A 55,615-nucleotide genomic window follows, 5' to 3' on the forward strand; every position below is an offset into this window, starting at 1 on the left:
AAGGCCCTTAAAATCGGTACGCTGATGTCTGAAGGGCGTAAAGATCTTCCCATTGTCATATTTGCCCGATCGCCAAAACCTGTCAGTACCGGACCTGGGGCTGCAGACAATACATCAATACCCAAAGGTTTTAATTCTACAGCCAATGCCTCTCCTAATGATTGAATATAGGCCTTGGTTGCTGCATAATGTGCAGCATAAGGAACGCCCTGAAAAGCCACAATAGAACTGAGTAAAATGATCCCCCCTTTTCCTCTTGATAAAAATCGCTGAGTAAAATAATGCGTAAGGCTAAGTACTGACTCACAGTTCACCCGTAACATATTGATTTCGGTGTGCAAGGATACATCTTTAAACAATCCGGATGTACCATAACCGGCGGATAAAATCACAAGTCCAATATCCAGATTTTGTACTGACTGAATAAGGTGGTCAATGGCTATTTGATCAGACATATCTGCTGCGACAAGCTTTGTTTCAACATTATATCGCCCCCTGACCTGACTTTCAGCATTTTGCAGCCGCTGAACATTTCTTGCGCATAAAATCAGGTTAAATCCAGCTGAAGCCAGTTGTATAGCAAGTTCAAGCCCGATGCCTGATGAAGCCCCTGTAACCAATGCCCAGGGACCATATTTTGTTTTTATTTTTTGTTTTTCAGCGATAGTAAGCATTTGACAGATGATTTTGTGAGTGTCAAATTTCAAGCATCCGCTGTCCAATAAACGATAACAAATGTTTAGATTTTTCGTTGTCCTGTTTTTTTCAACCTGCTCAGGTGAACAGGTGTAATACCCAGATATGAAGCAATCATATGCTGCGGCACCCGATTATGAATATCCGGAAATACTTCTGAAATAGCATCATAGCGTTCTTTAGGAGAAAGTGCTATCATATTTTTAATTCGATTATCCTGGTAAATAAAATAGAACTCAGCAATGAGCCTGCCCAGTTTATTGCCTTCCTCAAAATGTTCATAACCCCATGCTACCAGCGCTCTGGGTAAAATGATCACATCCGTATCCTCCAGTGCCTGTATCGAATAAACAGAAGGTTTGTGTTGGATGAATGAGGCGTAATCACAGATAAACTGATTTTCCATTGCAAAATGAATAGAATGATCAACCGCTGCTTCATCCGTTACCACCACCCTTACCAATCCTTTTTCAATGAAAAAAATTTCATTGGGGATAGCGAATGGTCTGCTTAAAAGTTGATTTTTCCTGAATGTTTTTCCTATACAGCCATCTTCCAACTGCGACCATTCCATTGTTGAAATATTGATCATAGATTGTATGGCCTTATAAAGTGCTTCCATTATCTTTAAACAGTCTTATCGGTTGATACTATAATATGTAAATCACCGATAAGATATGGATAAAAAAAACGCAAACCAACCTACTGCCATATGAATCACAAAACAGGCTCTTTACTGGCCTCCATGATGTTTTTCGAATATTTTATCTGGGGTGCCTGGTATGTTACCATGGGTACTTATATGGGTACCCATTTACAGGCCACGGGTGTTGAAATTGGAGCCGCTTACAGTGCATTGGCCATTGCCACCATGATCTCTCCTTTTTTTGTGGGGATGATTGCAGATCGCTTTTTTGCTGCACAAAAAATTATGGGGGTATTACATCTGCTCGGAGCTGTGCTGTTATTTTTGGCTACAAAAATTACTGATAGTGCTGTTTTTTACTGGGTTATTTTAGGTTACTCACTTTTATATATGCCTACGATTGCACTGAGTAACAGTGTGGCTTTCTCTCAAATGACCGATCCCGGCAAACAGTTCCCATGGATACGTGTATTTGGCACATTGGGATGGATCGTAGCAGGTGTACTGATTGGTCAGCTGGGTATCGAAAAAACAGCTTCTACGTTTTATATGGCTGCTGCTGTATCAGTAGGTTTAGGTTTACTAAGTTTTGTATTGCCCAATACACCGCCAAACGGAGCAGACAGTTCTGCATCAAAAGCGATAGGTACAGAAGCTTTTGTACTGTTCAAAGAGAAACCCTATCTCATATTTTTTATAGCAGCCATTTTGGTTTGTATTCCATTGTCTTTTTATTATGGATTTGCCAATCCCTTTCTGAATGAAATGAATTTTGAAAATGCAGCCAGTAAAATGACCCTCGGTCAGGTATCGGAAGCTGTATTCATACTCGCCATTCCTTTTCTTTTTAACAGAATTGGCGTAAAAAATATGCTGCTCCTTGGTATGACAGCCTGGATTCTCCGCTATATCTTCTTTGCTTATGGCGATGCAGGTAGCAATACCTGGATGTTATATGCAGGTATTGTTTTACACGGCATCTGTTATGATTTCTTTTTTGTAACCGGATATATGTATACCGAGAAAAAAGCCGGTGCAAAAATTAAAAATGCAGCACAGGGGCTTTTTACTTTTGCTACCTATGGCGTAGGTATGTTTATAGGTACCTGGTTCAGCGGTTATATTGTTGACCTGTATAAAACAGGTGAAACACATAACTGGCTTAATATCTGGTATGTTCCTGCCTATATTGCCATGGGCGTACTTTTGTATTTTTTATTATTTTTTAAAGAAAAGAAATGAAAAGAGTGAGTAGTGAGTAGTGAATAGTGAGTATTTTTAAAATTCTTTTATTCACTACTGACTACTGACTACTGACTACTGACTACTCACTACTCACTATAAACAAGCTATATGAAAAAAATTGCCATGCTCGGTTCCGGTTTTATTGGCCGGTTTTATGCTGATTCATTACAGGGTTATAGAAGCAGGGATAAAATCATCAGTATTTATTCCAGAAGAGAAGAAAGTGCAAGAAAGTTTGCTGAAGATTACCAATGTGAACACTGGACCACTAATATGGAAGAGTCTATTGCACATCCCGATATAGATGTAGTATGTATTTCATTGCCCAATAATCTGCATGAAGCTGCAGTGATGTTATGTTGCAAACATAAAAAAGCGGTAATCACCACAAAACCGCTTGGCCGTAATGCAGAAGAAGCTAAAAGAATGTTATTGGCTGTAGAGGAAGCCGGCATTTTTAATGGTTACCTCGAGGACCTTGTGTACACGCCTAAATTTATCAAAGCCATGGAGAGTGTAAAAAACGGAGCACTTGGCCGCATTCTCTGGGCAAAATCAAGAGAAACACATCCCGGCCCACACAGCGAATGGTTCTGGGATATTGAACAGGCCGGCGGTGGTTGTATTCTCGATCTGGGTTGCCATTGTGTAGAGATCACCAGAAGTTATATCGGAAAAGACATCAAACCAGTTGAAGTCATGTGCTGGGCCGATACACAGGTAAAACCCATTGATGCAGAAGACCATGCCATTGGATTGGTAAAATATGAGAATGGCGCCATTGGTCAGTTTGAAGTAAGCTGGACCTTCCGTGGGGGACTAGACCTTCGTGATGAAGTAATGGGTAGTGAGGGTACTATCTGGATCAATAGTTTTTTACGTACCGGCTTCGATATGTTTACCACCGGCAAAGGTGCCGATTATGTTGCAGAAAAAGCAGAAAGCAATACAGGCTGGTTATTTCCTGTAGGTGATGAACTGAATGAATTAGGCTATAACCATATGTTCATGGATATGTTTAATGCCATGGAAAAAGGTATAGACCCTAAGGAAACTTTTTATGATGGATATGTAGTAAATGCCATTCTTGATGCTGCCTACAAATCTGCCAAAACCAAACAGTGGGAGCCGGTAAAATTAGATATCTGGAGAGGACAAACAGGTCTTTCCAAAGAAAGTCACTTGATTTCTTATGATGCCGACTATTATCTCATTAAAGAAGAAATGACACATTTTGGCACAAAAAAACTGATCCTGAAACATAAGCAGACAGGCAAGATCAGTGAGCAGATTATTGACTAGCGTATAACATATGGTTCATGGCTTATGGCGTATAGCAGATAGTAACAAATGATTTCCTACTATCTGCTATACGCCATAGGCCATTTGCTATACGACATGAACCATTAGCTAAAAACTATAAATTATTCTTCTTCAGCTCTTCCACAGCATGATTGGCTGCCCTTGCCGTTAGTGCCATATAGGTTAAAGATGGATTCTGACAAGCGGAAGAAGTCATACAGGCCCCATCTGTGACAAACACGTTTTGGGCATCCCATACCTGATTAAATTCATTGAGAACTGATGTTTTGGGGTCACGCCCCATTCTGGCAGTACCCATCTCATGAATACCATGCCCCAATGCATGGCCACCATCCCATGTTCTGATATTCTTTACTCCGGCTGCTTCCAGCATGGCCTGTAATTCAATGATAATATCTTTCCGCATCTTCAGTTCATTCTCTTTCATCTCACAATCCATCGCCAGCACAGGTAAACCCCATTTGTCTTTTTTATCCCTGTCAAGCATGATTTTATTTTCATGATAAGGTAATATTTCCCCAAACCCCGTTCCACCAATACTCCATTCACCAGGCTCGGTCAATGCATCTTTAAACCCAGCGCCGATAGATAATTCAGCCACATCTCTCGACCATCCTGCCCTGCTGGCGCTACCCTGATAACCAAACCCACGTAAATAGTCACGCTTATCATTCCCCATATTTACAAAGCGCGGAATATAAAACCCATTAGCCCTTCGGCCGAAATAATATTTGTCATCATAACCTTCTACTTTACCGGATGCCCCAATATTATAATGATGGTCCATCACATTATGCCCCAACTCTCCACTACTGCTTCCCAATCCTCCGGGCCATATATCTGTTGCCGTATTAAACAGCACCCATGTAGTGTTTAACGCAGATGCATTGAGAAAAACAATCTTTGCATAGTATTCATAGGTTTGATTGGTTTCTGCATCCAGTACTTCCACACCCCGCGCTTTTTTCGTATCCTTATCATAGAGTAGTCTGGTAACAATAGAAAACGGACGCACTGTAAGATTGCCTGTTTTCATGGCTGCCGGTAAAGTAGAAGATTGTGTGCTGAAATAACCACCAAAAGGACAACCTTCCCAACATCTGTTTCTAAACTGACATTGTGTTCTTCCTTCAATGGGTGCAGTAAGATTGGCTACCCGGCCTATGATCAAACGTCTGTTACCATTAAATGCATTCCTGATCCTTTCTGCCACATCTTTCTCTACACAGTTCAATTCCATAGGCGGAAGAAACTGTCCATCAGGTAAATGAGCCAATCCTTCTTTAGATCCGCTGATACCTGCAAAACGTTCTACATGATCGTACCAGGGTGCTAGATCTTTATAACGAATAGGCCAATCAGTGGCAATACCATCTTTCAGGTTGGCTTCAAAATCAAGATCGCTGAGGCGATAACTCTGCCTGCCCCATAAAACAGATCTCCCTCCCAACTGATAACTTCTCCACCAGATAAAGGGTTTTATTTCTGTATAGGGACAATCTTTTTCACTGGCCCAGTCATCCATCACTACTTCACTGGCAGCCCAGCCTCTGTGTAATACCGGATAGTCTTTTTTCTGTTGTGGTGTGGTTTTACCCCTGTGCTTTATTTCCCAGGGATGTTTATTTGCAGTGTCGTAATCTTTGATATGCTCATAGGGTCTGCCTCTTTCAAGCATTAAAACTTTAAGTCCCTTTTCTGTAAGCTCTTTAGCGGCCCATCCACCACTGATACCTGAACCAACTACGATCGCATCAAAACTATTCTGAGCAGTTGCTTTTGTATTAACACGGGGAGAATCTGACATGGCAGTAGTTTTCGTTATTGCAAACTGAAATTGCCACTTAAATTAAGTGATTCAACCGAGATTACAAGACAAATTCACCAATACTTCTACTGCTTTCTGCATATCATACACACTCACCCATTCATGCTTGCTGTGAATAGCCTGCATCCCAGTAAAAATATTGGCACAGGGCAAACCCATAAAACTAAGCCTGCTGCCATCAGTACCACCACGTATGGGTTCTTTCCGCATGGTAAGTCCGGCAGCTTTGTATGCTTTTAACGCACGTTCATTTACTTCCGGATATTGATCCAATACCTGTTTCATATTCCGGTATTGTTCTTTTATCTCGAATGTAAAATGTGTTCCGGGATATTGGCAAACTACATCTTCACACATTTTACGCAAACGTTCTTCATACACAGTAAGCTGTCCGGTTTCAAAATCACGAATAATAAATTCAACTGTTGCTTTTTCTGCTATACCTTCTATATGCACCGGATGTATGAACCCTGTTCGTTTTTCCGTTGCTTCAGGACACCATTCTGTGGCAGGCAAATTGCCTATTAATGAAGCAGCCATTTTTAAGGCATTCACCATTTTATCTTTTGCATATCCGGGATGGGCGCTGATGCCAAAGAAACTGATAGTAACGCCATCAGCACTGAAGGTTTCATCTTCATAAGTTCCCAACTCACCGCCATCTAATGTATAGCCAAAATCGGCACCCAGTTTGTTCATATCAAGCTTATCTGTACCCCTGCCTACTTCTTCATCTGGCGTAAACAGTATTTTAATGGTACCATGCGTAAGTTCAGGATGCTCCATCAGATAATGCGCCATATCCATAATAATGGCCACCCCACTCTTATCATCGGCACCGAGTAATGTGAGACCACTGGCGGTAATAAGATCACGCCCGATCTGCTGTTGCAGGTATGGATAATCCGCCATTCGAATAACCTGTGAAGAATCATCCGGTAAAATAATATCCGCACCCTGGTAATTGGTATGCAAAATGGGTTTTACCTGAAAGCCGCTACAATCCGGTGCCGTATCTACATGACTGCAAAAGCAAATCACCGGCAAAAGCTCCTTTGTATTAGCAGGGATAGTTGCATACACATATCCATATTCGTCTATTTCTACCTCTTTAATACCCATGGCCCTTAACTCTTCTGCCAGCAGCTTAGAAAGATTTTTCTGCTTTTCGGTACTCGGGAAACTTGTACTGGCCGGATCACTTTGTGTATCCACCTGCACGTAACGCATAAAACGTTCTGCGACGGTAAATGAATAGTGTTGAAACATACTGCAAAATAAGAAAAGCCCTATTCACATTACATCACTTGCAAATACCAGATCTGTTTTTTATTTTGTACACAACCAAAAACAACCATATGAAAAAAACACTGATTGGTGCCATTGTAGGGGCCGTCATTCTCTTTCTCTGGCAATTTGTTTCCTGGACCGCCATGGGATTGCACAGGTCTGCAGAAGCCTATACACCTAAGCAGGACAGCATATTACAATACCTGAGTACCCAGTTTTCGGAAGATGGTACTTATTTTCTGCCTACTACGCCGGATAATGCCACCAAAGAAGAACAGGAAAAATTATATGAAACCATGGATGGCAAGCCATGGGCGCAGATAGCTTACCATAAATCCATGAACATGAATATGGGAGTAAATATGGCCAGAGGCTTTACCATTGATATTGTGATATTATTACTGGTTTGCTGGCTATTCAAACAAATGTCGGCACCCTCATTCTCAACAATTGTAGCAGCCATGATCGTGATCGGCCTCATCGGATTTTTTAATGGAGCATATACCATGCATATCTGGTTCCAGACACGCGACCTTACTGCTCATTTAATTGATGCCCTTGCTTCATGGGGCTTAACGGGACTATGGCTTGGCTGGTGGTTGAGAAGACCCTAGTATACGCCTGTTGTGATATACATAAATAAAAAGGTCGCAGTATTTACTACTGCGACCTTTTTTATAAAGTGTCAATACATATTAAGGCATAATGATCAATGGACTGCCTCCATCAATAGATACCAGTTCCAGATCGAAGATCAGGTCTTCGCCTGCCAGCGGATGATTGGCATCGAGTACAACAACTGTATCACGAACTTCAGCAATCATTACAGGAAAGTTTTGTCCTGATCCGTTACTCATATTCAATTGCATACCTACTTCAGGAGTCATGTCTGCAGGAAAACGATCGCGTGGGTATTCCATAATCATTTCTTCCTGTTTGGGTCCATAAGCCTGATCTGCCGGTATATGGATGGTTTTCTTTTCTCCGATAGCCATTCCGGTAACACCTTCGTCAAAACCAGGTATCACCATTCCACCTCCCACTTCAAACTCCAGTGGCTCGCGTCCTTCTGAAGAATCAAATGTGGATCCGTTGGTTAATTTTCCGTGATAATGCACTTTTACAGTATCACCTTTTTTTACTTGTTGCATACTATTTTGTTATGTGATAAAGAATACGGAACGCAGCAGCTTAATAGACATCCGTATCAAGGGAAGAAAAGTTAAGTTGTTATTAAAACGCACCGAGCTACAAAAGTACAACCTGCAAAGCAAGTACAGGCAAGTATTTTTTATTAACTTTCGCATTTTAAAGCCCCTAAAGATGAAGATATTAGCTCTTGTATGTTCCTTTTCTATTGTATTGAGTCTCAATGCACAACCCAAGAATGGGAAGGCCCCTGCACCGAAAAAAACACCTGCAAAAGAAGAGAAAGAAGTAAAAATTATTCCGGCTGCTTATAGAACGGATGTATACCTGCCACTTTTGAAAGGAAAACGTGTGGGTATTTTTGCGAATCATACCGCTACCATCGGCGAGCGGCACCTGGTAGACACCCTGTTTACATTAGGTGTAAAGATTACCAAGGCTTTCGGTCCTGAACATGGCTTCAGAGGCACCGCAGATGCGGGAGAAAAAGTAGACAACTACCTTGATCCCTATACTGGTATACCCGTAGTTTCCTTATATGGCAAGAAAAGAAAACCAAGTGCTGAAGACCTTGCCGATGTGGACGTCTTAGTTTTCGATATTCAGGATGTAGGAACAAGATTTTATACTTATATCTCCTCTTTACAGGAGTTTATGGAAGCCGCTTTTGAATATGGTAAACCCTTAATGATACTCGATCGCCCCAATCCAAACGGCTTCTATGTAGACGGCCCTGTACTGGATACGGCTTACAAAAGTTTTGTAGGTATGCAACCCATACCGGTAGTGTATGGCATGACGATGGCTGAATACGCCATGATGCTGGCAGGAGAAAAATGGTTATCACCTGCTGCCAATGAACGTTATGAATATTATATACGCGCCAAAAATTCACCGCCTGATACACTGTTTCATTTTCAGGTTATTAAAAACCTGAATTACACGCATAAAAGTCATTACGAATTACCCGTGAAACCTTCGCCGAACTTACCGGATATGTCATCCATTTACTGGTATGCAAGTACCTGTTATTTTGAAGGAACTGTTTTGAGTGAAGGAAGAGGAACAGATCATCCGTTTGCTATTTTTGGTCACCCCTATCTACCTAAAAACATGTATGCTTTCACACCCACCAGCCGCGATGGTGCCAAAGAACCCAAACTAAAAGATCGTCAGAGTTATGGCTGGAACCTGCATGGTAAGAAAGAAGATGTATTGAAGAAAATAGACAATAAAATTCAGCTCAAATACCTGCTGGAGGCTTACAAGCTATTTCCAGATAAAGAAAACTTTTTCATCAAACCCAAAAGCGAAAAACCAACTGATTATTTCTTCAATAAATTAGCTGGAAACGATCAGTTAATGAACCAGATCAAAGCAGGAAAAACCGAAAAAGAAATCCGCGACAGCTGGGCACCAGGTATTGATGCTTTCAAAAAAATCAGGAAGAAGTACCTATTGTATTTAGATTTTGAATAAAACTGTGAATGGTGAATGGTCAATGGTGAATAAGAACATCATACTAATTGACCATTCACCATTGACCATTCACCACTATGCGTATCATATTCATGGGCACACCCGAATTTGCAGTAGCATCACTGGATGCCCTGGTAAATGAGGGTTTTACTATTGTAGCAGTTATTACGGCTCCTGATAAGCCTGCTGGCAGAGGTATGCAGTTGCAGCAAAGCGCTGTAAAAAAATATGCTGTTGAAAAAAATATACCTGTTCTTCAACCTGAAAAATTAAAAGATCCTGCCTTTATTGCACAACTGGAGGCATTAAAAGCCGATCTGCAGATTGTAGTAGCATTCCGCATGTTACCTGAAATCGTATGGAATATGCCGCCTTTGGGCACCATTAATGTACATGGTTCTTTATTACCACATTACAGAGGTGCCGCTCCTATTAACTGGGCCGTTATCAATGGAGAAAAAGAAACAGGCGTAACAACATTTAAGCTTACACATGAAATTGATACGGGTAATATATTATTACAGGATCGATTTACAATTGGTGATGACGAAACTGCCGGAGAAGTACACGACCGTATGAAAGATATCGGTGCTAAGCTACTGGTAAAAACAGTTTATGGTTTAGAGGCCGGTATACTAAAAGAGCAGCCACAAACAGGGCTTATAGAAGAAAAAGACATCAAACATGCCCCCAAAATTTTTACGGAAACCTGTAAGATTAACTGGAATGAACCGACTGATCATATATACAACCTGATCAGGGGGCTTTCGCCTTATCCGGGTGCACTTACTACTTTAGATGGTAAAATCCTGAAAATTTTCAGCAGTAAAAAAATACTTCGATCCACATCCGATATACCAGGAACCGTTCACACCGATGGAAAAACCTATCTGCGCTTTAGCTGCTCAGACGGGTATATTGAGGTGCTCAATATGCAACTGGAAGGAAAGAAAAGAATGCAAATAGAAGATTTTCTCCGGGGCTACCGGCAAGCATAACTTATTGCAGTTTCGCTTTTAATGTTTCAAGTTCAACAATACCTTCCTGGCGCCAGATTTCTTTTCCGTCTTTGTAAACAATAAAAGTAGGTAACACAGCAGCTTTGATGGCTTTCATCACATCAATATCAATACCACCATCTACTTTCAGAAAATAGTATTTGCTACCTAACTCATCATGCAGGCTTTTTAATACCGGTTCCATTTTTTTACAGGGTGGGCACCATTCAGCACCAACATCAACGAGTACAAGACCTTTTGTTTGTATTTGGTGTTGGAATGTTTGTACCGACATCTGCTGAATAGCCATATCTGCTTCCAGCTTCTTCCCACTGATTTGCCATCCGGAAGTACCACCCTCCAGGTTATATACTTCGGCAAAACCATTTTTCAAAAACCATTTGGCAGCCTGTTCACTTCTTACCCCCGATGCACAATACACCAACAAGGGTTTAGACTTATCGAGGTATTTTGTTCTCTCTTCAAATTGCTGTTTATTGAACCAATCTGCCTGTAATGCATTTTTAATATGTCCTGATTTGTATTCACCGGCCGTACGTACGTCGAGTAACTGATAGGATCCTGATACCAGTCTGGTTTCAAAATCTGCAGCGGAAATAGATAGTTTTTGTTGCGAAATGGCATCACAGGATGCCAGCCCCATCAACACAATACATAAACAGCTGATCAGTGCTTTCATAATAGGTTTTATTCAAAATAAGTAAGCGTAACAGTAAACTGCAAATCCTTGATATCTAAAACAGAGGCTGCAGCATTACTTAGCCTTAGCAGTAAGTTTTCAGCACCTTTAGTTTCCGGTAAAGGCCCTAATACCCTTGCACAGATACTTTTGTTATTAGATGTTGTGATGCGTACAATTGTGCCCGGAGTAATATCATTCACCAGTACATAATATTTACGATCTGTCCAGCCACTGATGGTTTTAAAAGTAGCAGCAGTACCATATAATGATTTCTGTACCAGCGTTACATCATGTTTAATATATAATGACGCAAAGAAACCCTCATCAGGTACTTCCGGTAGAACAATTGCTACCGGTTCTTTTTTAGGTTCCGCAGATAATTTTGATACATCTGGCTTATTTTCTGTTTTCACAACCGGCTCATTCGCCGCACTCACCGATTTATCTGCATTGGCAATAATGGCATCATTACTCTTTTCAATTGCCACTTCTGTAGTATTTGTTTTAATAGCCACAGCTTGTTCCATGTTCAGCTTAAGAAAGCCAACAATTATTTCCTGGCCGTTTTTAACTGCATTTACGCTGATTTTGTTCCACTTCTTTAGTTGTGTAAGTGGCACTTTATTATAGGTCTGTGCTATTTTAAAAAGGTTATCGCCTTTTCCAACGGTATGATAAACAGGAGCACCGGTGTTAACCGTTTGTATATCCTGTATTTTTAACGGCACTTTTATAATGCTGCTTTTCCCCAAAAGAGCTGATGGACTTTTCCCATTAAAACGGGCCAATTGAGAGGCGGTTAATCCATATAATCTACCTACCGATGACAATGATTCTTTCTCTCCTACCTTATGTTCAATATACATGGCATTACCCTTGCCTTTGATCATTAGTTTTTGCTGCGCAGAAACATAGATTCCAGCTATGAATGCAAGTATGAGTAAACAATATTTTTTCATTGGCTTCCGGGGGGATCTAAGAATGGCAAATTTACGAAGTAAACAAGGGAAATAAGAAATAATAAATAAGGAATAAGGAATATGAAATTAGAAAGTAAATCGTAGTATTTATGACATTTACAACTATTGTATCGTACTCAATTCTTGATTTCTTATTCGTCATTTATTGCGTATTCTCCACTCCTGCGGATAATAATTGTTGATACGATTGGGCAGAACCTTGGCCCAACCAAGCGGAATATCCTCATACATAATGAGGTTCCAGCCTTTGTTTCCTTCCAAAACCAGATCATGCCTGCGCAGGTATTGAAGAGCCTGCTCAAGCGTAACATCTATACAATTGAATATATCCTTGGGTAATACACTCATTGCCAGTTCATGCGAGGGCACTATATCCTTCCCTTTGATGGCTCCTATTTCAATACCGGCTTTTTTTATATATAATGAACCGGCTAACATCGCCATATCATCCACCCATTTTGACGGAATGGCCCTGAATTGATCAGCCTGCTTAAAAATCTGATACTCTTCTGAAAGGGGAACAAAAGATAATAGTTGTTCCAGTTCCTGTTTAGCAGGCTTGGTAATGCCTGCATTTTTACGGTAAGTAAAAGTATGCGCTGCTGTTTTCTTTCTAAATGCTGCGATAAAAAAACCTTCTCCTTTTACCTGATCCGGATAAAACCGATAACCTGCTGCTTTTTGTTTTTCTGAAAAAGAGTTTACAATACCCCAGTCATCTTCAGTGGTTACAGCTAATGACTCCATTCCCATTTCTCCTGTTAACCAATCCGCAATCATTTCATCTTCTTCCAATGAATAGGAGCAGGTTGCATAAATGAGCAGACCCTCATCTTTTAAAACAGGTAAAATATCTGATAATATTCTTTGCTGTCTTTGACTGCATAACTGAACATGATCCAGGCTCCACTCACCGATGGCATCCGGATCTTTCCTGAATAAACCACTGCCACTACAGGGGGCATCCACTACCACCACATCAAAATAGTTACCCAGCGATTGAAAATGTGCCGGGTCGTTATTGGTAACCACCACATTGTCATTGCCCCATTTGGTGATATTCTCTACCAGTATGGCTGCACGCGATTTAATTACTTCATTACTCACCACTAACCCATCTTTAAAATAAGAAGACAGTAAAGTTGATTTACCACCCGGGGCAGCACAGAGATCCAATACTTTTTTATCGGCTGCAGCAGGCACTAATTGTTGCAATACCTTCCATAAAAACATACTGCTCGCATCCTGTACATAATACAGGCCCGCATGAAAATGTGGATCCAATGTAAAAGAAGGTCTTTCAGAAAGATACAGACCATGTTCACACCATGGAATCAGCTCCCCGTCCGGCTTCGCAGAAGTCCGTTGTTGTTTATCAGGATGAAAACGAATAGCGGTAACCTGTTCACCCGATGAGTGCACCTGCCTGAAGGCGTCTTCATGAAAACCGGTTGCATGTTGCAGGGATTGTATAAGCTCATTGGGGAGTGACATACAACAAAAGTATATCAATAAATTTTCCCTGCACCGGATTGAAGTCTGGCATAGGGAAAATTTATAGTGCTTTTATTTCCGCTACCAGTTTCTGTAATGCTGCTTTGGCATCACCAAACAACATAGATGTTTTTGGCTGAAAGAATAATTCATTTTCAATACCGGCATAGCCGGGTTTCATACTACGTTTATTAACAATCACTGTTTTGGCCTGTTCCACTTCTAAAATAGGCATTCCGTATATCGGAGAAGATGGGTCTGTTTTAGCAGCAGGGTTTACCACATCATTCGCTCCCAATATCAATACAACATCGGTGGTTTTAAATTCATCATTGGCCTGTTCCATTTCCTGCAGTTTATCATAACTCACATCTGCTTCTGCCAGCAATACATTCATATGACCAGGCATCCGACCCGCTACCGGATGTATGGCATAAGTCACCGTAACCCCTTTTTCTTCCAGCAATTTCTCAAGCTCATGACAGGTATGCTGTGCCTGCGCTACGGCCAGTCCATAACCGGGAACAATAATTACCTTATTAGCATAACACAGACAAACGGCTGCATCTGAAAGTGAAATTTCTTTGTAACTGCCTTGTGGCCCCTGTCCGGAAGAAGTACCGGTTGCATTACCGCCAAAAGAACCAATCAATACATTGGTAAGACTCCTGTTCATGGCCTTACACATCAGTATCGTAAGTAAGGTACCTGCTGCACCTACCAGTATCCCACCCGTAAGCATTACCTGGTTATCATAGAGAAATCCACCGCAAGCTGCCGCTACACCGGTAAAAGAATTCAACAGTGAAATAACAACAGGCATATCGGCACCACCGATCGGCAGAACAAATAATACCCCATACACCAATGAAGCAATCGCTATGCCATAAAACAACCAGTAATTATCTGCGTTAAGATTCAGTACCAGGTATCCAGCTGTAACCAGTGTGGCCGCGAGTAAAACAAGGTTAAATATTTGCTGACCGGGAAAAGCGAAATCTTTTATTTTACCATTTAGTTTGCCCCATGCAATTACACTTCCTGCAAAAGAAACAGAACCGATGATCAAGCCTAAAAAAATGGTTATTAATGTTCCAGCATGTAGCTGTAGTGATAAGCCATCTGACAAAGCATGTTTGATATGATCAAACTCAATGAAAGAAATCAAAGCAGCACAGGCACCTCCCATACCGTTAAAAAGACTCACCATTTCCGGCATGGCAGTCATTTTAACTTTTTTGGCAGCCAGTACACCAATCACAGTACCCAAAACCAGTCCGCCAAAAATCCACTCGTAATTGCCGAGTTTTTTACCTTCCTCTTCATATAAAAAAATGGTACCGAAAATAGCGACGGCCATACCCACAGCAGCCACCATGTTCCCCTTTCTGGCCGAATCGGGGTGCGAAAGCATTTTAAGTCCGATGATAAATGTCAGCGAACCAATGAGATAACAAACAGTGAGCAGACTTAGTTCCATAATCTTATTTTTCAATCCCAATGAAGGGAGATACTATTTCTTTTTCTTAAACATTTCCAACATACGGTCAGTTACCACAAAGCCACCCACCACATTCAGTGTACCCAGCACCACTGCAAGAAACCCTATGATTAAAGCGATGTAATTTCCCGGCTCAACCTTTCCCATAACGATAATGGCACCAATTATCACCACACCATGAATGGCATTGGCACCACTCATCAAAGGTGTATGAAGCACACTGGGTACTCGGCCAATGACTTCGATACCCAAGAAAATAGACAATACAACAATGTATATCATCTCAATATGCGTCTGTACCCAATTCAGAATAGTTTCCATTGATTAGATTATTTTTTGTGAGCAGTGAGTAGTCAGTAGTGAGCAAAATTTCCAATTTAAAATTCACCATTGACCATTCACCATTGACCATTAAACCACTCTTTCATGCACCACCTGTCCGGCATGCGTGATACAACATCCTTTTACAAGATCATCTTCAAAGTTCAGATGCAACCCTCCTTCTTTATCAATCAACAGTTGAAGGAAATTCAATACATTTTTTCCGTACAACTTACTGGCATCCCATGGCATATCTGCAGCGAGATTACTGTTACCCATAATGGTTACACCGTTATGAACAATTGTGGCATTATTTTGTGTTCCAAAAACATTCCCTCCTGTAGATGCCGCCAGATCAATGATCACACTACCGGGTTTCATACTGTTCAGCATCGACTCCGTAATCAGTAATGGGGCTTTTTTACCAGGTATCTGAGCTGTAGTGATAACAATATCCGATTTCGCAACAGATTCTGCAAGGCGCTGTTGTTGTCGTTGTTTAAATTCTTCCGACTGCTCCACCGCATAGCCACCTGCTTTGGAAGCATCGGCCGCACCTTCTACTTCAATGAATTTGGCTCCCAGGCTCATCACTTCTTCTTTTACTGCCGGTCTTGTATCAGACACTTCCACTACGGCGCCTAATCTTCGTGCTGTTGCAATGGCCTGTAAACCAGCTACACCCGCTCCAATGATCAATACTTTTGCAGGTGGAATACTACCTGCCGCAGTCATGAACATAGGAAAATAACGCGGAAACAATGTAGCTGCCAGCAATACGGCCCTATAGCCTGCGATATTAGCCTGACTGCTTAATACATCCATACTTTGCGCACGGGTGGTACGTGGAATCATATCAAGGCTGAATAAAGTAATTTGTTTTTCAGCTAGTTGCTGCATGAGTGCCTTATTAAAAAGAGGCTGAAATACACCTACTATTACCTGACCCGGTTTTAATAACCCGATTTCTGATTCCGATAAAGGATGAATAGAAAGCAGCAGATCACTTTGGCTCAGGAGCGTATTTCTGTCCTGTAAAACAACCTGTTTTTCAGCATAGACCTTGTCATCCGCAAAAGCATTGATACCAGCTCCTTTTTCTATCCATACAGATACACTCTTTTTAATGAGGGTATCTGCCTGTTCAGGTAATAGAGATACTCTTTTGTCTTGATTTTTTTCACTAAGTATACCAAGAATCATGCTTTGAATTTACACATTTTTTTCTGAGCCAACAAGGGTTTCCTGATTCAATCGGTATAATTGATTTCATAGAGCCTTAAGTCTGCAAAAAAACTGTTGTACTTCCATTAACAAAGAAGTATGTGTGCTGCAATTACTATTTAAAAACGTATACTGATATGCTGTTGTACCCGAAATTCTTTTCGAAAAAAAACAAGCCCCATACCAAAAAGATCAATGGAGAGTGTCACTGCTTGGTCCTGCTGTATTTCCTTCCAGACTTCTTCCATATCAGTACCGGTATGAATACCATCGAAAACCAGAATACTCTTTTCATGTATATTATTCCGTATTGACCTATAATACCTGATAACAGATTTACCAACCTGTAGACCATTTACCAACGCCAGATCAATATTTCTGCCCTGTGCAAGCCAACCCGATAATTGCTGATTAATATCACCCTCCAACAGCCTGACATTTCTGATACCCAATTTCTGAAAATTGGCGCTGGCAATCTTTGCAAGAGAACCGGCTTCTTCAATTGTGGTTACCGATGTGTTGGGATTCGCCATTGCCAGGTAACCGGTAGTAATACCCAATGAAGTACCTATTTCAAGTATTTCTGAAGGACCATATTTATCAGTTATACGGAAAAGCAATTGTCCATATTTGGCAGACCCAACTGAAGAGGATGCGATATCGGCAATCTTGCGAAAACCGGATGTAGACGCTCCTGATGTATCGCCACCCACTTTTATTTCCAGCACACGCTGGTCTGCTTTCAGTAACTGACGAAGATTTTCAATCTGCCTGTAGGCATAAAATACCCTATCGTCATTTAACACATACTGAATAAAATCAAAAACAAAGGGTGAATGAACGCCATGCCCTTTACTATTAGACGCACCCACATAAAACCTCAGATATTTAGCTGCTAATTGAAAGGTAGAATACATGGAATCCTTTTATTTAAAGAGTTTGCGGGTTCTCCGCTGAAAAGGTAATTCCTTTAGCAGCCAAAGGAATGCATAAACAGCACAAAGCAAACTTGCATAATGCAGTATCTTAAAAGTCAGATTAAAATAGTTCCATGATCCGGTCCCTCCTGCAACAATTATCAGGAGAAGTACGATCGGCAACCATGGCGTATTTCTTACCCGTCTGATTAAAAAGAACCAGGGCAATATGATGAAAGCCGTAAGTCTGAAAAAATAAGCATCAGGTTCAAATGGTGGCAGTTCTTCCGGTTTAATACCAGACTGTTTCATGAGTTCCTGACCAAGTTTTACAAGATCAATTAACTGATTAATCAGAAAAACAGCATATAGTATAAAAATAAGATTGGTAGCAGCCAGCAATGCTTTCGCATAACGTTTAAGCGCAAGATGCCCGAACAGAGAAAACAACAGCAATAAAGGCGCAGTAAATGCATATGCGGGTTCAATAAATGCCATAGCTTTTTTTACTTACGTGTCCATAACTGAAAACTATATGGATAAGCATGTTTTTCATTCTGAGGAAATGTTTCATCGGTAACCAGCTGCCATTCGTCTGGCTTCAATTCAGGAAAAAAAGTATCCGCATCCGGAGCCGTCTGTACCCTGGTTAGATAAACCTTATCGGCTTTGGGCAATGCTTCCTTATAAATTTCTCCACCCCCTGCGATAAATGCTTCTTTATAATCGGCCGACTCGGCTACAAACAAAGCATCTTTTAATGAATGCACCACCGTAACACCTTCAGGCTGCCAATCACGCTGTCTTGTAATGATAATATTCAAACGTCCCTGCAAAGGTTTACCGGATAAGGACTCAAATGTTTTACGTCCCATAATGACAGGCATGGCCCAGGTGGTTTTTTTAAAAAACTGTAAATCCTTCGGCAGGTGCCATAACAACTGATTATCCTTACCAATCGCATTATTGGTCCCGGCTGCAACTATGAGTGAAATAAGCATATTAAAATGGCGGATGTCTGATGTATGATGTCTGATATTGTCTTTGCGCGTGAGTACTTACTCCTCTGTTTCTTATTCCTTATTCCTTATTTTCCATTACTCACACTGCTACCGGCGCCTTGATATGTGGATGGCATTGATAGTTCTCGAGCGTAAAGTCTTCAAACTGAAAACCAAAAATATCTTTTACCGAAGGATTTATTTTCATTGTAGGTAAATCATAAGGCGTTCTGCTCAATTGCAATCTTGCCTGTTCAATATGGTTATTGTACAAATGAACATCTCCAAAACTGTGCACAAAATCACCGTATTGAAGACCGCAAACCTGAGCCACCATCATGGTAAGCAACGCATAAGAAGCGATATTAAAAGGAACACCCAGAAACACATCTGCACTTCGCTGGTATAACTGACAGCTGAGCTTACCATCGGCTACATAAAACTGAAACAGGCTATGACAGGGCATCAAAGCCATTTTTGGCAATTCCGCTACATTCCATGCACTAACAATCAGGCGACGGCTATCAGGATTTTTTTTGATCTGTGTAATCAGATCTGAAATCTGGTCAATAGTTTCACCATTCGCACCTTCCCAGCTGCGCCATTGCTTACCGTATACCGGCCCCAGTTCACCATTTTCATCAGCCCATTCATTCCAGATACTTACACCATTGTCTTTCAGGTATTGAATATTGGTCTCCCCTCTCAGGAACCATAATAATTCATATACAATACTCTTAAGGTGGAGCTTTTTGGTTGTTACAAGCGGAAACCCTTTTTGCAGATCAAAACGCATCTGGTAACCAAAACAACTGATGGTACCTGTTCCTGTACGGTCGGTTTTCTGTACACCATGATCCAGAATATGCTGAAGAAGCTGATGATATTGCTGCATGCCCGCAAATTACACCACGAAAGCCGATGTAATAACAGAAATCAGAGAATGTTGAGAAGCTGTGAATTTTAAGCAGATTTTCTTCTGCTCAGTTCCCGCTTAATCAGTGCCAGTTCACGGCCCGTTTGCCCGCTAACACTGCTGTTTTCCTGTGCCCTGCGCATCAGGTAAGGAATGACATCACGAATAGGACCAAAAGGCAGGTATTTACTCACGCTGAATCCTTCTTTGGCAAGATTGAAGGTAATATTATCACTCATGCCAAAGAGTTGTGAGAAATGAATATGCGGATGATTATGTGCCAGTCCCTGCTGATCGAGCAATTGTGCTGCCAATAAATTACTGGACTCATTGTGCGAAGCCACAATGACAGAAATCTGGTTAATATGATCAACACAATAACGAACAGCCAGGTCATAATCCCTGTCGGAAGCTTCTTTATCGGGCTGTATCGGTGATGGATAACCCATTTCTCTGGCACGGTTTCTTTCCTTTTCCATATAAGCGCCCCTCACCAGTTTTGCGCCTAAAAGAAATCCTTTTTGCTGCGCAATCTGATGCGATAGTTTCAGAAAATGCAACCTATCGTGACGGTATAATTGAATGGTATTGTATACAACTACTTTTTCCTTGTTAAACAGTTCCATCATTTCCATGGTGAGCCTGTCGATCGGATCCTGAATCCAGCTCTCCTCCGCATCTACCAGCACACCTACCCCTTTCTCTGCAGCTACTTCACAAATGGTATACATTCTTTCCCGAACACGATCCCATTCATCAATTTCCATCTCATGATCGTGAATACCACTACGCAAACGCGGCGCTTCATTCAATGTTTGTAACAAAGCAAAACGCGCAAGTCCGGTTACTTTTATACTGATGAAAGGAATATTGGTTTGCGTAGCTGCATAATTAATAACACGGATAAATTCCTCGGTAGCATGATCAAAACTCTCTTCTCCTTCTTTTCCTTCCACACCATAGTCGAGAATAACCTGTACACCATATTTTCCCAAAGTAGCGCCAATATCCGCCGTTTCTTCCAGTGTTTCTCCTCCTACAAACTGTTTGAAGATAGTTTTACGGATAATACCATGTACAGGTAACCCGGTTTTCATAATAAAAGGCGTGAGCCTGGTACCCAATTGTACAAACCAGGGATAGCCCATGGTACTAAAGAGAAATTTTGCACTTTTCAGTTCCTTATCAGACTTATATGCAAAAGCATTTTGTGTATTGTCAAAAGAAATATTCATTGCTAACGTACGTTCGTACTGCGAATATCGGTGCTGAAACGTTTAAAAAAAAGAATTTACAGGAGCGGGGGAATAATTTATAGAGTCAGCAGCCAAAACAGCCCCCAACACCTGTTGTGTCACTCACTTCAGCGTTTGGACCTGTAACCGGTCAGACAATCTGCTGCCACTCGTTAAATGGATCATTTTATATTGCCTGATGGTTAAATGGTTGTAAAACCATTTCGCTAACCACCCCACTCGCCGGCTGCTGGCAGAGGAACCAGATAGCTTTGGCAGCTTCTTCTGCTACAATCATTTTATCACGCTGCACACGCAGATCAATCGTATCCCAGAAGGCACTGTCTACACCTCCCAGAAAAAGATGGGTAATACGTATTTCAGTTCTTTTCAGCTCTTCTCTAATACTTTGCATCATGCCCACCAAACCATATTTGCTGGCACTATAGGCAGCTGCACCTGCCATGGGCACTTTACCCAATACACCCGGTATATGAATAATCAACCCCTTTTTGGTCTCCTTCATGGATGGCAATATCGCTTTGGTAAGCCAGAAACTACCCATTAAGTTCACTTGAAGGGTTCGCTGGAAATCTTCCGTTGTAAGGGTATCCATCGTTTTAATAATGCCAATACCTGCGGCATTAATGAGTATATCAACAGGCCCATCCTGCTGTACAGTTGCTACTATTGCATAAACATCAGATTCATGGGTAATATCGAGTTGAAACTGTCTGTTCGCAGGAATACCAGCTTGTTCACCTGCAATGGAGAGTTTATCGGCATTACGCCCGGTTATATAAACCATGGCACCAGAACCTTGTAACAGTTTGGCCAACCGGCTACCAATACCGCCTGTAGCACCTACAAGCAATACTTTTTTCCCTTTCAGCGATTCCATATAATGATTTTAAAGCCATAAACAATAAGCTGCCTGTTTTGTTTTAAAATTCATCATGAGCTTTGAAACCACGATCATTTTCCCTCACCAGTTATTCCATCAGCACCCTGCAGTGGAAGCTGGCAGAAACATATATTTAATAGAAGAAACACTGTTCTTTAACCAGTATGCTTTTCACAAACAAAAACTGGTCTTCCACAGGGCTTCTATGAAAGCTTATGCATGTAAACTGGCAGATGCCGGGTATTCGGTGGACTATATTGATGCAACTACCCCCCTTTGTGATATAAGGGAACTTATTAAAGCACTTTCAAAAAAAGGTATCCGGCATCTACATATAGCAGACCCAACAGATGAATGGCTATTCAAAAGAATAGAACAGGCCTGTAAAAAAATGGGTATGCAGGTAGAATGGTATACCAACCCTAATTTCATTAATACACCGGAAAGTATCCGGCAATATTTTTCTGGTAAGAAACAATACTTCCAGACAGATTTTTATATTTTTCTGCGAAAGACACATAAGCTGCTTCTTACGGAAAAGAATCAACCCGCTGGCGGCAAATGGACCTTTGATACAGAAAACAGGGAAAAATATCCGAAAAATACTCCAGAACCTCATCAACCTTTTCCCTCACAAAACAAATACGTGCAGGAAGCCATTGAATATGTGCAGCAGTATTTTCCAGGCAATCCCGGAAAAGCGGGCAACCCCTTTGGCAACCATCCGCATTTTTTTCCGGTTACACATGAGGAAGCGGAGCAATGGTTAGACCATTTTTTAGTGCAGCGTTTTGATCTATTTGGCCCCTATGAAGATGCAATGGTGAAAAATGCTTCAATACTGCACCATAGTGTGCTTACACCCATGCTGAATACAGGATTGCTGGAGCCATTAAAAATTATTGAGAGAGCAGTGAATGTTGCTGCGAAACAACATACCCCCCTAAACTCACTGGAAGGATTCATCAGACAAATACTCGGATGGCGTGAATTTATCAGAGCTGTGTATCAGCAGGAAAACGTTCAGCAACGAACTAAAAATTACTGGGGATTTAGCAGAAAAATTCCGGCTTCTTTCTGGACTGGCACAACCGGTATTGTACCGGTTGATACAGTCATCAAACGCGTTAACCAAAGTGGGTACGCACATCATATAGAAAGGCTCATGGTCTTGGGTAACTTCATGTTGCTTTGCGAATTTGATCCTGATGAAGTGTACCGTTGGTTCATGGAAATGTTTGTGGATGCCTATGACTGGGTAATGGTACCCAATGTGTATGGTATGACACAATTTGCAGATGGCGGACTCATGACCACCAAACCCTATATAAGCGGCAGCAATTATATCATGAAAATGAGTGACTATGAAAAAGGAGAATGGCAAAAAATTTGGGATGGCTTATTCTGGCGGTTTATGCATGTACACCGCAGTTTCTTTCTCCGTAATCCAAGACTGGGTATGCTGGTGAAAACTTTTGACAAAATGGATGAGAAAAAAAAGCAGGACCACCTGTTGCATGCAGAAAATTTTCTTTCATCACTCCAATAACAGTATACAAAAAGATATACGATGCCTAAACGACCATGGAACAGAGTCAACCTGCCAGTATATGCAGTTTGCAGCACCAATGGAGAAGCAGTGTTCAATATGCATATTATTACGTATGCCAGCCAGATCAGTATGAGTCCCAAGCGTTATGTATGTGGCATTTATGAAGGAACAAAAACACTGGAACTGATCAGTACACACCATGAATTTGTTCTGCAGTTATTGGCAGCCAGCCAATACAGACTGGTAGAATTATTGGGCAAAAAATCAGGACATACCATCGATAAAATTACCCGGCTGGAAAGAAGAAAATTATTGAGTGAATGGAATGGCTTCCCTATTTTAAAAGACGCACTTGCAGTGATGCATTTGAAAGTTATCAACCATTTCCCGGGTGGAGATCATACTGGTTTTTTATGTGATGTTACACAATACAAAAATCTCAATGAAGGTGAGCCATTAACCTTAGATATACTCAGGCAACATAAACTGATACGGATATGACCCATATTGATTTCCCACTGGCATTAGATGCTATCAAAGAACGCATAGCAAACATTCACCCCTTACAATATGCAAAAACCAGAAATTTTCTCACAGGTGCGGTGACGCTTTTATCTCCTTATTTGTCAAGAGGTGTTATTTCACTCCCACAGGTGAAGCATGAAATACTTCGCAACTATTCTGTTTACCAGTCTGAAAAATTATTACAGGAGCTTGCCTGGAGAGAGTATTATCAGCGTATCTGGCAGTCAAAAGAAGATTTGATTTTTACCGATCTGAAACACCCGCAGGAACAGGTAAAGCATTATAAAATACAGGAAGCTGTTTTACAGGCCAACACAGGTATACAAGCCATTGATGATGGAATAGAACAATTATACAGCACCGGATATATGCATAATCATCTACGTATGTATACCGCCATGTTAAGTTGTAATATCGGAAAAGCACATTGGCTCTTACCAGCCCAATGGATGTATTATCATTTGCTTGATGGCGATTTGGCAAGTAATGCTTTAAGCTGGCAATGGGTTGCCGGTAGTTTTAGCAGTAAAAAATATGTGGCCAACCAGGAAAATATCAACAGGTATACCGGCAGTATTCAAACAAACAGTTTCCTGTCTGTTGAGTATGACGCATTTGAAAATTTACCGGTACCGGAACCACTAAAAGAAGTGCATAGTTTATCTCTGTCGACAGCTTTACCCGATTCAGAGAAAACCAATAAAAAAAATGATCCTGTTTTTGTATACAATAGTTATCAACTCGATCCAGAATGGCATGCGGGTGAAGAGGGACATCGGATTTTATTACTTGAGCCAGCTCATTTTGAAAAATACCCCGTCAGCAATACCGTCCTTTCTTTTATTATACAACTTGGCAGACATAATATTCCGGGACTTACCCTGTTTACCGGTTCATTTAATGAGCTTGCTACATCTTTTCCGGGATCAAAAATCTATTACAAAGAGCATCCGCTTACAAAACACTATTCAGGCATACAGGAACAGAGAAGCTGGATGTTTCCTGAGGTTACGGGTTATTATCCTTCGTTTTTCAGCTATTGGAAAAAATGTGAAAGGTATTTGCGATAATTCCTGAAATTCGCTGATGATCATTTCATCAATAGAGGTTTATAAATATTCCATCCCAATGGTTCCTTTTACCATTGCCACGGGCACCATGGAATATGCACAGAATATTTTTATCCGTATTCACACCAATGAAGGCATAACAGGTATGGGTGAGTGTTCTGCTTTCCCGATGATCGCTGCTGAAACACAGGCTACCTGCTTCGAGATGGCGAAAGATTTTGCTAAATTATGGAAGGGGAAGAACCCACTCAAAATAGAAGATCGTCTTCATGAGTTGGACTTGTTTACAGCCGGTAATTATACTGCTAAAAGTGCTTTTGACATGGCACTTTATGATATCGCCGCCCAGCATGCCAATATGCCTTTGTACAGGTATCTCGGCGGAGAAAAGAAAAAAATTGAAAGCGACCTTACGATCGGTATCAGTGACCCGGTTTCTATGGCTGATACGGCCCTGGAATTCAAGAAGAAGGGTGTGAAAATGATCAAAGTGAAATTGGGAAAAGAAGTTTTTGCAGATATTCAAAGAATTAAACTTATTCGTGACGCTGTTGGACCTGATATTATTTTACGCATTGATGCCAACCAGGGCTGGAGTTATGACGACGCTGTTACAGCATTGACCGCCATGGCGACCTATAATATTCAGTTTTGTGAACAGCCCATGAGAAAATGGAACGATGAATTATTACCCGAACTTTGTGCGTTGTCTTCTATCCCCGTAATGGCTGATGAAAGTGTTTTTACCCATCATGATGCAGCGCGTTTGATTAAACATAAAGCCTGTGATTATATCAATATAAAACTTGCCAAAAGTGGTGGTATCCGCGAAGCTATCCGCATTAATCAGGTTGCAGAGCAAAATAATATTCCCTGTATGCTCGGTGGTATGCTTGAAAGCAGAATGGCCCTAACAGCAAAAGTGCACTTTGCCATGGCACATAATAATATTCAATTTTACGATCTGGACACCTGTTTATTAGGCCATAAAGAAGACCCTGTCATTGGTGGTGTTCAATACAATGGCATGGAGTTGATATTGAGTGAGGAACCGGGCATCGGAGCAGATGTAGACCCTGCATTTTTTACCAGACACAATAGTGTTCCCTGTATCGTATAAGCATATAAGAAAATAAAAAAGCAGGTGAATGTTCAACTTCGAAGTGAACATTGGCGACTCGATAGTATATCTCTTATCTTTGCCCAAAATACAAGCAATGGAAGGCAAAAAAGTGAGTGAGAGTTTTACCATTATGAATGAACTGGTATTGCCAAACGATACCAATACCTTTGGCAACCTGATGGGGGGCCGTTTGATGTACTGGATGGATATCGCTGCGGGTATCGCCGCGGGGCGTCATTGCAACACACCGAGCATGACTGCCTCAGTTGATAACCTTAGTTTTAAAAACCCAATCAAGTTGGGAAATGTGGTGCATATTGAAGCCAAAGTATGCCGCGCTTTTAATACCTCAATGGAAATTCATATCAAAGTTTGGGGGGAAGACCTTCTCCACCAGTATAAATATGAAAGCAATGAAGCTTTTTTCACTTTTGTAGCACTGGACCCCAATGGCAAACCCCGTAAAGTTCCGGAACTGATTCCTGAAACAGAAGATGAGAAAAAACTGTTTGATGGTGCTTTAAGAAGAAGACAAATCAGGCTGATTCTTGCCGGTAAAATGAAACCCGATGATGCAAATGAATTGAAAGCTTTATTTATTAAGGAATAAGCCTGGCCGTTTATTTATCGAGTTTCGACAGCAGGTGATGCCGTCCGCGCATCATATAATCCTTACTTTGTTCGATAGCATCCATTACCTGATCGAGAATGGTTTCAACAGGTTGTGTATAATCGATTTTCATGGGTTCTTTGAACCGGATAGAAAGCGTAGACCCTTTTTTCTTAAAGCTTAGTCCCTTTTTATTAAATGCCCGCCAGAAACCATTGATGACAACCGGTACTACAATGGGCTGGTTATTTTTAATGATATATGCTGTTCCTTTTCTGCCCGGCGCAAAAGGTTTGGTAGTACCCTGCGGAAAAGTAATGACCCAGCTCTTCGTTAATGCCTGATCAATTTTCTGTGTATCTCCTTCGTCTCTGTTGCGGTTAATATCCTGCCCATCTGAACGCCAGGTACGCTTGATGGTAAGGGCGCCTGCAAGCTTAAAAAGACGGCTCAGCCAATTCCCATTCATGGTTTCTTCAGCTGCAACAAAATAAACATTGGTAAAAGGATTTAATAAATAAAAAGGAATGCCCAACTTGTTTTGTCGCCTCCATTTCACTGCACAGAAAATATGTATGAATGTGATGACATCGGCAAAATAAGTCTGATGGTTACTGACAAACAGCACATTCTTTTTGGGCAGGCGGGTAAGATGTTCCGTACCCTCAATTTTTATCCGGTTAATCAATGCCAGACCAGGATATGAGAATACACCTACTATAGCATAAACAATAGAACGAACCAGTTTAATATGTCTTAAACGCTCAGTTAGTTGCATAAGATTGAAATTGGCAAGCCTTGCAAAATAAGCAATGTAATCAAATTGTTAAGTGAATGTTTAAAAAATGCATAGCCTGAACTAAAATAACAGCTGCTTAGAAATACATTTGTGCTGTAAATAAAAAAGCATGCAATTAGATAGCGTAATTTTTGATATAGATGGATTATTGATAGACAGCGAACCGCTCTGGAATGAAGCCGCTACCGAATTGTTTCTTCAATATGGCGTAAGCCTTACAGAAGAACAATATAAAACCACAACAGGCTTACGAACCAAAGAATTTGTGCAATGGTGGTTTCAGTATTTTAATATCGGCGATGGTGAATTGAAAAGAGCAGAACAGAAAATAGTAGAACTGGTACTTGCTAAAATAGAGCAGAAAGGGAAAATATTACCGGGTGTGCCCTATATATTCGATTTCTTTCATCGAAAATCTTTTAAAATAGGACTGGCTACCTCCTCGCCTCCTGCATTGATTGACCTCGTCGTAAATATTTGTGGCATCAGCAAATACCTCCATGCAACGGCTTCTGCAGAAGCCCTGGCCTATGGTAAACCACATCCTCAGGTATATCTGGACTGTGCCGGTACCATGGGTAGTAAACCCACTTCCTGTATCTGTTTTGAAGACTCATTCAATGGAATGATTGCTGCTAAAGCGGCGCGTATGAAATGCGTAGTGGTACCACATGTTTCTCAGTTAAAAGACGAAAGATGGGGTGCCGCCGATCTCAAGCTGTCTTCTTTGCAAAACTTTGGTGAATTGCATTTTAATCTGGTGAATAGCTAGCAAATGGCGGATGGCTGATAGTATATGGCATATGGTATATTGCCATTGACTATATGCCATATGCTATGAGCCATCCGCTACTAACTAAAAAGCCCCGATCATTACTGACCGGGGCTTTTTTTATTTTGAGACTAATCAGAAGATTAGTTTCTGCTTTTCAGATTTGGGTGTGGAGCAGGAACTGTATTTGGACCCGCATCCAGTGTACCTTGAAGATCTACTGTGTTAGCATCGCCATCCTGACCATAAGTGAAGATGAAACGGCTTTCAGAAACACCTTGTTTTTCAACCAGGTATTTGATTACAGCATTCACACGATCCCAGCTTAATTGCTGAGCAGCTTTACTTGAAGCACCGTATCCGATTACTTTAATGTTACAAGCAGGATTCGCGTTGATTCTTGCAGCAACACCATTCAGGATGTTCTGGGCATCTTTAGATAAAGTAGCTTTCCCTTTGAACTGAACGCTTGGTAAGCTTCCGATATTACACTGAGGAGCTGCTTCAACAGGCTTCATGTTAGCGATCATGTCTTTGATCTCTTTGCAACAAGCTGGTTCAGGACAGGTTCCGATACCATCATTGTTTACAGGGAAACATTTCTGTGCAGTAAGCAGTTCTTTGTCTTTGTAATCAGGAACACCATCACCATCAGTATCTTTTGCACGGCCATGAGAATCAACAGGAGCACCTGCTGGTGTATTTGGCTCGAGGTCGAACTGATCAGTTACACCATCTTTATCTGCATCTGGCAGTACAACTTTAGGCATCTTCATGTGTGAAGGAGAATTGAGCTCGCTATACACGAAGTTGTTGGGGTTGAGCCAGTAGAGAGGTTGTACTTTCTTAGCGGTGTTACCAATGTTGATGTTAACACGGGCACTGGTAAAACCAATATAATCATTGTTGTTACCAGCTCTCACACCGTCAAGCAGATCGTATCCAGGAACAGTAAAAGTATATTTATGTTCCAGACCGATGTTTACTTTGTTGCTCAGTTTGAAAGCGATACCGGCACCCAGGTTCATACCATGGTACAGTGTATACGCTTGTCTGCCGTTAACAGTAGCACCACCGAATGTAGTGATGGTACCATTCTGGCTATTCTGGAAATTTTCGTTTTGGTTATAGCCATAGAAAATGCTGTAACCACCTGGCTGAGCACCACCTGGTCTTTTGTACAGTACATTCGAAGCATTCAATGCATAACCGAGTAATACGTACACATTTGTTTTAGGGTTACCACGGTAGTGACTAGCTGCATTCAATGAAGCAATCACGTCGAAACCTAACTGATAAGTTCTGTTTTTGTAGTCAGGACGACCTACTGCTGCCTGAAATGCATTAGCAGTACCTGAATTCCACAAACCAGTTAAACCGGTTCTGATAGAGAAGGTGTGGTTCAATGCTTTACGCAGAGATACTGTTCCACCAAAACCTAACTTGGATTTGATGTCACCTGTGATAGATGACGCTCCAAGACCAAATCCCAATTCCCACTGATTACGTGGTTGAGCAGGATAAGGATACTGGTTGTTGATAAACTCATTATGTTGGGGTAATTTCTTTACGGAAATCTTGGATGTGTCTTTCCAATCCCAACCCCAATCTGTTTGAGCCATACCGATCGACTGTATCAGTACGATCAGCGCTAGTGCTAAAATGTTCTTTTTGCTTGCCATAATAATTGATTGATATTTAATGAGAACTTGTTGATATTACGAAAACATTGCAAATTTAAGTCTTACAATACAAATACCCAATTTTATGAGGGTATATTGTTAATCTTTTCTCTTACAATCATCGTACCAGACTCATTTCCGGTCTAAAACGCTGCATATGTGGTCGTTAGTATGCGGTCCTCAGACTATATTGCAGCATATTCTGAACGATGGAATTAGCAAAAAAGATAATATCAGAGGAACTATTGCAGTTTGAAACACATTTCCGGGAGGCCGTGAAGAGCAGGGTTGCACTGCTGGACAGAATCATGCAGTATATCGTAAAACGGAAGGGTAAGCAATTAAGACCCATGTTCGTACTGCTGAGTGCCCGTTTGGGCGGTGAGGTAAACGACAGTACTTACCGTGCGGCTTCCCTCGTAGAATTGTTACATACGGCCACCCTGGTGCATGATGATGTGGTAGATGACGCACTCGAAAGAAGAGGTTTTTTTTCGATCAATGCCCTCTGGAAAAATAAAATTGCCGTGCTGGTGGGCGATTACCTGTTGTCGAAAGGTTTATTATTGTCACTTAATAATAAGGACCATGAAGTGCTGCGTATTCTCTCAGAAGCGGTCAGACTGATGAGTGAAGGAGAATTATTACAAATTGAAAAAGCACGTAATCTGAACCTGAAAGAAGCTATTTATTATGAAATAATTAATGGCAAAACCGCTTCACTTTTAGCCTCCGCCTGCGCCGCAGGGGCTTCCACTACCTTTACAGATCAGGATAAAGTTGAAAAAATGAGACAATTCGGTGAAAAAGTAGGTATGGCTTTCCAGATCAAAGATGATCTCTTTGATTATGGAACCATGGATATCGGAAAACCCACAGGTAATGATATCAAGGAGAAAAAATTAACGCTTCCCCTTATCTACACACTTAACAACTGTTCTCCCGATCTGAAAAGAAAAATTATATACATCGTTAAAAACGAAAATACCGAAAAGGAAAAAGTAAGATTTGTAATAGACGCCGTTACCAACTCAGGGGGCATTCAATATGCTACAGAAAAAATGTTTGCCTTCAGAGATGAAGCATTGGCCATTCTGCATGAATTTCCGCAAACAAGTGTAAGAGATGCACTGGAAGAACTGGTACGCTATACAACCGACCGCAGCTATTGATGGAGAAAAGATGGAACATATTAACCACTGATATTACCCGTACTGAAAGCCTTCAGGAGGCTTTAAAGATCAATAAAACCATCTGTTCCATTCTTGTGCAAAGAGGTATTGACAGCTATGACAAAGCAAAAGATTTTTTCAGACCACAATTAGCGCAGTTATACAGTCCATGGTTGATGAAAGACATGGACAAAGCTGTATCCAGGCTATTATTAGCTTTTCAGCAACATGAGAAAATACTGGTATTCGGCGACTATGATGTAGACGGCACTACGGCGGTGGCAGCAATGTATCAATACCTCAGCAGTATTTATGATAGCGTGGACTTTTATATACCACACCGTTACAGGGAAGGATATGGTATTTCTAAAATCGGTATTGACCATGCCAAAGAAAATGGTTTCACCCTGATCGTTTCGCTCGACTGTGGTGTGAAATCGGTTGACCTGATTGCCTACGCACAAACACTGGGTATAGATTTTATTGTTTGTGACCACCATTTACCCGATCAGCAATTACCACCGGCTGTGGCCATTTTAAATCCCAAACAGTCAGACTGTACATACCCATACAAGGAATTATGTGGTTGTGGCGTGGGTTTCAAACTCATGACCGCACTGAGCGAAAAGCTTTCCTTACCTGAAGAAACACATTTGGCTTACCTCGATCTGGTGGCTACTGCAATTGCGGCTGATATTGTTCCCATTACAGACGAAAACCGCATACTCGCTTATTACGGACTTGAAAAAGTGAATCAAAATCCATGTCCAGGTATCAAAGCACTGATGCAACTCGCATCTGTGCAAAAGACGATGTCGATTACCAATCTCGTGTTTATTATCGCGCCCCGTGTAAACGCAGCCGGCAGAATGGATGATGCCAAAAAAGCCGTACAGTTATTTATTGAAAAGGACCCGGCTAAAGCTTTATCCTTTGCAGAAATGTTACACAGTGATAATGCAGACAGACGTGAAGCTGACAGTTCTATCACCGAAGAAGCATTGGCATTGATTGAAGTAGATCCGGAACATGCCACTAAAAAATCAACACTTGTTTACCAGGAACACTGGCATAAAGGTGTAGTTGGTATTGTTGCCAGCAGATTGATTGAAAAATATTACCGCCCTACTATCGTATTAACACGCAGTGGCGATTATGTGGCCGGCAGTGCCAGAAGTGTAGCTGGTTTTAATCTATACGAAGCCATCCATGCCTGTAAAGAACACTTATTGGGTTATGGAGGGCATTTTGCCGCAGCAGGCATGACTTTATTACCGGAGAAGGTACATGATTTTGCGCAGGCTTTTGAAATAGCGGTTCAACAACAGATTACAGCAGAACAACTCATTCCCGTTATTAATATAGATGCCCCCATCCATTTCACGGAAATCAATCCTACCTTCTTCAGTATATTGAACCAGATGGAACCTTTTGGGCCAGATAATATGCGTCCTGTATTTATTGCCCGTAGAGTGAGCGATACCGGATTTTCAAAGATTGTGAAAGAACAGCATATCCGTTTTGTGGTTAAACAACAAAATATAAGTTTAACAGGCATCGGCTTTAACATGGCCGAAAAATTTCACCTGTTGCAACAGCAGCAACCGGTTGATCTGGTTTTTACACTGGATGAGAATGACTGGAATGGAGAAAAAAATATTCAGCTGAAAATGATCGATATGCGATTGAGCGAACCCCTCACTCAATAACTGATCTCTACATCTCCGGCTACCGGATAACCTGTACAAGTAAGAATATGCCCCATCTCTAATTCATGGTCCATTAATACATCATTTTTATACATCCAAACCTTACCCTTTATACACTTGGCCGCACAAGCTCCGCATTGACCACTTTCACAGTTATAGGGCAAATCAATTCCCTGCTTTTTAGCAGCAGCCAGAATGGTTTCCGGGTACCGCACTTTCCAACTGTATTCAACACCATTCAGCTTGGCCAATACTGTGTGAGGTTCTGTATCAGGAGGCCTCAACAAGGGTGTTGATGCGTGTATTACGAAGTTTTCCTTCCTGATCCTTTCTTCCTGAATACCCATACCTTTTGCTACCAGTGTAATCATCAGCATATACTGGAAAGGTCCACACAAATAAACCCATAAACTTTCCAGCGAATCCTGACAATATTGTCTGATGATATCTTCCACCATCAACGAGCTCAGCCTTGCTTTACTGTAATGAAGGGCATCGCTGAACAGAAAGTGAATATGAAATTGAACAGCATATTTCTGCTCTAACAATTGCAATTCATTATAAAAGATGGTTTCATTTTTTGACTGATTACTGTAAACAAGAACAACCGTATTATTTTGAGACCTAGACAGTAAGGTTTTAATCATTGCATAAACAGGCGTAATACCACTGCCTGCTGCAAAAAAAATAAAATTGCTCTTGCTATCTGTTTGAGCTGGCAACGTAAAAAAACCGGTGGGCGCCAGCCCTGTCAACACATCACCAACTGCTGCCGTATCTAATAATTTTCTCGAATAGGCTCCGTTGACGACTCTTTTAACGGTAATCATCAGTGGCTCATTCAAAATAGAAGAAGATGAAATGGAATAGCTTCTTCTTTCTTCTTCCCTATTTCTGTTCTTGAAAATGAAAGTGATAAACTGACCAGCTTCATAACTTACTGACTGCTGTAAAGGTTGCAATACAAAGGAAGCTGCATTTTCAGTTTCCCGATGAATAGATAAAATCCTGTATTGCATATTTCGTTTTTGGAAGCCATGAAAATACCACTATTCAGTCAGTTCCATAAAAAAGCTGCCCCATATCAATGAGGCAGCTTTATATCAATAAGACTCTTACTTATACCTTTTCTGTTTCCTGTTGCAACAATTCCACGCTTCTATTGATAAAGCTGGTAAGATCATTCCCTTTCAATAATCCCTGCGACAATAAAGCCAGATCTGCCAGATTTCTTACCTGTTTTTCCTTCAATGCAGCATTCTCATTTTTTAATACCTGCTGATAAATGGGGTGATTGCCGTTTACGGTAAGCGTTACTTCATCCGGCATCTGAGCATAAAAAGCCGTCATACCACCACCAACACCAGCCATATCTTTCATACGACGCATAAATTCAGGACGCGTAGCGATAACGGGTGCAGATTCAGGACTCAGTCCCTTAACTTCTGTTGTTACATGCAGGTCAGCAAAATTGATATTGAACAGTTCTTTTAACTGTTCTGTTTCTTCTTTGCTCAGCACCGTTTCATTCCCTTCCTGTTTATCAATCAGGTTGTCAACAATATCAGCATCTACCCTCACAAAACTCACATTCTCCCATTTCATTTCCATGGTGTTAATGAAGGCTGCATCGACGAGGGTTTCCATTTTCACCACTATATATCCTTTCTGCTTACATGCCTGGATATAGGCATCCTGCTGTACCGGATTGGTGCTGTACAGGATGATATGTTTACCTTCTTTATTTTTTTGCGAAGCTTCTGTAGCCGTTTTATACTCTTCAAGTGTATGGAACTTACCTTCAGTATCTTCCATCACTAAAAACTTATTCGCTTTTTCCAGAAACTTATCATCTGTCATCATACCATACTTCACAAATAAGCCGAGACTCTCCCATTTTTCTTCAAAGGAACTTCTTTCATTGCGGAATATTTCTTCCAGCTTATCTGCTACTTTTTTGGTGATATGTGCATTGATTTTTTTCACATTCGGATCACCCTGCAAATAACTACGACTTACATTCAGCGGAATATCCGGACTATCAATAACACCATGCAGCAACATGAGAAATTCCGGAACAATATCTTTTACTTCATCCGTTACAAACACCTGGTTACAGTATAATTGTATTTTGTCTTTCTGTATCTCATAGCTCTGTTTGATTTTAGGGAAATACAGTACACCAGTTAAATTGAATGGATAATCTACATTCAGGTGAATCCAGAATAGCGGGGTTTCTCCGAAAGGATATAACTCACGGTAAAACTTCTCGTAATCTTCTTTCGCTAACTCTGAAGGTTTTTTGATCCAGATAGGATTGGTATTATTGATCGGCTTTTCTTCTTCCCCCTCTTTTTTCTCCCCAACTTCAGAAAAATAAATAGCTACAGGTAAGAATTTACAAAAACGTTCAAGAATTGCTTTGATGCGTGCAGCTTCTAAAAATTCTTTGCTTTCTTCATTGATATGCAATACGATCTTGGTACCACGATCATTATAATCGGTTTCATACAATTCATATTCAGGGCTACCGTCGCAGCTCCAGAAAACACCACTGCCTTCTTTAAAACTTTTTGAATGGATATCTACTTTATCACTCACCATAAAGGCACTGTAGAAACCCAACCCAAAATGACCGATAATGCTGGCATCCTTGTATTTGTTTACAAACTCTTCCGCACCGCTGAAAGCTACCTGGTTTATGTACTTGTCTACTTCTTCACCGGTCATACCCACACCTCTATCTATAATGCTGAGGGTTTTTTCTTTGGTATCCAGCACTACATCTATGCGGAGCTCGCCAATTTCGCCCTTTGCTTCCCCAATAGAAGAGAGGGTTTTGAGCTTCTGGCTGGCATCCACGGCATTACTTACCAGTTCCCTGAGGAATATTTCATGATCGCTGTACAGGAATTTCTTGATAATCGGGAAAATATTCTCCGTTTGAACACGAATCTGCCCTTTTTGCATAGTTCACTTGTTTTGACGCAAATGAACAAAGAAAATACCAAAGGGGCTAAAACTGACAGGTTGACAAGTTATCCACGTAAGCAAAATTTAATGATTAAATATCTGCTGGAAAAAATGTCATTTCAGGTGGAGTGCTACATTTGTTATCCAAAACAAACTCAAATCCATGAGAAAACTGTACGCCACCCGTTTTATCGGTGTGTTTTGCCTGATCATGCTTTCTATGATTACACAGGCACAAACCATTGGATGGAACTTCACCACAGCCAGTCCATCGGCTGCTACCCTTAATATTACCGCTTCTGATCTCAGCAGGGGCAATAACAACGGTACCACCAACGATCTTATAACCACTACTTCAGCTTCCAGTAGCTATACCGGTTTTTCAGCCGGAGGCAACGCAGGTGCCGCCGCCAGGGTTGGCACGCTGAACACAGCTGCCAATGGCAGTGCCTATTTCGAGTTCACACTTACCCCGGCTGGCGGATACGCATTCAATCTTACCGGTATCAGTTTCGGTACCCGTAGTACAAGCACTGCTCCGCAGGCTTATGCAATCAGATCCAGCATTGATAATTACACAAGTGATATTGTTACAGGCACCATTTCCAACAATAGTAGCTGGAGCTTAAAAAGTCATACCGGCCTCAGCCTGAGTTCGCCTTTAGCTGTTACATTCCGTATATACGGGTATAATGGTACGGGAACTGCTAATGCCAACACCACCAACTGGCGGATTGATGACCTCACATTGAGTGTAAATGCAACGGTACCCACCAATATATCAAGTTTATCGGCCCTAACATTGAGTGCCGGCGCTTTATCACCTGCATTTACCAGCAGTAATTTTTCTTATAACAGCACAGTTGCTGCAGCAGTGAGCAGTATCAGTATTACACCTACGGCAACCGATGCACTGGCTACGGTAACCGTAAATAATATACCCGTTTCAAATGGTAATGCTTCGCAGTTAATCAGCTTAAATACCGGTTCAAATGCTATATCTGTTACTGTAACAGCACGTGATGGCATCACTACTTCGACTTATACAATTAATGTAACTAGAGAAGTTCCCGGCAATCCATTATTATTTGTGAATCCGGCTTCTTTTGACTTTGGCAATATTTGTATCAACACGAATGGTTCGGGTTCATTTACCATCAATGGAACAGACCTGGAAGCAGGCCCAGTAATCATTTCAGCACCAACCGGTTTTACAGTGTCCACATCTGCGAATGGTACGTATAGCAGCAGTATCCAGTTGGGATATACAGGTACCACATTGGGTACCACAACTGTGTATGTTCGTTTTGCCCCCACTCTAGTACAGTCCTATCAAAACAGCCTTACTATTTCAGGTGGTGGAGCAGCGCTTTCTTATGCTGTAAATGGTAATGGCGTAAACAGCACCGCTTCTGTAAACACACAGCTTATCAGCAATATTGGCTCTTCATCAGCAACACTAACTGGTGATATTACCAATGCTGGTTGTTCGGGTGCTTCCTCTTATGGGTTTGAGTATAGTACCACAAATAATTTTGCCAATGGAACCGGTATTACTGTTACTGCCAATAACCTGAGCAGTAATACATTCAGTGTTGTATTAAATGGATTATCAGCCAATACTGTTTATTATATAAAAGCTTTTGTAACCAATGCGGGTGGAACAGCATATGGTCCACAACAATCTTTTATAACGTCAGCGCAACCCGTTATTATGGCGCAACAAAATGCGCTTGCCTACTCACAAAATTTTGACAATATTGCAAACTGGTCCAATGGTTTCAGTTCAGGTAATGGTGCCATTAATTTTGGTCCCGTAGCTGTAAATGCAACAGGCAATATTCCGAATGGTGTAAGGATTACAACTGCCAGCACCAGCTTTAGTTCAGGATCTACCGGTGGTGTACAACGCGGCAGTACAGGCAGCCTTGTTTTACTGGCAACCGGCGGTACAGATAATACCAGTTCTGTTGCTGTTGATCTTTTACTCGATTTCACCGGTGTGAATGCCGGAACCATGGGTTTCAACTGGGCTTCTGTAAACAACAGCACTGGTGACAGAAATGCTTCCTTACGTGTATACGGTAGTATTGACGGTATTAACTTTACAGAAATCACAGCAGCCGCTGTTTTGAACGTCACCAATAATGCCCCCACGAGTGGCGCCATATCTGGTATTGCATTACCGTCCAGCTTCAGTAATAATCCCAATGCAAGGCTACGTTTCTATTATTATAATGGCACTGGAGGCACAACAGGCTCCAGACCAAAAATCAGTATCGATAACCTGGTGGTAAGAGGATATACACCAGGTGATGTTACCGCTCCGGCAATCAGTAGTTACAGCCCTGCACCAGGTACTACAGGCATTACACCTGCAGGTGCTTTATCGGTAACCTTTACGGAAACCATTGTTCCGGGAACCGGAAATATCAGCTTATACAACGTGACTAATGGAACAAGTCAGACATTCAACATCAATGATCCGGCAGTTACCATTGCAGGAGAAACCTTAAGTCTGAATACCAATCTATCTTCATTTAAATCATACTATATTACCATCGATGCCGGTGCACTGGTAGATCTGGGTGGTAATTCATTCGCAGGTATAGCACCCGGCATTTGGAACTTTAGTACAGGCGCCCCTCCTACCAGCTTTAATTTTAATGATTGTATCAATGCATTACCTGGAGGTTTTACACAGTACAGTGTTACCGGTGCACAGGTATGGGGCTGTACCACATTTGGACAAACAGGCAACGGTGTTCAGATCAATGGTTTTGTGAGCGGCGCTCAGACAAATGAAGACTGGCTTATTTCTCCTGCCTTTGATTTATCTGGTTTCAATTATCCATTGCTGAGTTTTGCTTCAAGGGTTCGTTTTGCAGGACCTTCGCTGAAACTGATGGTATCAACCAACTATAGCGGTACAGGTGACCCCACTCTGGCTCAATGGACAGAAATAGATGGACGTTTTGCGGAAGCAGAATCAGATGTATGGACCACCAGTAATCAAATAGACCTAGGTGCATTCAAAGATGAGAATGTACATGTAGCATTTGTATATACATCATCGCCTACATTAAATGCAGCCAGATGGACACTGGATGATTTTAACATCACCAACTCCGCTGTTCCTGCAGCTCCAGGTGTTGATATTCGTGGCGGTAATATTGATTTTGATTATGTCGCCAACGGACAGGTGTCTGCCAACAGAACGTTTTCTGTTCAGGGGTATAATATAACAACAGCTTTTGCCATTACAGCGCCTGCAGGTTTTGAAATCAGTTTGGATGGCAACAGCTTTACTTCTTCAATAACGCTTACAGGAGCAGATGCCAACGCCCGTAAAACCATTTATGCACGCTTTAGTCCAACAGCCGCAGACCAAAATTACACAGGTCAGTTAAGTGCTGTGATTACAGATATCAATACTACCATAAACGGCATGAGCTTCACTGGTACTTCACTGAGAACGCTGAAAGTGGTAAACTGGAACCTGGAATGGTTTGGAAGTACCGCTTCCGGACTTGGCCCTACTAACAAGGATCTTCAGCAACAAAACGTTCAGACGGTATTGAATACGCTGAAAGCAGATGTGTATGCACTTGTTGAAATTGTTGACACTTTACGTTTCAAAGCGGTAGCTGAAGCATTACCGGGCAATTATGGTTATGTGGTAAATACCTATGGTTCTTATGCAGATGATGTAAATGATCCGGATTATGCTGGCGCTCAAAAAATGGGCTTTATTTATAATAAAGATGTGGTTAAAAAATTAAGTAGCAGAGCCATACTGAAAAACAGTACTGGCAATGCCTTTAACAGCTGGGCCAGTGGCCGATTCCCATTCCTGATGCAGGCAGAAATTTCGCTTAACGGCGCAACCAGTGTAGTTGACTTTATTGTAATTCATGCCAAAGCCAATACAGGCAATACGGCTGATAAAATTGAAAGCTATGAGAGAAGAAAGGCCGGAGCAATCGAATTAAAAGATTCATTAGATGCTGCGTTCCCTAACAGCCGTATCATCATTCTTGGAGACATGAATGATGATTTCGATAAAACCATCACAACCGAAATGGCGCCAGTTACAGCGAGTTCTTACAGCTCATTCCTGAACGATGCAGCGAACTATACCCCTATTACTTTGCCGCTCAGCTTAACTGGAAATAGCTCTACCGCTTCATTCCCTGATATGATTGACCATGTGATCACATCGAGTGAAATGAGTATTGCATATGTTCAGAACTCAGCGAAAGTATTCAGAGATGTACTGACATTGATTAATGGATATGCGAGTACCACTTCTGATCACTTCCCGATTATCACCAAATATGACTGGCGCTATTTCAGCAAGCCCAGTATCACCGTTACAGACCTTGGATTCCTGACAGATTCTGCGGCATGTTCTACTACAACCGTAATACCTACGCCATCTGTATCGGGCTTTAACAATATCGTTTCTATATCCAGCAATGCCCCTGCCAGTTTCCCGGTAGGTGTAACAAAAGTTACCTGGACGGCTACTGATAGTTATGGTAATACCAGTACAAAAGAGCAGTTGATTACTGTAACAGATAATCAGGCTCCTTCTATTCAGGCGCCTGCCATGGTTAGCGTAGTGAATGACAATGGTGTTTGTCATGCTACTATTGCTTCGCTCGGAACGCCTGTTGTAGCTGATAATTGTGGCATTGCATCCGTAACCAATAATGCACCTGCTGTATTCCCGATCGGCACTACCATTGTTACATGGACAGCAACAGATATTCATGGCAATGTTACCGATACTGCAAAACAGGAAGTAGTTGTAATTGACAATCAGCTACCAACCATTACGGTAAATACGCTTACTGTTACTGCGCAAACCGGCAGATGTGATGCGCTGATTACAATCGCAACACCTCAGGCAACCGATAATTGTGGTATTGCTACCGTTACGGGTGTACGAAACGATGGTTTATCATTAACAGATGCATTCCCTGTTGGAACTACTACTATTACGTGGACAGCCATGGATGTGAATGGAAACTTAAAAACAGCCCTGCAAGCGATTATCGTTACAGATAACCAGGCACCACAGATTGCTTGTGCAGGTAATCTTTCATTCTGTCAGGCTGCAAACAACCAATATAATATTCCTGTAATGGGCATTTCAGATAATTGTGGGGTAGCTTCTATTCAATATGTTATTTCCGGTGCTACAAGCCGCACAGGAAGTGATGGAAATATCAGTGGTATTTTCAACAATGGTGTATCAAATGTGCTGATTACCGTTACAGATATCAATGGCAATACAAACACCTGTAATTTCACAGTAACGATTACAGCTCCTCCAACAGCATCCATTACAACAACACAACCTGATGCATTCTGCAACCAATTTGTATTATCAGGTAACACAGGTAATTATACTTATCAGTGGTATTTCAATAATACGGTTATAGGTACGGGTAATCAGCTAAACCTGGGCCTGACAAATGCAGACGGAGTTTATTCACTCGTTATTTCCAATGATGCAGGCTGTACCAGCAACAATAGTGTTTCGTATACTTTCCAGAAACAAAATCTGGTAAACAGTTATACCATTCTGGCATACGAAGAAGTAGAACTGGGAGAGTCAAATAAAGTAAACAGTGGTAGCGTAGGTGTTATGAACCGCCGTGGAGAAGCTTCATTTAAAAAGAACAGTTCGGTTGCGGCTCCAGGTGCTTTTGTAAAAGCTCCATTCATTAAACTGGATGGTTCTGGCATCGTTATACCTAACAGATTTTATGGTTCAGCTACGGTTAGTCTGCCAACCATGTTCTACAATACCAGCAATACCCGTAACCTTCCCAATATCAGTGTTCAGAAAAATACAACCACTACTTTAAATGGCAACTATAATAATGTTACCATCAAGGAAAATGCAACTGTAACCCTGAATGGTAATACTTTCGGTTCTATTAAGGCTGAAAAAGGTGCTCAAATACGCTTTACTGCAGCCATTATTAGCGTTGAAGAGCTGATTGTAGAAGAAGGTGGTAAAACAATTTACAGCAATGTAAGATTCGCCGGAAATACACAGGTAAGAGTAAGCAAAAAAGTAAGCATTGGCGATCGCGTTCAGGTAAATCCTGAGAACCATAAGGTTACTTTCTATATGGGTGATACCAAATGCGATGATGAAAAGTTCCAGGTAAAAGGTGAAGATGTAAGTGTAACCGCCAATGTATATATGCCGAATGGAAAACTAAAAGTAAGCGCTGAAAACAAAGGCAATGGAAAATGGAACACGCCAAATCAGGCGATCCATATGACAGGCTTATTTATAGCTGAACAGGTAGAAAGTAAAGGTGGTACGATCATCTGGAACAATAACAGTTGTACATTGAATACGGTTGCTTCCAGCGATGTGCCGGCAACTGCAAGCAGTAAAATCATGACAGAGGAATCACCTGTCAGTGAAAATAAAAATGCACTGCATGTGGTTGTAATGCCTAACCCAAGCCGAACCTATTTCACGTTGAAAATCTCCGCAAAATCACCGGCACCGGTACAATTGAGGATCATCAATGCTGCTGGTCAGCCAGTGGAAAGCAGGAATAACCTGAATGCCAATAGTACAGTTCAGGTAGGACATCTTCTTTACCCTGGCGCTTACTATGCGGAACTTACACAGGGTAAGGAAAGAAAAGTGATACAACTGATTAAGATTAAATAATAGCTGTATGAGCTTTTAATAAAAAGCCCCGGATATCCGGGGCTTTTTAATTACCGAATACCTGAATATTATCAATTCTAAAAGTTGTTGTGAGTTTACCTATTTGTGCAGGTGGATCATTTCCTTCATAACGAAAAGCAATAAATACTTTTCCCCTAATACTATGCAGGCTGATATCACCTGAATTTATCCAGTCTTTCGCATAACCCGAAATTGATCCTTTGGCAATCACAGCATCCAGTTTGTTCCATCGTGCTTTCCACGGTGCATCTCCGCCATCATAATTGGTGGAATACAATACCTGTAATACAGCGCCGTTATCAAACCCGTCCTTAGTTTGAAAACGTAATATTTCATTTGAAGAAAAATCGAGGTCAATTCGTGGTAAAATCAACCAGTTGATAACCGATTGTTCTCTGGTAGCAAAAGCCGTAATTTCTGCATAAGTATTGCCTGAAGCTGTTCGCGCCATAAAATAACGATCTCCGGTTTCAGTAATATTTCTACCATCTTTTATCTGCAGTATACTATCCGTCTGCTGACCGGAAAAATTCTCACTGAACATTTGTTTAGGGCCTGCCTGTGTACACCGGAGTCCATCCAGGTGTACATCACTGGTATCTCTCAGTAACAATTGCTTTTGTGTACGGAAGATGCTGTAGATACCTGTTATTTCACCATGGCCTCTTTCTGTTAGTGCCGATGCAAAACGGGCAAAACCTCCTGTCCGGAGGTATACAGTTCCTGTACCGCAGGTTCTGAGTGTATGGCTTACTGCCTGTTTATTAATCGCATCTGCGTAAGGCTTGCCTGTATCTGATGCAGCAAATTCAACCTGGGTTAATGTAATCAGCATACTTTGTAAAGTATCGGCGAGTTCCTGTATGGTTACTCTTTTCGATGTTATCAACTGTTTCACAGGTCCCTTTACAATCACTCTTTCAAACAATGGCTGCGGAATAGAGAGTAGTTGTGGCGATAGCGGATCTGAACGGTCCACACCTGCTCCCAGCTGAATCATACCGGCATAGTCGCCCATCCACAATCCTTTCAGCTTTACAAATATTTTTCTTCCTACCGGGTATACATTAAACAACGCGTATCCATCTAAACGCAGGGTAATACCAGCTGTACTATCCTGTATTACGATTGATTTATAGAAATTATCTGTAAGATCGTTCGCTACTACAATCCCTTCAATAATCAACTCATCCATTATTTTCTCATAATTATTAAGCAAGTGCAATTGTTTAAGTGCAGCGATACTTGTATTGGCAGTGATTCTGGGGCCTGTATATTCGGGTGGTTCATCGATTGGTTTCTGACAATTGGTTAAACCGGTAAGTAGCGGCAGAGAGAGTAATATATAAAAACAATATTTGATTTTCATATGCTATGATTTAAAAACTGATGGAAAGAGATAGTGTATAATTCAAACCATATCCATAAAATAATTTGGGTGGAAAGCGATCTGGGTCTTTTGTCTCCTGATCAAAACGAAGCTGCTCATACCCACCCGTAATAATATTTGTCTGGTTGGTGAGGTTATTCACAGCTGCTGAACAAAAAAAACGAAGTGGCTTTTTATTGTATACGTTTCTGATGGAAAATCCTTTTCCCAGAAACATATTCGTCAATACAACAGAAGGGAGCTTTGTCTGACCGATGATTTTATACCATTGTTCACTTCCCCTGGGTACACCTTCCAGGGCTTCATAGGTTCGGCGTAACGGGTTGATATCAATCCACAGATCATCAAATAAAACTGCATTCAGCTGAATAAAGAAACCATTCGGAGTACGATAACGTATACCTGTTCCTGCGACTTGTTGCGGTGAACCGCCGATTCGAAAACCCTTACTGTATACTTCCATCCGATCAAGTAAAGCATCATTGTTATCGAGACTTACCCTTACAGCTTGCCGGCTGGTATATATATGCATCTCCTTTGCTAAAGAGAGGGTCAACTCCCATCTCTCACCCGGCTCCCATAAAACAGCTGCTTCTACTCCCGCAAATTGTCTGTTGATATGTCTTATCGCATAGTTTACAAAGTTCCGGTAGCCATCATGGTAAAAGGTAAGAACATTCATGCCGTCACGTGTTCTGGTATAATAGGTACTTATCCTTGCTTTTACTTTGTTCAGCATCAAACGATAAGACGCTTCTACATGAATCATTTTTTCGCTAAGCGGATTTTCCTGTATGGTATTACGCATACGGGGAGCGATATATACATCATCAAAAAAGGGTGCCCTGCTTTGCAACTGAAATAAAGCAAGCAACATATGTTTGTGATGGAATTTATAAGTAAAGCCAGCTTTTAGTAATGGATTTAAAAAATGTTGTGTGATACTTCTGCCCTTTGAATCGAGAGGAAAAAGTCCATTCCTGATAAAGCCGGTTCGGTTATAGGTTGTTTTTGAAAAGCGGAAGCCAAGAAGATAATCTATACGCTTTGTTACATACTCAGCCTGAACCCAGCAATCGGAGTTTACAATAGTTGCCAGATAATCATAACCATACCGATCTCCTTTACGAAGAATACGATTGGGTGTTTCAATATCAAATTGAATGGCTTGCTGGTCTGATGGAAAATCATTTTCCGCAAACTGATTCCAGTTTACATGAAAATCTGCTCCGAGCAAATCATACACCGTTTTATAATGACGGTTGCGCTGGTAACTGAAATGAAAGCCTGTTGCAATATGCAACTGTGTATTGATCCTTGCACGATAATGACTACTCAGCAACCATCGTCTTGTTTCTATCATTCTTTGCTCAAGTAAATAATGTGCCCTGTTTCCAGTTTCAGATTCATTTGTACCATTGATACCATGGATGGTTTCCCATGCATTTTTATTGATATGGTATAACTGCTGCCAGTTCACCTGTTGCTGGTTCTTATCTCCCAATAATGCATCTGTTACCTGCCATTGTAAAATACTGTCTGTTTGATATGCAGGCTGGTACCGATAATAATCCGGACGGGGATCGGCTGCATTGTACCAGTCTAAACCGGTATCACCCCTTTTACCACCTACAAAACCCAAACTTGTTATCCATGCTGATGCATTATCGGGATTCCATTCAAAAGATAAAATAGCAACAGGCATATGCTGACTACCTATGGCTGCATTTCTTTTCATAGTTCCCTGATACCCCCAGTTAGGATTATAGTTTATACCCAACAATGCAGTGACCGGAGCTGTGACGGCAGCCTGTTTTCCATATAGCTGTGGTGATCCAAAAAGAATAAAAGATAAAAGTCCTGCTTTTTGAAACTGTTTGTCGATACCGATATAATAGGCAGCTGATTGGTATTCACAAGCTGTTTGGTATCCTTCTGCAGCCATCCGCATATTGGCTGCGATGGCCCATGAGATGCCATGCCGGTTTGTTTCTGCAGCATATGAAAAATGATAACGTTGTGTATAGGTTCGGTTTGAAATACCATAGCCCCACTGTAATTGTTTTCGTTGAGCAGCTACCCGCATATCGGTACTACTGGTAATACCTATATTACCAAGCCAGTTATCCTGAAAGCGATTAGCTGTAAAATCAATATTGTTCCGCATCCATTGTGTTTGTCCGCTCCACAATGCCCATGCAGGATTACCTCTTTGCAGATCATTGAATACCAACCCGTTTATCATAGCACCAGATAAAGCAGCGTCATATCCTCTGTAACGGTAACGCATGGCACTAAACTGAAAAGCTGCCATTTGTAAGAACACATCTTTCTCTCCATATAGTGGAGAGAAGGTTACAGCAGTTGTTGTTCCATCCATTTCATTCATCAGTATTGCATTGGATTCTGCTGATTCCTGACTAAGTAATAATTGTATCAGACTGCTATCGTATGCAGAAGGAATGGTATCCGTTATGACAGGGGCTGCCCGTAATCCCGGAAAAATAAAACCGGTAACAGATAAAATGATAAAATATCGCATAAACATGTTTCGCTCAAAATAAAAACCACAGTAGAAAATCATACTACCATCAATCATTTTTGCGGGAAATACGGTCAATAAAATCTGTATTTAGCGTAATCATTTTTCAATTTTTTAGCATGAAAAAGATTCTATGCATCTTAGTCGTATTACAACTTGCGTTGTGCGCTTTGTCACAGGTAAAGAGATATCAGCTGACTGTGATTGGTTTTTATAATCTGGAGAATTTATACGATACCATCGACAACCCTTTGGTGAATGACGATGATTTTACACCCAAGGGTGTGAAGAGATATGGTACTGCTATTTTCAGAGACAAACTGAATAAGTTATCGAAAGTGATCAGTGAAATCGGCACCGATTATTCAGATCAGGGTTTGAGTTTGTTGGGGGTTGCAGAAATTGAAAACGATACTGTTCTTCAATTTTTAACTCAACATCCTTTATTACAAAAAAGAAATTATCATATCGTGCATGCTTCATCTAAAGACATCAGGGGTGTGGATGTTGCGCTACTCTATAATCCTGTTTATTTTTTTCCGTTGGATGCGCAGAAATTATTTGTTTCCTTACCTGGTAACAGTAAAGAGTATTCTTTCACCAGAGATATTTTATACTGTAAAGGTTTATTGTATGACGATACGGTTCATGTATATGTAAATCACTGGCCCAGCAGAAGGGGTGGTCAGGAAAGAAGCGACCCCGCCCGTATGGCCGCCGCCGCTGTGTGCAGGAAACATATTGACTCGGTTCTTGTTAATGAGCCGGATTCCAGAATACTGGTGATGGGGGATATGAATGATGATCCTTCCGACATCAGTATTCGTGTAGGGTTAAGAAGTAAGGGCAACAGGAATGCCCTGCAACAGGGCGACCTATTTAATCCCTGGGAGAACCTGCTGAAAAAAGGGGTAGGCACATTGGCGCATCGGGACCGCTGGGGATTATTTGACCAGATTATGCTTTCAAAAAGCTGGCTGGACAGATTCCGACCTGGGTTTTACTTTTTCAGAGAACATATTTTCAATCCTTCGTACTTAACCGAATATACCGGCAGGTACAAAGGCTACCCCATGCGTACCTGGGATGGTAACCGGTACCGGGGAGGCTATAGTGATCATTTCCCGGTTTATATGGTCTTTTTGAGAAATAGCATTGATTATCAATGAGTCCGGAAGACCGGAAGTCGGAAAGTCCGAAAGAAATATTGTATCTTTATAGACGAACCCTACTTCCGGTCTTCCGGTCTTCCGGTCTTCCGGTCTTCCGGTCTTCCGGTCTTCCGGTCTTCCGGTCTTCCGGTCTTCCGGTCTTCCGGTCTTCCGGTCTTCCGGTCTTCCGGTCTTCCGGTCTTCCGGTCTTACCACTTTTCCTTTCCATATTTCCCCGGAATCCCTTACCTTTGCAGCCCCAAATCTGTTATTGGCAGATTTCTCGCCTTTGGCGAGATCCACTGGGAAAAACCAATTTTAAAACCTAAAAATTCAGGTAATGAGTAATTACGAATTGATGGTGATTTTCACTCCGGTACTGTCTGAAGAAGATTTTAAAGCTTCTCAGAAGAAGTACGAAGATTTCATCAAAGAAAATGGTGGATCTACCGTATTCAGCAACCCATGGGGACTGAAATCACTGGCTTACCCTATCCAGAAAAAAACAACTGGTATTTACTGGATTCTGGAGTACAGCGCTCCTACTGATCTTAATGAAAAATTGAAGATTCAGCTGTTACGTGACGAGCAGGTAATGCGTCACATGGTTACCAAACTCGATAAATACGCCGTCGAGTACAACTACAAGAAAAGAAATGGCGGATTTGCTGTAACTGAAAAAACGGAGGGTTAATCATGGCAAAGAATGAGATCAAATACCTGACCGCTATCAAACAGGAGAAGCCAAAGAAAAAATTCTGTCGCTTCAAAAAGTATGGCATTAAATACGTTGATTATAAAGACATTGAGTTCCTGAAAAAATTCATCAACGAGCAGGGTAAATTATTACCTCGCCGTTTGAGTGGTAACTCACTGAAATATCAACGTAAAGTATCTGATGCAGTTAAGAAAGCACGCCAGATGGCGCTGTTGCCTTATGTAACGGATTTGTTGAAATAAAGTAAAAAGTCAACAATCAAAAGTCAAAAACTCTTTTTCTTTTGATTGTTGACTTTTGATTTTTGAATTATATCCAATTAGTCACCTTCCCTAACCTCGCCTAAGGCGAGAGACAGTCTAGCCTCAGGCAAGACTGGGCTCTTGGGAACTAAAAAAACAATCATGCAAGTAATTTTAATTCAGGACGTAGACAATCTGGGTGGTCGTAATGAACTGGTAACCGTAAAAAATGGTTATGCCAGAAACTTTCTGATCCCGCAGAAATTTGCTGTAGAAGCAAACCCTTCTAATCTCAAACAATTGGAAGAGCGTCTCAAAGTACAGGCTAAAAAAGAAGCTGCTATGCTGGCTGAGATCAATAAAGTGATCGAAGTGCTGAAAGCTTCTCCTGTAAAACTGGGTGCCAAAACAGGTACCAGTGGTAAAATCTTCGGTACCATCACTTCACTGCAGATAGCACGTGCTATCCGTGACCAGAAAGGTTACGAGATCGACCGCAAGCGCATCAGCATCGTTGACGAGGTAAAAGAACTAGGCGCTTACAAAGCTTCTATCGACTTTGGTAACGGTCATGTTACAGAAGTAGATTTTGAAGTGGTAGGTGAATAATTCTCCTGAAAACTAATTTTCCCAACCCCGACAGTATCGTCGGGGTTTTTTATACCGGTTTTTCGGTATTTCTGCCCCATTTTAGCCCAAACCGGGTCAGTTACGAAAAAAACTTGTCAATTCCGCAAATTCCCTATCTTCGGTAGTCCAATGATAGGTCTTCCATATCTCAGAACGTTTTTACGTAAATGTTTCAGGATTTTTGGTTACTGGTTTCTCATTGGTTTTTGATCACTTAATTTTTAAAAAGAACATGAACATTTACGTTGGAAATCTGAACTGGAACATGACCAGTGACGATCTGCAGAACCTGTTTACTCCCTATGGTGAAGTAACGAGCGCCAAAATTGTTACCGACAAATTTAATAACGACCGCAGCAAAGGTTTCGGTTTTGTTGAAATGTCTGATGATGAGGCAGCCCGTACTGCAATCAGCGCCCTGCACGATACAGAAGTGCTGGGTCGTAAAATTGTAGTAAACGAATCTACCCCACGCCCTGAAGGTGAAAGAGGCGGCTTCAAAAAGAAGAGCTTTGGCGGCGGCGGTGGCCGTGGCGGATTTGGTGGTGGTGGCAACCGTGGTGGCGGTGGCGGGTACAACCGCGACCGTGGTAACGGCGGCGGCGGTGGTGGATACAACAGGTATTAATCTACTACAACTACAAAATCTTCAACCCCGACAGTCTGACTCGTCGGGGTTTTTTATGTTTATTGATGAACATTTCTCTTCCTTTCTTTAATTTGGAGGCATGAATACAGCATCTGTTATTAAAACACCTATTGCAGGTTGCATGCGCTGGGGAAGATGGGGTGCAGGTTTTTCTACGACTGAATATCTTCGGATGATTGAAGCCTGTCTGGAAAATGGCATCACAGCATTTGACCATGCTGATATCTACGGTGATTATACTACTGAGGCAGAATTTGGTGCAGCTTTACAGGAAAAGCCTTCTCTGCGTGCACATCTGCGCATCATCACTAAATGCGGTATTCAGATGAAAACAGAAAACCGTCCTGCTCATCAAATAAAATCATACAATAGTTCTGCACAGCACATCATCCGTTCTGTTGAACAGTCGCTTGAAAATTTCAGAAGCGATCATCTGGATTTATTATTGATTCACCGGCCCGATCCCCTGATAGATCCTGCCGAAGTAGCTACTGCTATTGAGTTGCTGAAGCAGCAGGGAAAAATTCTGCAGTTCGGTGTCTCTAATTTTTATCCGCACCAGGTTGAAACCCTGATGAAGTATACAAGGATTGAATATAATCAGCTGGAAATTTCTATCCTGCATTTACCTCCGTTTACGAATGGCATGCTTGATCATTGTATGCAATATCAAATTGTTCCGATGGCCTGGGCCCCACTTGGGGGTGGTATATTGAATGATGACAGTCACCCGCGTTTCCGAAGTATTATCAGCACTGCTACACAATTGGCGGAAAAATATGGAACCGGCGTGAATGAAATGCTGCTGGCCTGGTTACACAGGCATCCTTCCGGTATTATACCTGTTATTGGTACCACCAAAATTGAACGGTTGATTCAGGCCAAAAATGCCTCGGGTATTTTGCTGGAAAGGGAAGACTGGTTCAGGTTACTAATGGCTTCTACAGGTGAAGATGTAGCCTGATGGATCTAAAAGATTAGATTACGCTAAAGGAATTTTCACATAAAAAACTGTTCCTTTTCCTTCTTCACTCTCTACTGTAATCGTTCCTTTGTGTTGCTCCACAATTTGTTTACAAATAGAGAGCCCCATCCCAAAACCCTTCTCACCTGCGGTACCATTGCGTTTGCTATGACCAAAGAGGTCGAATATATTCTCTTGTTTTTCTTTCGGTATTCCTATACCATGATCAGTAACAGCGATGACTGCGTAATTAGGTTCTTTACTTGTATGGATGATGATCTCAGACTGTTCTTTACTGAATTTAACTGCATTGGTTACCAGGTTGGCCATTACCCTTTCTATCCTGTCGATATCAATGAGTACCGGCAGCTCTTCTACGCAATATTGAATGTTAACCCTGATACTTTTCTCTCTGGCCCTGAATTCAAATGCTGGATACCATTCACTTAATTGCTGATTTAATTCCACCATTTTCTGATCTCCGTTACGCTCTGTGCTATTGTTATGTTGCAGCAAATCATTAATGAGCATCAATGCACTATGCGATGCCTGATCGATCATCGAAAAGAATTTCTGCTGATCTTCTTTTGAAAGCGATTCCGATTGCATCAGTTTGGCGATTCCTGAAATATTAGAAATGGGAGTTCTCAAATCATGTGCTACTGTTCCCAGTATTCTGTCTTTCTGATCCTTTGCAAACCGGAGTTCCATATTGGCATTTTCCAGTTGGTAGAGGTTCTTAAAATAAATGGTTTTGAAGTACAGTAATGCGAGTATAAAAAGTAATAATGGGAGAAACATTTTCAAACCAGTGGCAATGATTTCCGGAACTGGCAATTGTGAAAGGTCGGGTGTGTACGATAAGCGAAGGAAAACGAAGACCAATGCCGTAGACATAGCATAAATAAGGTAATGCCAATCTTTATCAAACAGTATAATTGCCGCTAAAATCATCAGTAAGAATCTGTATTCACCAGAATTATGATAAATATAAGAGGCGATCATGGATAAGGCAGTTAGGCTAATCAGTATAACCAGTCTGAGTTCCTTGTATTTACCTTTTACAGCGATCCAAAAGGCGGTACAAAAGCTAAAAAGCTGTGCAACATTAACAAGTGCAGGAAAATAAGCATCATGAATGAGGTTAATAATCAGTGATAAAATTGCAAAAGGAGACCCGATTAAGATAAACAGATTGAACATGTATACCCTTTGTGTTTCAATAAAGGATGTATCGGCATGTACACCTGTTCGCAGAAATTTTTGAAAAGGATTTAGTTTCTTTTCCTGGGTCATTGGATATCAGTATGGGGCGGCACTAAGGTAGTTAAATTAGAAATAAGGAATAAGAAATAGGAAATAAGAAAGTAGTACCAGAAAATCATTTCCTTATTTCCTATTTCTTATTCCTTATTCCTCTGTTTTCAAATGACATACGGCAAAAAAAACCTCACCCGTACAAGACGAATGAGGCTCAATAAATCTACCTAAGGCAGACAAGTATGGCAACTACCTATTCTCCCATCCGCCTTAGGCGGAAAGTACCATCGGCCTCCTGTTTTTCATGCAGCAAAAAAAAGCCTCATTCGTACAAGACGAATGAGGCTCAACAAGTATGGCAACTACCTATTCTCCCATCCGCCTTAGGCGGAAAGTACCATCGGCCTCCTGTTTTGTTCATGCAGCAAAAAAAAAACCTAATTCGTACAAGACGAATGAGGTTCAATAAATCTACCTACGGCAGACAAGTATGGCAGCTACCTACTCTCCCATCCGCCTAAGGCGGAAAGTAACATCGGCTTCCTTTTTTTTGCTCATACAGCAAAAAAAAAAAGCCTCACTCGTACAAGACGAATGAGGCTCAATAAATCTACCTACGGCAGACAAGTATGGCAGCTCCTACTCTCCCATCCGCCTAAGGCGGAAAGTAACATCGGCTTCCTTTTTTTTGCTCATGCAGCAAAAAAAAAGCCTCACTCGTACAAGACGAATGAGGCTCAATAAATATGGCAGCTACCTACTCTCCCAGCAAAACGCAAGTACCATCGGCCATGGGGGACTTAACTTCTCTGTTCGGAATGGGAAGAGGTGAACACCCCCGGCAAAACCACCATAAGATTTTAAATCATGGTAATAAACCAGTGACAATAAGTTACATATTGGGAAGGAAATGATAACAAGAAAAAAAATAAAGCTTACGGGCAATTAGTACTACTTGGCTTTGCTGTTACCAGCTTTACACCTATAGCCTATCAACGTCATAGTCTTTGACGACCCTTAAAAGTAAACTCATCTTGTGGAAGGTTTCACGCTTAGATGCTTTCAGCGTTTATCCTGTCCGTACATAGCTACTCTGCATTGCACCTGGCGGCACAACAGATACACCAGCGGTACGTACGACCCGGTCCTCTCGTACTAAGGTCATGTCCACTCAATTTACTAGCGCCCACCACAGATAGGGACCGAACTGTCTTGCGACGTTCTGAACCCAGTTCACGTGCCACTTTAATCGGCGAACAGCCGAACCCTTGGGACCTTCTCCAGCCCCAGGATGTGACGAACCGACATCGAGGTGCCAAACCTTACCGTCGATATGAGCTCTTGGGTAAGATCAGCCTGTTATCCCCGGAGTACCTTTTATCCTTTGAGCGATGGCCCTTCCATGCAGAACCACCGGATCACTTTAGCCAGCTTTCGCTCCTGCTCGGCGTGTTTGCCTCACAGTCAAGCACCCTTTTACTAATGCGCTCTACGTACGATTACCAACCGTACTGAGGGTACCTTTGCGAGCCTCCGTTACTTTTTAGGAGGCGACCACCCCAGTCAAACTACCCACCATGCAATGTCCCCCGTTAGGGGTTAGGTTCTAAGCAACAAAAGGTTGGTATTTCAACGATGACTCCACAATGCCTGGCGACACTGCTTCATAGTCTCCCAACTATCCTACACATTTGGTGCTCAAAATCAATGCAAAGTTGTAGTGAAGGTTCACGGGGTCTTTCCGTCCCGTGGCGGGTAACCGGCATCTTCACCGATACTACAATTTCACCGGGCTCGTGGAGGAGACAGTGTTCAACTCATTAGACCATTCGTGCAGGTCGGAACTTACCCGACAAGGAATTTCGCTACCTTAGGACCGTTATAGTTACGGCCGCCGTTTACTGGGGCTTCAGTCAGGAGCTTTGGCTTGCGCCGAACACCCTTCCTTAACCTTCCAGCACCGGGCAGGTTTCAGGCTCTATACGTCAACTTACGTTTTTGCAGGGCCCTGTGTTTTTGTTAAACAGTTGGTTGAACCATTTTACTGTGACCAGCCTTGCGGCTGGTACGCTTTATCCCGAAGTTACAGCGTCAATTTGCCTAGTTCCTTCTCCACGGCTCACCCGAGCGCGTTAGAATACTCATCCCGTCTACCTGTGTCGGATTCCGGTACTGGCTGCTATACTCGCTTTTCTTGGCAGGGATTTTATGGTTTCGCTTTGTCCGAAGACTCCACTCAGGCGTACACTTCCGTCCGTACGCAACCACCACGTCCCTGCGTCACTTTTAATGCATAGCAGGTGCTGGAATATTAACCAGCTTTCCATCAGATGCCCCTTTCGGGTTTTCCTAAGGACCAGACTAACCCTGATCCGATTAACGTTGATCAGGAAACCTTAGACTTTTCGCGTTAAAGTTTTTCACTTTAATTATCGTTACTTATGCCTACATTTTCTTTTGAAATCGCTCCAGCATACGTCGCCGTACACCTTCTGTGCAGATTTCAATGCTCCCCTACCACCCGCCTAGGGCGGGTTTAGAACTTCGGTTCGTAGTTTGATGCCCGATTATTTTCCGTGCAGGATCTCTCGACCAGTGAGCTGTTACGCACTCTTTAAATGAATGGCTGCTTCCAAGCCAACATCCTGGCTGTTATAGAAATCCCACCTCGTTTGATCAACTTAACTACGTATTAGGGACCTTAGTTGCTAATCTGGGTTATTTCCCTCTCGGCCCTGGACCTTAGCGCCCAAAGCCTCACTGCTGCAGATATTTATTAGCATTCGGAGTTTGTCAGGGTTTGGTAGGCGGTGAAGCCCCCTAGCCCAATCAGTAGCTCTACCTCTAATAAACTTCTATATGCAACGCTGTTCCTAAAAACATTTCGGGGAGAACGAGCTATCTCTCAGTTTGATTGGCCTTTCACCCCTATCCACAGGTCATCCCAAGACTTTTCAACGTCAACGGGTTCGGTCCTCCAGTTAGTTTTACCTAACCTTCAACCTGCCCATGGATAGATCACAAAGTTTCGCGTCTACCCCAACTGACTAATCGCCCTATTTGGACTCGCTTTCGCTTCGGCTCCGTTAAATATGAACTTAACCTCGCCAGTTAGGAGTAACTCGTAGGCTCATTATGCAAAAGGCACGCCGTCACTCATATTGCAGAGCTCCGACCGCTTGTAGGCGCACGGTTTCAGGTACTATTTCACTCCCCTGTTCGGGGTGCTTTTCACCTTTCCCTTACGGTACTGGTTCACTATCGGTGTCTGAGGAGTATTTAGCCTTACCAGATGGTGCTGGCAACTTCATGCAAGATTCCTCCGGTCCCGCATTACTCAGGATACTGCTCGTCCGCATTAATTTGTACTTACAGGGCTATCACCTGCTATGGCTCATCTTTCCAGATGATTCAGTTTGATAATGCTTTCTAAATGCAGTCCTATAACCCCGGATCGGCACGCCGACCCGGTTTGGGCTATTCCCTTTTCGCTCGCCACTAC

44 protein-coding genes and 2 rRNA genes (2 of these 46 only partly in view) are annotated in these 55,615 nt (G+C 41.7%); 20 read left to right on the top strand and 26 right to left on the bottom strand.

The genetic code is table 11. The features are described from left to right. Positions 1-674, bottom strand: the 5' portion of a protein-coding gene (locus BC659_RS02740; RefSeq protein WP_133473075.1) for an SDR family NAD(P)-dependent oxidoreductase. 127 nt of this gene lie to the left of the window's left edge; only the first 674 of its 801 coding nucleotides appear in the window; its start codon is at positions 672-674; its stop codon lies beyond the left edge, outside the window. A 65-nt stretch (positions 675-739) separates the two neighbouring features. Continuing rightward, positions 740-1,318, bottom strand: a complete 579-nt coding sequence (locus tag BC659_RS02745) for a Crp/Fnr family transcriptional regulator (protein ID WP_133473077.1) — start codon at positions 1,316-1,318, stop codon at positions 740-742. Positions 1,319-1,408: 90 nt separating this feature from the next. On the opposite strand from BC659_RS02745, the gene BC659_RS02750 reads away from it, so the two are divergent. Then, complete coding sequence (locus BC659_RS02750) at positions 1,409-2,584, top strand: nucleoside permease (protein WP_133473079.1); 1,176 nt, start codon at positions 1,409-1,411, stop codon at positions 2,582-2,584. Between the two features lie 111 nt (positions 2,585-2,695). Further along, positions 2,696-3,889: a Gfo/Idh/MocA family protein gene (locus tag BC659_RS02755; RefSeq protein WP_133473081.1), complete on the top strand. Its 1,194-nt coding sequence runs from the start codon at positions 2,696-2,698 to the stop codon at positions 3,887-3,889. Positions 3,890-4,004: 115 nt separating this feature from the next. Here the strand turns inward: BC659_RS02755 and BC659_RS02760 are convergent, their stop codons facing one another. Together BC659_RS02760 and pepT are read right to left on the bottom strand one after the other, a co-directional pair. After that, positions 4,005-5,717: a GMC oxidoreductase gene (locus tag BC659_RS02760; RefSeq protein ID WP_133473083.1), complete on the bottom strand. Its 1,713-nt coding sequence runs from the start codon at positions 5,715-5,717 to the stop codon at positions 4,005-4,007. A 51-nt stretch (positions 5,718-5,768) separates the two neighbouring features. Further along, positions 5,769-7,007: a peptidase T gene (pepT, locus tag BC659_RS02765; RefSeq protein WP_133473085.1), complete on the bottom strand. Its 1,239-nt coding sequence runs from the start codon at positions 7,005-7,007 to the stop codon at positions 5,769-5,771. A gap of 89 nt (positions 7,008-7,096) precedes the next feature. Between pepT and BC659_RS02770 the strand changes: the two genes are divergently transcribed. Further along, positions 7,097-7,642, top strand: a complete 546-nt coding sequence (locus tag BC659_RS02770; RefSeq protein ID WP_133473087.1) for a hypothetical protein — start codon at positions 7,097-7,099, stop codon at positions 7,640-7,642. An 81-nt stretch (positions 7,643-7,723) separates the two neighbouring features. On the opposite strand, the gene BC659_RS02775 is transcribed toward BC659_RS02770, so the two are convergent. Then, positions 7,724-8,179 (bottom strand): FKBP-type peptidyl-prolyl cis-trans isomerase, encoded by a 456-nt coding sequence (locus BC659_RS02775; protein ID WP_133473089.1) that lies wholly within the window; start codon positions 8,177-8,179, stop codon positions 7,724-7,726. Positions 8,180-8,351: 172 nt separating this feature from the next. Here BC659_RS02775 and BC659_RS02780 point away from each other — a divergent pair, with 172 nt between their 5' ends. Further along, positions 8,352-9,656, top strand: coding sequence for an exo-beta-N-acetylmuramidase NamZ family protein (locus BC659_RS02780; protein WP_133473091.1), 1,305 nt, complete (start codon positions 8,352-8,354; stop codon positions 9,654-9,656). A gap of 77 nt (positions 9,657-9,733) precedes the next feature. Beyond that, on the top strand, positions 9,734-10,654 hold the full coding sequence (fmt, locus tag BC659_RS02785; protein WP_133473093.1) for a methionyl-tRNA formyltransferase: 921 nt from the start codon (positions 9,734-9,736) through the stop codon (positions 10,652-10,654). A gap of 1 nt (position 10,655) precedes the next feature. Here fmt and BC659_RS02790 read toward each other — a convergent pair whose 3' ends face one another. From BC659_RS02790 to BC659_RS02845, 12 genes are all read right to left on the bottom strand, one after another. Next, positions 10,656-11,354, bottom strand: a complete 699-nt coding sequence (locus tag BC659_RS02790) for a rhodanese-like domain-containing protein (RefSeq protein ID WP_133473095.1) — start codon at positions 11,352-11,354, stop codon at positions 10,656-10,658. Between the two features lie 8 nt (positions 11,355-11,362). Next, positions 11,363-12,316, bottom strand: coding sequence for a lytic transglycosylase (locus BC659_RS02795; protein ID WP_133473097.1), 954 nt, complete (start codon positions 12,314-12,316; stop codon positions 11,363-11,365). A 159-nt stretch (positions 12,317-12,475) separates the two neighbouring features. Further along, the gene (locus tag BC659_RS02800) at positions 12,476-13,831 is read right to left on the bottom strand and encodes a methyltransferase RsmF C-terminal domain-like protein (protein WP_133473099.1); all 1,356 of its coding nucleotides are present in this window, start codon (positions 13,829-13,831) and stop codon (positions 12,476-12,478) included. Between the two features lie 61 nt (positions 13,832-13,892). Further along, positions 13,893-15,311: an NAD(P)(+) transhydrogenase (Re/Si-specific) subunit beta gene (locus tag BC659_RS02805; protein WP_133473101.1), complete on the bottom strand. Its 1,419-nt coding sequence runs from the start codon at positions 15,309-15,311 to the stop codon at positions 13,893-13,895. 33 nt (positions 15,312-15,344) lie between these two features. Beyond that, positions 15,345-15,653: an NAD(P) transhydrogenase subunit alpha part 2 gene (locus BC659_RS02810; protein ID WP_133473104.1), complete on the bottom strand. Its 309-nt coding sequence runs from the start codon at positions 15,651-15,653 to the stop codon at positions 15,345-15,347. A 90-nt stretch (positions 15,654-15,743) separates the two neighbouring features. Beyond that, a complete protein-coding gene (locus tag BC659_RS02815; RefSeq protein ID WP_133473106.1) occupies positions 15,744-16,856 on the bottom strand; it encodes a Re/Si-specific NAD(P)(+) transhydrogenase subunit alpha in 1,113 nt (370 codons plus the stop codon). Between the two features lie 140 nt (positions 16,857-16,996). After that, positions 16,997-17,794, bottom strand: coding sequence for an O-methyltransferase (locus tag BC659_RS02820; RefSeq protein WP_133473107.1), 798 nt, complete (start codon positions 17,792-17,794; stop codon positions 16,997-16,999). 9 nt (positions 17,795-17,803) lie between these two features. Continuing rightward, positions 17,804-18,292: a hypothetical protein gene (locus BC659_RS02825; protein ID WP_133473109.1), complete on the bottom strand. Its 489-nt coding sequence runs from the start codon at positions 18,290-18,292 to the stop codon at positions 17,804-17,806. An 8-nt stretch (positions 18,293-18,300) separates the two neighbouring features. Then, positions 18,301-18,795, bottom strand: a complete 495-nt coding sequence (locus BC659_RS02830; RefSeq protein ID WP_133473110.1) for a dihydrofolate reductase — start codon at positions 18,793-18,795, stop codon at positions 18,301-18,303. Positions 18,796-18,895: 100 nt separating this feature from the next. After that, positions 18,896-19,690 (bottom strand): thymidylate synthase, encoded by a 795-nt coding sequence (locus BC659_RS02835; protein ID WP_133473112.1) that lies wholly within the window; start codon positions 19,688-19,690, stop codon positions 18,896-18,898. A gap of 68 nt (positions 19,691-19,758) precedes the next feature. Then, positions 19,759-20,946, bottom strand: a complete 1,188-nt coding sequence (locus tag BC659_RS02840) for a proline dehydrogenase family protein (RefSeq protein WP_133473114.1) — start codon at positions 20,944-20,946, stop codon at positions 19,759-19,761. A gap of 187 nt (positions 20,947-21,133) precedes the next feature. Further along, a complete protein-coding gene (locus tag BC659_RS02845; protein ID WP_133473115.1) occupies positions 21,134-21,847 on the bottom strand; it encodes an SDR family oxidoreductase in 714 nt (237 codons plus the stop codon). Positions 21,848-21,902: 55 nt separating this feature from the next. Between BC659_RS02845 and BC659_RS02850 the strand changes: the two genes are divergently transcribed. The 5 genes from BC659_RS02850 to BC659_RS02870 all read left to right on the top strand — a co-directional run bounded on the left by BC659_RS02850 (position 21,903) and on the right by BC659_RS02870 (position 26,730). Next, positions 21,903-23,399 carry a cryptochrome/photolyase family protein gene (locus tag BC659_RS02850; RefSeq protein WP_133473117.1) on the top strand — a complete coding sequence of 499 codons (1,497 nt, stop codon included), beginning with the start codon at positions 21,903-21,905 and terminating at the stop codon, positions 23,397-23,399. Between the two features lie 21 nt (positions 23,400-23,420). Further along, positions 23,421-23,903, top strand: coding sequence for a flavin reductase family protein (locus BC659_RS02855; RefSeq protein ID WP_133473119.1), 483 nt, complete (start codon positions 23,421-23,423; stop codon positions 23,901-23,903). Further along, the gene (locus BC659_RS02860) at positions 23,900-24,997 is read left to right on the top strand and encodes an FAD-binding domain-containing protein (protein ID WP_133473121.1); all 1,098 of its coding nucleotides are present in this window, start codon (positions 23,900-23,902) and stop codon (positions 24,995-24,997) included. The genes BC659_RS02855 and BC659_RS02860 overlap by 4 nt, the downstream gene beginning before the upstream one ends. A gap of 16 nt (positions 24,998-25,013) precedes the next feature. After that, the gene (locus tag BC659_RS02865; protein ID WP_133473123.1) at positions 25,014-26,117 is read left to right on the top strand and encodes a mandelate racemase/muconate lactonizing enzyme family protein; all 1,104 of its coding nucleotides are present in this window, start codon (positions 25,014-25,016) and stop codon (positions 26,115-26,117) included. Positions 26,118-26,214: 97 nt separating this feature from the next. Continuing rightward, a complete protein-coding gene (locus BC659_RS02870) occupies positions 26,215-26,730 on the top strand; it encodes an acyl-CoA thioesterase (RefSeq protein ID WP_133473125.1) in 516 nt (171 codons plus the stop codon). Positions 26,731-26,740: 10 nt separating this feature from the next. Here BC659_RS02870 and BC659_RS02875 read toward each other — a convergent pair whose 3' ends face one another. After that, the gene (locus BC659_RS02875; RefSeq protein WP_133473127.1) at positions 26,741-27,508 is read right to left on the bottom strand and encodes a lysophospholipid acyltransferase family protein; all 768 of its coding nucleotides are present in this window, start codon (positions 27,506-27,508) and stop codon (positions 26,741-26,743) included. A gap of 130 nt (positions 27,509-27,638) precedes the next feature. Between BC659_RS02875 and hxpB the strand changes: the two genes are divergently transcribed. Then, on the top strand, positions 27,639-28,301 hold the full coding sequence (gene hxpB, locus BC659_RS02880) for a hexitol phosphatase HxpB (protein WP_133473129.1): 663 nt from the start codon (positions 27,639-27,641) through the stop codon (positions 28,299-28,301). Between the two features lie 143 nt (positions 28,302-28,444). Here hxpB and BC659_RS02885 read toward each other — a convergent pair whose 3' ends face one another. Further along, a complete protein-coding gene (locus BC659_RS02885; protein WP_133473131.1) occupies positions 28,445-29,983 on the bottom strand; it encodes an OmpA family protein in 1,539 nt (512 codons plus the stop codon). Between the two features lie 209 nt (positions 29,984-30,192). Between BC659_RS02885 and BC659_RS02890 the strand changes: the two genes are divergently transcribed. Then, positions 30,193-31,155 (top strand): polyprenyl synthetase family protein, encoded by a 963-nt coding sequence (locus BC659_RS02890; protein WP_133473132.1) that lies wholly within the window; start codon positions 30,193-30,195, stop codon positions 31,153-31,155. Continuing rightward, positions 31,155-32,864, top strand: a complete 1,710-nt coding sequence (recJ, locus tag BC659_RS02895; RefSeq protein ID WP_133473134.1) for a single-stranded-DNA-specific exonuclease RecJ — start codon at positions 31,155-31,157, stop codon at positions 32,862-32,864. The genes BC659_RS02890 and recJ overlap by 1 nt, the downstream gene beginning before the upstream one ends. Here recJ and BC659_RS02900 read toward each other — a convergent pair. Next, complete coding sequence (locus BC659_RS02900) at positions 32,858-33,883, bottom strand: flavin reductase family protein (RefSeq protein ID WP_133473136.1); 1,026 nt, start codon at positions 33,881-33,883, stop codon at positions 32,858-32,860. The two genes, recJ and BC659_RS02900, sit on opposite strands and share 7 nt — an antisense overlap. A gap of 100 nt (positions 33,884-33,983) precedes the next feature. Then, positions 33,984-35,834, bottom strand: coding sequence for a molecular chaperone HtpG (gene htpG / locus BC659_RS02905; protein WP_133473138.1), 1,851 nt, complete (start codon positions 35,832-35,834; stop codon positions 33,984-33,986). 166 nt (positions 35,835-36,000) lie between these two features. On the opposite strand from htpG, the gene BC659_RS02910 reads away from it, so the two are divergent. After that, complete coding sequence (locus tag BC659_RS02910; protein ID WP_133473140.1) at positions 36,001-42,546, top strand: cadherin-like beta sandwich domain-containing protein; 6,546 nt, start codon at positions 36,001-36,003, stop codon at positions 42,544-42,546. Positions 42,547-42,592: 46 nt separating this feature from the next. Here BC659_RS02910 and BC659_RS02915 read toward each other — a convergent pair whose 3' ends face one another. Both BC659_RS02915 and BC659_RS02920 read right to left on the bottom strand, forming a co-directional pair. Next, positions 42,593-43,936, bottom strand: a complete 1,344-nt coding sequence (locus BC659_RS02915; RefSeq protein ID WP_133473142.1) for a DUF5689 domain-containing protein — start codon at positions 43,934-43,936, stop codon at positions 42,593-42,595. A 10-nt stretch (positions 43,937-43,946) separates the two neighbouring features. Then, positions 43,947-46,499: a TonB-dependent receptor gene (locus BC659_RS02920; RefSeq protein ID WP_133473144.1), complete on the bottom strand. Its 2,553-nt coding sequence runs from the start codon at positions 46,497-46,499 to the stop codon at positions 43,947-43,949. Between the two features lie 119 nt (positions 46,500-46,618). On the opposite strand from BC659_RS02920, the gene BC659_RS02925 reads away from it, so the two are divergent. The 6 genes from BC659_RS02925 (at position 46,619) to BC659_RS02950 (ending at position 50,853) form a co-directional block, all read left to right on the top strand. Then, entirely contained in the window at positions 46,619-47,668 is a 1,050-nt protein-coding gene (locus tag BC659_RS02925) for an endonuclease/exonuclease/phosphatase family protein (protein WP_133473146.1), read from the top strand. Between the two features lie 322 nt (positions 47,669-47,990). Beyond that, entirely contained in the window at positions 47,991-48,344 is a 354-nt protein-coding gene (rpsF, locus tag BC659_RS02930) for a 30S ribosomal protein S6 (protein WP_133473149.1), read from the top strand. Between the two features lie 2 nt (positions 48,345-48,346). Next, positions 48,347-48,610, top strand: a complete 264-nt coding sequence (gene rpsR / locus BC659_RS02935; protein WP_133473151.1) for a 30S ribosomal protein S18 — start codon at positions 48,347-48,349, stop codon at positions 48,608-48,610. Between the two features lie 162 nt (positions 48,611-48,772). Further along, positions 48,773-49,219, top strand: coding sequence for a 50S ribosomal protein L9 (rplI, locus tag BC659_RS02940; protein ID WP_133473153.1), 447 nt, complete (start codon positions 48,773-48,775; stop codon positions 49,217-49,219). A gap of 253 nt (positions 49,220-49,472) precedes the next feature. Further along, positions 49,473-49,868 carry an RNA recognition motif domain-containing protein gene (locus BC659_RS02945; RefSeq protein ID WP_133473155.1) on the top strand — a complete coding sequence of 132 codons (396 nt, stop codon included), beginning with the start codon at positions 49,473-49,475 and terminating at the stop codon, positions 49,866-49,868. 100 nt (positions 49,869-49,968) lie between these two features. After that, a complete protein-coding gene (locus tag BC659_RS02950; protein WP_133473157.1) occupies positions 49,969-50,853 on the top strand; it encodes an aldo/keto reductase in 885 nt (294 codons plus the stop codon). An 18-nt stretch (positions 50,854-50,871) separates the two neighbouring features. Here the strand turns inward: BC659_RS02950 and BC659_RS02955 are convergent, their stop codons facing one another. From BC659_RS02955 to BC659_RS02965, 3 genes are all read right to left on the bottom strand, one after another. Then, positions 50,872-52,149, bottom strand: coding sequence for a sensor histidine kinase (locus BC659_RS02955; protein WP_133473159.1), 1,278 nt, complete (start codon positions 52,147-52,149; stop codon positions 50,872-50,874). 708 nt (positions 52,150-52,857) lie between these two features. Then, positions 52,858-52,968, bottom strand: a 5S ribosomal RNA gene (gene rrf, locus BC659_RS02960). A 70-nt stretch (positions 52,969-53,038) separates the two neighbouring features. After that, positions 53,039-55,615, bottom strand: a 23S ribosomal RNA gene (locus tag BC659_RS02965); it runs 231 nt beyond the window's last position.

It is taken from the genome of Sediminibacterium goheungense (assembly GCF_004361915.1).
GTDB classification, from domain to species: Bacteria; Bacteroidota; Bacteroidia; order Chitinophagales; family Chitinophagaceae; genus Sediminibacterium; species Sediminibacterium goheungense.

What these genes read in the sequence shown, in the direction of transcription:
- BC659_RS02855 (WP_133473119.1), top strand. Translation starts at nt 23,421, where the DNA reads ATGCCTAAACGACCATGGAACAGAGTCAACCTGCCAGTATATGCAGTT.
- BC659_RS02920 (WP_133473144.1), bottom strand. Translation starts at nt 46,499, where the DNA reads ATGCGATATTTTATCATTTTATCTGTTACCGGTTTTATTTTTCCGGGA.
- BC659_RS02830 (WP_133473110.1), bottom strand. Translation starts at nt 18,795, where the DNA reads ATGCTTATTTCACTCATAGTTGCAGCCGGGACCAATAATGCGATTGGT.
- htpG (WP_133473138.1), bottom strand. Translation starts at nt 35,834, where the DNA reads ATGCAAAAAGGGCAGATTCGTGTTCAAACGGAGAATATTTTCCCGATT.
- rplI (WP_133473153.1), top strand. Translation starts at nt 48,773, where the DNA reads ATGCAAGTAATTTTAATTCAGGACGTAGACAATCTGGGTGGTCGTAAT.
- BC659_RS02870 (WP_133473125.1), top strand. Translation starts at nt 26,215, where the DNA reads ATGGAAGGCAAAAAAGTGAGTGAGAGTTTTACCATTATGAATGAACTG.
- BC659_RS02910 (WP_133473140.1), top strand. Translation starts at nt 36,001, where the DNA reads ATGAGAAAACTGTACGCCACCCGTTTTATCGGTGTGTTTTGCCTGATC.
- BC659_RS02805 (WP_133473101.1), bottom strand. Translation starts at nt 15,311, where the DNA reads ATGGAACTAAGTCTGCTCACTGTTTGTTATCTCATTGGTTCGCTGACA.
- BC659_RS02950 (WP_133473157.1), top strand. Translation starts at nt 49,969, where the DNA reads ATGAATACAGCATCTGTTATTAAAACACCTATTGCAGGTTGCATGCGC.
- BC659_RS02780 (WP_133473091.1), top strand. Translation starts at nt 8,352, where the DNA reads ATGAAGATATTAGCTCTTGTATGTTCCTTTTCTATTGTATTGAGTCTC.
- BC659_RS02750 (WP_133473079.1), top strand. Translation starts at nt 1,409, where the DNA reads ATGAATCACAAAACAGGCTCTTTACTGGCCTCCATGATGTTTTTCGAA.
- hxpB (WP_133473129.1), top strand. Translation starts at nt 27,639, where the DNA reads ATGCAATTAGATAGCGTAATTTTTGATATAGATGGATTATTGATAGAC.
- BC659_RS02845 (WP_133473115.1), bottom strand. Translation starts at nt 21,847, where the DNA reads ATGGAATCGCTGAAAGGGAAAAAAGTATTGCTTGTAGGTGCTACAGGC.
- BC659_RS02820 (WP_133473107.1), bottom strand. Translation starts at nt 17,794, where the DNA reads ATGTATTCTACCTTTCAATTAGCAGCTAAATATCTGAGGTTTTATGTG.
- rpsF (WP_133473149.1), top strand. Translation starts at nt 47,991, where the DNA reads ATGAGTAATTACGAATTGATGGTGATTTTCACTCCGGTACTGTCTGAA.
- BC659_RS02745 (WP_133473077.1), bottom strand. Translation starts at nt 1,318, where the DNA reads ATGGAAGCACTTTATAAGGCCATACAATCTATGATCAATATTTCAACA.
- BC659_RS02835 (WP_133473112.1), bottom strand. Translation starts at nt 19,690, where the DNA reads ATGCAGCAATATCATCAGCTTCTTCAGCATATTCTGGATCATGGTGTA.
- BC659_RS02790 (WP_133473095.1), bottom strand. Translation starts at nt 11,354, where the DNA reads ATGAAAGCACTGATCAGCTGTTTATGTATTGTGTTGATGGGGCTGGCA.
- BC659_RS02865 (WP_133473123.1), top strand. Translation starts at nt 25,014, where the DNA reads ATGATCATTTCATCAATAGAGGTTTATAAATATTCCATCCCAATGGTT.
- recJ (WP_133473134.1), top strand. Translation starts at nt 31,155, where the DNA reads ATGGAGAAAAGATGGAACATATTAACCACTGATATTACCCGTACTGAA.
- BC659_RS02915 (WP_133473142.1), bottom strand. Translation starts at nt 43,936, where the DNA reads ATGAAAATCAAATATTGTTTTTATATATTACTCTCTCTGCCGCTACTT.
- pepT (WP_133473085.1), bottom strand. Translation starts at nt 7,007, where the DNA reads ATGTTTCAACACTATTCATTTACCGTCGCAGAACGTTTTATGCGTTAC.
- BC659_RS02945 (WP_133473155.1), top strand. Translation starts at nt 49,473, where the DNA reads ATGAACATTTACGTTGGAAATCTGAACTGGAACATGACCAGTGACGAT.
- BC659_RS02860 (WP_133473121.1), top strand. Translation starts at nt 23,900, where the DNA reads ATGACCCATATTGATTTCCCACTGGCATTAGATGCTATCAAAGAACGC.
- BC659_RS02800 (WP_133473099.1), bottom strand. Translation starts at nt 13,831, where the DNA reads ATGTCACTCCCCAATGAGCTTATACAATCCCTGCAACATGCAACCGGT.
- BC659_RS02825 (WP_133473109.1), bottom strand. Translation starts at nt 18,292, where the DNA reads ATGGCATTTATTGAACCCGCATATGCATTTACTGCGCCTTTATTGCTG.
- rpsR (WP_133473151.1), top strand. Translation starts at nt 48,347, where the DNA reads ATGGCAAAGAATGAGATCAAATACCTGACCGCTATCAAACAGGAGAAG.
- BC659_RS02890 (WP_133473132.1), top strand. Translation starts at nt 30,193, where the DNA reads ATGGAATTAGCAAAAAAGATAATATCAGAGGAACTATTGCAGTTTGAA.
- BC659_RS02815 (WP_133473106.1), bottom strand. Translation starts at nt 16,856, where the DNA reads ATGATTCTTGGTATACTTAGTGAAAAAAATCAAGACAAAAGAGTATCT.
- BC659_RS02775 (WP_133473089.1), bottom strand. Translation starts at nt 8,179, where the DNA reads ATGCAACAAGTAAAAAAAGGTGATACTGTAAAAGTGCATTATCACGGA.
- BC659_RS02770 (WP_133473087.1), top strand. Translation starts at nt 7,097, where the DNA reads ATGAAAAAAACACTGATTGGTGCCATTGTAGGGGCCGTCATTCTCTTT.
- fmt (WP_133473093.1), top strand. Translation starts at nt 9,734, where the DNA reads ATGCGTATCATATTCATGGGCACACCCGAATTTGCAGTAGCATCACTG.
- BC659_RS02795 (WP_133473097.1), bottom strand. Translation starts at nt 12,316, where the DNA reads ATGAAAAAATATTGTTTACTCATACTTGCATTCATAGCTGGAATCTAT.
- BC659_RS02755 (WP_133473081.1), top strand. Translation starts at nt 2,696, where the DNA reads ATGAAAAAAATTGCCATGCTCGGTTCCGGTTTTATTGGCCGGTTTTAT.
- BC659_RS02875 (WP_133473127.1), bottom strand. Translation starts at nt 27,508, where the DNA reads ATGCAACTAACTGAGCGTTTAAGACATATTAAACTGGTTCGTTCTATT.
- BC659_RS02760 (WP_133473083.1), bottom strand. Translation starts at nt 5,717, where the DNA reads ATGTCAGATTCTCCCCGTGTTAATACAAAAGCAACTGCTCAGAATAGT.
- BC659_RS02925 (WP_133473146.1), top strand. Translation starts at nt 46,619, where the DNA reads ATGAAAAAGATTCTATGCATCTTAGTCGTATTACAACTTGCGTTGTGC.
- BC659_RS02840 (WP_133473114.1), bottom strand. Translation starts at nt 20,946, where the DNA reads ATGAATATTTCTTTTGACAATACACAAAATGCTTTTGCATATAAGTCT.
- BC659_RS02885 (WP_133473131.1), bottom strand. Translation starts at nt 29,983, where the DNA reads ATGGCAAGCAAAAAGAACATTTTAGCACTAGCGCTGATCGTACTGATA.
- BC659_RS02810 (WP_133473104.1), bottom strand. Translation starts at nt 15,653, where the DNA reads ATGGAAACTATTCTGAATTGGGTACAGACGCATATTGAGATGATATAC.
- BC659_RS02900 (WP_133473136.1), bottom strand. Translation starts at nt 33,883, where the DNA reads ATGCAATACAGGATTTTATCTATTCATCGGGAAACTGAAAATGCAGCT.
- BC659_RS02850 (WP_133473117.1), top strand. Translation starts at nt 21,903, where the DNA reads ATGAGCTTTGAAACCACGATCATTTTCCCTCACCAGTTATTCCATCAG.
- BC659_RS02955 (WP_133473159.1), bottom strand. Translation starts at nt 52,149, where the DNA reads ATGACCCAGGAAAAGAAACTAAATCCTTTTCAAAAATTTCTGCGAACA.